At 47.7% G+C, this 55,784-nt stretch carries 61 protein-coding genes (2 of these 61 only partly in view); 16 read left to right on the top strand and 45 right to left on the bottom strand.

Going from position 1 to position 55,784, the window contains the following annotated elements:
- The 4 genes in view from QUE62_RS03245 to QUE62_RS03230 are tightly spaced (at most 41 nt apart) and all read right to left on the bottom strand, a layout consistent with a single transcriptional unit that may run on beyond the window.
- Nucleotides 1-679: the 5' portion of an enoyl-CoA hydratase/isomerase family protein gene (locus QUE62_RS03245; RefSeq protein WP_286262246.1), read on the bottom strand. The gene continues 59 nt to the left of window position 1, outside the view; the window shows 679 of its 738 coding nt (coding positions 1-679); the start codon lies at nt 677-679; the stop codon falls past the left edge of the window.
- 2 nt (nt 680-681) lie between these two features.
- A complete protein-coding gene (locus tag QUE62_RS03240; RefSeq protein ID WP_286225908.1) occupies nt 682-1,845 on the bottom strand; it encodes a CaiB/BaiF CoA transferase family protein in 1,164 nt (387 codons plus the stop codon).
- A 41-nt stretch (nt 1,846-1,886) separates the two neighbouring features.
- Nucleotides 1,887-2,903, bottom strand: coding sequence for a cytochrome d ubiquinol oxidase subunit II (locus QUE62_RS03235; RefSeq protein ID WP_286224401.1), 1,017 nt, complete (start codon nt 2,901-2,903; stop codon nt 1,887-1,889).
- Nucleotides 2,904-4,256 carry a cytochrome ubiquinol oxidase subunit I gene (locus QUE62_RS03230; protein ID WP_286262245.1) on the bottom strand — a complete coding sequence of 451 codons (1,353 nt, stop codon included), beginning with the start codon at nt 4,254-4,256 and terminating at the stop codon, nt 2,904-2,906.
- Nucleotides 4,257-4,358: 102 nt separating this feature from the next.
- Between QUE62_RS03230 and QUE62_RS03225 the strand changes: the two genes are divergently transcribed.
- On the top strand, nt 4,359-4,985 hold the full coding sequence (locus QUE62_RS03225) for a cysteine dioxygenase family protein (RefSeq protein WP_286262243.1): 627 nt from the start codon (nt 4,359-4,361) through the stop codon (nt 4,983-4,985).
- Here QUE62_RS03225 and QUE62_RS03220 read toward each other — a convergent pair.
- From QUE62_RS03220 to QUE62_RS03205, 4 genes are read right to left on the bottom strand one after another with little or no spacing between them, the layout of a single operon-like run.
- Nucleotides 4,982-6,310: an NAD(P)/FAD-dependent oxidoreductase gene (locus tag QUE62_RS03220; RefSeq protein ID WP_286224398.1), complete on the bottom strand. Its 1,329-nt coding sequence runs from the start codon at nt 6,308-6,310 to the stop codon at nt 4,982-4,984. The genes QUE62_RS03225 and QUE62_RS03220 overlap by 4 nt on opposite strands.
- A 35-nt stretch (nt 6,311-6,345) precedes the next feature.
- On the bottom strand, nt 6,346-7,119 hold the full coding sequence (locus QUE62_RS03215; RefSeq protein WP_286262241.1) for a 3-hydroxybutyrate dehydrogenase: 774 nt from the start codon (nt 7,117-7,119) through the stop codon (nt 6,346-6,348).
- 41 nt (nt 7,120-7,160) lie between these two features.
- Nucleotides 7,161-7,661 (bottom strand): YqaA family protein, encoded by a 501-nt coding sequence (locus QUE62_RS03210; protein WP_286224397.1) that lies wholly within the window; start codon nt 7,659-7,661, stop codon nt 7,161-7,163.
- Nucleotides 7,661-8,854 (bottom strand): CaiB/BaiF CoA transferase family protein, encoded by a 1,194-nt coding sequence (locus QUE62_RS03205; RefSeq protein ID WP_286224396.1) that lies wholly within the window; start codon nt 8,852-8,854, stop codon nt 7,661-7,663. Before QUE62_RS03205 ends, QUE62_RS03210 begins: the two co-directional genes overlap by 1 nt.
- Before the next feature lie 75 nt (nt 8,855-8,929).
- Between QUE62_RS03205 and QUE62_RS03200 the strand changes: the two genes are divergently transcribed.
- The 3 genes from QUE62_RS03200 to QUE62_RS03190 are packed head-to-tail and all read left to right on the top strand — an operon-like array spanning nt 8,930 to nt 12,377.
- Nucleotides 8,930-10,024: a choloylglycine hydrolase family protein gene (locus QUE62_RS03200; protein ID WP_286262239.1), complete on the top strand. Its 1,095-nt coding sequence runs from the start codon at nt 8,930-8,932 to the stop codon at nt 10,022-10,024.
- 2 nt (nt 10,025-10,026) lie between these two features.
- Entirely contained in the window at nt 10,027-11,196 is a 1,170-nt protein-coding gene (locus tag QUE62_RS03195) for an acyl-CoA dehydrogenase family protein (RefSeq protein ID WP_286224394.1), read from the top strand.
- A gap of 2 nt (nt 11,197-11,198) precedes the next feature.
- Nucleotides 11,199-12,377, top strand: a complete 1,179-nt coding sequence (locus QUE62_RS03190; RefSeq protein WP_286224717.1) for a CaiB/BaiF CoA transferase family protein — start codon at nt 11,199-11,201, stop codon at nt 12,375-12,377.
- On the opposite strand, the gene cls is transcribed toward QUE62_RS03190, so the two are convergent.
- Genes cls through QUE62_RS03170 form a run of 4 tightly spaced genes read right to left on the bottom strand, consistent with a single transcriptional unit; the run spans nt 12,374 to nt 15,351 of the window.
- Nucleotides 12,374-13,843: a cardiolipin synthase gene (gene cls, locus QUE62_RS03185; RefSeq protein ID WP_286262237.1), complete on the bottom strand. Its 1,470-nt coding sequence runs from the start codon at nt 13,841-13,843 to the stop codon at nt 12,374-12,376. The two genes, QUE62_RS03190 and cls, sit on opposite strands and share 4 nt — an antisense overlap.
- 1 nt (nt 13,844) lies before the next feature.
- Nucleotides 13,845-14,624, bottom strand: coding sequence for an endonuclease/exonuclease/phosphatase family protein (locus QUE62_RS03180; protein ID WP_286224391.1), 780 nt, complete (start codon nt 14,622-14,624; stop codon nt 13,845-13,847).
- On the bottom strand, nt 14,590-14,784 hold the full coding sequence (locus tag QUE62_RS03175; protein ID WP_286227205.1) for a (2Fe-2S)-binding protein: 195 nt from the start codon (nt 14,782-14,784) through the stop codon (nt 14,590-14,592). The genes QUE62_RS03180 and QUE62_RS03175 overlap by 35 nt, the downstream gene beginning before the upstream one ends.
- Before the next feature lie 18 nt (nt 14,785-14,802).
- Entirely contained in the window at nt 14,803-15,351 is a 549-nt protein-coding gene (locus QUE62_RS03170) for an LOG family protein (RefSeq protein ID WP_286262235.1), read from the bottom strand.
- Between the two features lie 74 nt (nt 15,352-15,425).
- Here QUE62_RS03170 and QUE62_RS03165 point away from each other — a divergent pair, with 74 nt between their 5' ends.
- Genes QUE62_RS03165 through QUE62_RS03155 form a run of 3 tightly spaced genes read left to right on the top strand, consistent with a single transcriptional unit; the run spans nt 15,426 to nt 17,457 of the window.
- Nucleotides 15,426-16,121, top strand: coding sequence for an ABC transporter permease (locus tag QUE62_RS03165; protein ID WP_286224388.1), 696 nt, complete (start codon nt 15,426-15,428; stop codon nt 16,119-16,121).
- Nucleotides 16,114-16,803: an ATP-binding cassette domain-containing protein gene (locus QUE62_RS03160; RefSeq protein WP_286262232.1), complete on the top strand. Its 690-nt coding sequence runs from the start codon at nt 16,114-16,116 to the stop codon at nt 16,801-16,803. The genes QUE62_RS03165 and QUE62_RS03160 overlap by 8 nt, the downstream gene beginning before the upstream one ends.
- Before the next feature lie 27 nt (nt 16,804-16,830).
- Nucleotides 16,831-17,457, top strand: coding sequence for a YbhB/YbcL family Raf kinase inhibitor-like protein (locus QUE62_RS03155; protein WP_286262230.1), 627 nt, complete (start codon nt 16,831-16,833; stop codon nt 17,455-17,457).
- A gap of 47 nt (nt 17,458-17,504) precedes the next feature.
- On the opposite strand, the gene QUE62_RS03150 is transcribed toward QUE62_RS03155, so the two are convergent.
- The 12 genes from QUE62_RS03150 to QUE62_RS03095 all read right to left on the bottom strand — a co-directional run bounded on the left by QUE62_RS03150 (nt 17,505) and on the right by QUE62_RS03095 (nt 29,155).
- The gene (locus tag QUE62_RS03150) at nt 17,505-17,792 is read right to left on the bottom strand and encodes a hypothetical protein (protein WP_286224385.1); all 288 of its coding nucleotides are present in this window, start codon (nt 17,790-17,792) and stop codon (nt 17,505-17,507) included.
- 5 nt (nt 17,793-17,797) lie between these two features.
- A complete protein-coding gene (locus QUE62_RS03145; RefSeq protein ID WP_286224384.1) occupies nt 17,798-18,856 on the bottom strand; it encodes a formate dehydrogenase subunit gamma in 1,059 nt (352 codons plus the stop codon).
- A gap of 27 nt (nt 18,857-18,883) precedes the next feature.
- Nucleotides 18,884-19,108 (bottom strand): hypothetical protein, encoded by a 225-nt coding sequence (locus QUE62_RS03140; RefSeq protein ID WP_286225888.1) that lies wholly within the window; start codon nt 19,106-19,108, stop codon nt 18,884-18,886.
- Nucleotides 19,105-19,755 carry a formate dehydrogenase FDH3 subunit beta gene (gene fdh3B / locus QUE62_RS03135; protein WP_286224382.1) on the bottom strand — a complete coding sequence of 217 codons (651 nt, stop codon included), beginning with the start codon at nt 19,753-19,755 and terminating at the stop codon, nt 19,105-19,107. The genes QUE62_RS03140 and fdh3B overlap by 4 nt, the downstream gene beginning before the upstream one ends.
- Before the next feature lie 28 nt (nt 19,756-19,783).
- On the bottom strand, nt 19,784-22,762 hold the full coding sequence (locus QUE62_RS03130; protein ID WP_286224380.1) for a formate dehydrogenase subunit alpha: 2,979 nt from the start codon (nt 22,760-22,762) through the stop codon (nt 19,784-19,786).
- Nucleotides 22,763-22,816: 54 nt separating this feature from the next.
- Nucleotides 22,817-23,038 (bottom strand): formate dehydrogenase, encoded by a 222-nt coding sequence (locus tag QUE62_RS03125; RefSeq protein ID WP_286262227.1) that lies wholly within the window; start codon nt 23,036-23,038, stop codon nt 22,817-22,819.
- Nucleotides 23,039-23,180: 142 nt separating this feature from the next.
- Nucleotides 23,181-23,816 carry a TorD/DmsD family molecular chaperone gene (locus QUE62_RS03120; protein ID WP_286262225.1) on the bottom strand — a complete coding sequence of 212 codons (636 nt, stop codon included), beginning with the start codon at nt 23,814-23,816 and terminating at the stop codon, nt 23,181-23,183.
- 9 nt (nt 23,817-23,825) lie between these two features.
- A complete protein-coding gene (locus QUE62_RS03115; protein WP_286262223.1) occupies nt 23,826-25,919 on the bottom strand; it encodes a 4Fe-4S binding protein in 2,094 nt (697 codons plus the stop codon).
- 19 nt (nt 25,920-25,938) lie between these two features.
- The gene (locus tag QUE62_RS03110) at nt 25,939-26,607 is read right to left on the bottom strand and encodes a DUF3306 domain-containing protein (protein WP_286262222.1); all 669 of its coding nucleotides are present in this window, start codon (nt 26,605-26,607) and stop codon (nt 25,939-25,941) included.
- The gene (locus tag QUE62_RS03105; protein ID WP_286224374.1) at nt 26,607-27,167 is read right to left on the bottom strand and encodes a DUF3305 domain-containing protein; all 561 of its coding nucleotides are present in this window, start codon (nt 27,165-27,167) and stop codon (nt 26,607-26,609) included. The genes QUE62_RS03110 and QUE62_RS03105 overlap by 1 nt, the downstream gene beginning before the upstream one ends.
- Nucleotides 27,168-27,179: 12 nt before the next feature.
- Nucleotides 27,180-28,268 (bottom strand): iron-sulfur cluster carrier protein ApbC, encoded by a 1,089-nt coding sequence (apbC, locus tag QUE62_RS03100; RefSeq protein WP_286224372.1) that lies wholly within the window; start codon nt 28,266-28,268, stop codon nt 27,180-27,182.
- Nucleotides 28,269-28,357: 89 nt separating this feature from the next.
- Nucleotides 28,358-29,155: a DUF3047 domain-containing protein gene (locus tag QUE62_RS03095; protein ID WP_286262219.1), complete on the bottom strand. Its 798-nt coding sequence runs from the start codon at nt 29,153-29,155 to the stop codon at nt 28,358-28,360.
- 37 nt (nt 29,156-29,192) lie between these two features.
- On the opposite strand from QUE62_RS03095, the gene QUE62_RS03090 reads away from it, so the two are divergent.
- The 7 genes from QUE62_RS03090 to QUE62_RS03060 are packed head-to-tail and all read left to right on the top strand — an operon-like array spanning nt 29,193 to nt 36,747.
- Nucleotides 29,193-30,368: an MFS transporter gene (locus QUE62_RS03090; RefSeq protein WP_286262217.1), complete on the top strand. Its 1,176-nt coding sequence runs from the start codon at nt 29,193-29,195 to the stop codon at nt 30,366-30,368.
- A 9-nt stretch (nt 30,369-30,377) separates the two neighbouring features.
- A complete protein-coding gene (locus QUE62_RS03085) occupies nt 30,378-31,271 on the top strand; it encodes an NAD(P)-dependent oxidoreductase (protein WP_286262215.1) in 894 nt (297 codons plus the stop codon).
- Nucleotides 31,272-31,277: 6 nt separating this feature from the next.
- On the top strand, nt 31,278-32,795 hold the full coding sequence (locus tag QUE62_RS03080) for an ArnT family glycosyltransferase (protein ID WP_286262213.1): 1,518 nt from the start codon (nt 31,278-31,280) through the stop codon (nt 32,793-32,795).
- Nucleotides 32,792-33,805, top strand: a complete 1,014-nt coding sequence (locus tag QUE62_RS03075) for a lysylphosphatidylglycerol synthase transmembrane domain-containing protein (RefSeq protein WP_286262211.1) — start codon at nt 32,792-32,794, stop codon at nt 33,803-33,805. The genes QUE62_RS03080 and QUE62_RS03075 overlap by 4 nt, the downstream gene beginning before the upstream one ends.
- 47 nt (nt 33,806-33,852) lie before the next feature.
- Nucleotides 33,853-35,109, top strand: a complete 1,257-nt coding sequence (locus tag QUE62_RS03070; protein ID WP_286262209.1) for a glycosyltransferase family 9 protein — start codon at nt 33,853-33,855, stop codon at nt 35,107-35,109.
- Nucleotides 35,110-35,117: 8 nt separating this feature from the next.
- On the top strand, nt 35,118-35,891 hold the full coding sequence (locus QUE62_RS03065) for a phosphatase PAP2 family protein (protein WP_286225877.1): 774 nt from the start codon (nt 35,118-35,120) through the stop codon (nt 35,889-35,891).
- Nucleotides 35,884-36,747 carry a 23S rRNA (adenine(2030)-N(6))-methyltransferase RlmJ gene (locus tag QUE62_RS03060; RefSeq protein WP_286224361.1) on the top strand — a complete coding sequence of 288 codons (864 nt, stop codon included), beginning with the start codon at nt 35,884-35,886 and terminating at the stop codon, nt 36,745-36,747. The genes QUE62_RS03065 and QUE62_RS03060 overlap by 8 nt, the downstream gene beginning before the upstream one ends.
- Here the strand turns inward: QUE62_RS03060 and QUE62_RS03055 are convergent.
- The 11 genes from QUE62_RS03055 to QUE62_RS03005 form a co-directional block, all read right to left on the bottom strand.
- Nucleotides 36,731-37,381: an SOUL family heme-binding protein gene (locus tag QUE62_RS03055; RefSeq protein WP_286262207.1), complete on the bottom strand. Its 651-nt coding sequence runs from the start codon at nt 37,379-37,381 to the stop codon at nt 36,731-36,733. The genes QUE62_RS03060 and QUE62_RS03055 overlap by 17 nt on opposite strands.
- Nucleotides 37,375-38,319, bottom strand: a complete 945-nt coding sequence (locus tag QUE62_RS03050) for an LD-carboxypeptidase (protein ID WP_286262205.1) — start codon at nt 38,317-38,319, stop codon at nt 37,375-37,377. Before QUE62_RS03050 ends, QUE62_RS03055 begins: the two co-directional genes overlap by 7 nt.
- Nucleotides 38,316-38,774, bottom strand: coding sequence for a tRNA adenosine(34) deaminase TadA (tadA, locus tag QUE62_RS03045; RefSeq protein WP_286262203.1), 459 nt, complete (start codon nt 38,772-38,774; stop codon nt 38,316-38,318). Before tadA ends, QUE62_RS03050 begins: the two co-directional genes overlap by 4 nt.
- Before the next feature lie 6 nt (nt 38,775-38,780).
- Nucleotides 38,781-39,239 (bottom strand): 6-pyruvoyl trahydropterin synthase family protein, encoded by a 459-nt coding sequence (locus QUE62_RS03040; protein WP_286262201.1) that lies wholly within the window; start codon nt 39,237-39,239, stop codon nt 38,781-38,783.
- Nucleotides 39,239-39,892, bottom strand: coding sequence for a 7-carboxy-7-deazaguanine synthase (queE, locus tag QUE62_RS03035; RefSeq protein WP_286262199.1), 654 nt, complete (start codon nt 39,890-39,892; stop codon nt 39,239-39,241). The genes QUE62_RS03040 and queE overlap by 1 nt, the downstream gene beginning before the upstream one ends.
- 9 nt (nt 39,893-39,901) lie before the next feature.
- On the bottom strand, nt 39,902-40,624 hold the full coding sequence (locus QUE62_RS03030; protein WP_286262197.1) for a hypothetical protein: 723 nt from the start codon (nt 40,622-40,624) through the stop codon (nt 39,902-39,904).
- A 5-nt stretch (nt 40,625-40,629) separates the two neighbouring features.
- Complete coding sequence (locus QUE62_RS03025; RefSeq protein WP_286225868.1) at nt 40,630-41,328, bottom strand: hypothetical protein; 699 nt, start codon at nt 41,326-41,328, stop codon at nt 40,630-40,632.
- A gap of 446 nt (nt 41,329-41,774) precedes the next feature.
- Nucleotides 41,775-42,092, bottom strand: coding sequence for a hypothetical protein (locus tag QUE62_RS03020; protein WP_286262195.1), 318 nt, complete (start codon nt 42,090-42,092; stop codon nt 41,775-41,777).
- A 2-nt stretch (nt 42,093-42,094) separates the two neighbouring features.
- Nucleotides 42,095-42,457: a DUF6876 family protein gene (locus tag QUE62_RS03015; RefSeq protein ID WP_286262193.1), complete on the bottom strand. Its 363-nt coding sequence runs from the start codon at nt 42,455-42,457 to the stop codon at nt 42,095-42,097.
- On the bottom strand, nt 42,457-42,831 hold the full coding sequence (locus tag QUE62_RS03010; RefSeq protein ID WP_286262191.1) for a hypothetical protein: 375 nt from the start codon (nt 42,829-42,831) through the stop codon (nt 42,457-42,459). Before QUE62_RS03010 ends, QUE62_RS03015 begins: the two co-directional genes overlap by 1 nt.
- A 14-nt stretch (nt 42,832-42,845) precedes the next feature.
- Nucleotides 42,846-43,280 (bottom strand): DUF6641 family protein, encoded by a 435-nt coding sequence (locus QUE62_RS03005; RefSeq protein WP_286262189.1) that lies wholly within the window; start codon nt 43,278-43,280, stop codon nt 42,846-42,848.
- A 135-nt stretch (nt 43,281-43,415) separates the two neighbouring features.
- Here QUE62_RS03005 and QUE62_RS03000 point away from each other — a divergent pair, with 135 nt between their 5' ends.
- A complete protein-coding gene (locus QUE62_RS03000) occupies nt 43,416-43,760 on the top strand; it encodes a hypothetical protein (protein WP_286262187.1) in 345 nt (114 codons plus the stop codon).
- 406 nt (nt 43,761-44,166) lie between these two features.
- Here QUE62_RS03000 and QUE62_RS02995 read toward each other — a convergent pair whose 3' ends face one another.
- The 7 genes from QUE62_RS02995 to QUE62_RS02965 form a co-directional block, all read right to left on the bottom strand.
- Nucleotides 44,167-44,766: a hypothetical protein gene (locus QUE62_RS02995; protein WP_286262185.1), complete on the bottom strand. Its 600-nt coding sequence runs from the start codon at nt 44,764-44,766 to the stop codon at nt 44,167-44,169.
- A gap of 315 nt (nt 44,767-45,081) precedes the next feature.
- Nucleotides 45,082-45,570 (bottom strand): hypothetical protein, encoded by a 489-nt coding sequence (locus tag QUE62_RS02990; protein ID WP_286262184.1) that lies wholly within the window; start codon nt 45,568-45,570, stop codon nt 45,082-45,084.
- Nucleotides 45,571-45,572: 2 nt separating this feature from the next.
- Nucleotides 45,573-46,481 carry a DUF5655 domain-containing protein gene (locus QUE62_RS02985; RefSeq protein WP_286262182.1) on the bottom strand — a complete coding sequence of 303 codons (909 nt, stop codon included), beginning with the start codon at nt 46,479-46,481 and terminating at the stop codon, nt 45,573-45,575.
- A gap of 14 nt (nt 46,482-46,495) precedes the next feature.
- Complete coding sequence (locus tag QUE62_RS02980; protein WP_286262180.1) at nt 46,496-49,879, bottom strand: DEAD/DEAH box helicase family protein; 3,384 nt, start codon at nt 49,877-49,879, stop codon at nt 46,496-46,498.
- The gene (locus QUE62_RS02975) at nt 49,876-51,066 is read right to left on the bottom strand and encodes a restriction endonuclease subunit S (RefSeq protein WP_286262177.1); all 1,191 of its coding nucleotides are present in this window, start codon (nt 51,064-51,066) and stop codon (nt 49,876-49,878) included. The genes QUE62_RS02980 and QUE62_RS02975 overlap by 4 nt, the downstream gene beginning before the upstream one ends.
- The gene (locus QUE62_RS02970; RefSeq protein WP_286262175.1) at nt 51,063-52,601 is read right to left on the bottom strand and encodes a type I restriction-modification system subunit M; all 1,539 of its coding nucleotides are present in this window, start codon (nt 52,599-52,601) and stop codon (nt 51,063-51,065) included. Before QUE62_RS02970 ends, QUE62_RS02975 begins: the two co-directional genes overlap by 4 nt.
- Complete coding sequence (locus tag QUE62_RS02965) at nt 52,601-52,786, bottom strand: plasmid-related protein (RefSeq protein WP_286262173.1); 186 nt, start codon at nt 52,784-52,786, stop codon at nt 52,601-52,603. Before QUE62_RS02965 ends, QUE62_RS02970 begins: the two co-directional genes overlap by 1 nt.
- A gap of 436 nt (nt 52,787-53,222) precedes the next feature.
- Between QUE62_RS02965 and QUE62_RS02960 the strand changes: the two genes are divergently transcribed.
- Nucleotides 53,223-53,792 (top strand): tyrosine-type recombinase/integrase, encoded by a 570-nt coding sequence (locus QUE62_RS02960; RefSeq protein WP_286262170.1) that lies wholly within the window; start codon nt 53,223-53,225, stop codon nt 53,790-53,792.
- Here the strand turns inward: QUE62_RS02960 and QUE62_RS02955 are convergent.
- From QUE62_RS02955 to QUE62_RS02945, 3 genes are all read right to left on the bottom strand, one after another.
- Nucleotides 53,789-54,340: a hypothetical protein gene (locus tag QUE62_RS02955; protein ID WP_286262168.1), complete on the bottom strand. Its 552-nt coding sequence runs from the start codon at nt 54,338-54,340 to the stop codon at nt 53,789-53,791. The two genes, QUE62_RS02960 and QUE62_RS02955, sit on opposite strands and share 4 nt — an antisense overlap.
- 21 nt (nt 54,341-54,361) lie before the next feature.
- Entirely contained in the window at nt 54,362-55,042 is a 681-nt protein-coding gene (locus tag QUE62_RS02950; RefSeq protein WP_286262166.1) for a hypothetical protein, read from the bottom strand.
- 100 nt (nt 55,043-55,142) lie between these two features.
- Nucleotides 55,143-55,784, bottom strand: the 3' portion of a protein-coding gene (locus QUE62_RS02945) for a tyrosine-type recombinase/integrase (protein WP_286262165.1). Its footprint extends 708 nt past the window's final position; the window shows 642 of its 1,350 coding nt (coding positions 709-1,350); its start codon lies beyond the right edge, outside the window; it ends in the stop codon at nt 55,143-55,145.

Genomic DNA, 55,784 nt, shown 5'->3' with positions numbered 1-55,784 from the left:
CCGGCACTGATCCTGATTGGACTAAATCATATAAATCAACCGCACGGGTATCGCGTTTGCAGGCATGCAGTGCGATCGCACGAGCATCGGGTGGGATCTCCAAAATATGCTCCAAAACTTGTGCTTCATACGCATGCCAATCAGTCGCCTCTAAGACTGCAGTGAGGATCCCAAAATCTTTAGCTTGATGCGCATCAATGCGACGTGGATTTCCAATGAGCTGCTGCGCGCGATCAGAGCCCACACACTCGGCTAATCGCCGCGATCCCAAGATCAAACCAAAACGGGCACCAGGAAACATCATGCGCATATCCTCCGAACCCGCCCGGTGACGACATGCCAAGAGCAAATCAGCCCCCGCTCCAATCGTTTGTCCATGGGCCAATGCCATCGTGTCATAAGGTGCATGCGCAATCGCTTGGAGCATTTGCTCAATACGCACAAAATGCAACAGTAGATCGCCAGGGCTCGCATCATCAAAGTTTGAGAAATCAAAGCCGGCACAGAAACCCTGGCCCTCACCTCGCAGTATCAGTAAGCGAGTGCCATCGGTCTCCGCCTCCTTGACGACAGCGAGCAACTCACAAGCCATCTCATAGCTAATCGCATTGCGCTTCTCTGGACGATTAAGAGTGACTCGCTTGATGTGACCCGAATGCTCTATCCGTATGGTGTTCATAGTTACTCCACGATCTCAGAATTATGCTCACCCAAGCGCGGCGGTCTGCGCTCGATGGGAGCTGTTGCGCCATTGAATTTAATTGGATTAATCACCGTTTTTGTTGCTTGACCATTGGCCATCACCATGGGCTGCACCCAACCCATCGCAAGGGTTTGTGGATCATTTAAAACAGCGGAATATTGATTGATTGGACAGCACGGTACACCTGCTTGACTAAATTGCGCAATCCAATTGGCGGCTGTATCTTGTTTTAAGATTGCCTCAATCAATTCTTTTAAAGCGATTTGATTTTTTGCCCGCAGTGCCGTACTAGTAAAGCGTTCGTCTTGCAAAAGCTCTGGGCTCTTCAAGATCTGACAAACGGTTTCCCAAAGGGCCTGTGTGCCGGCTGCCATGACTAAATAGTCGTCTTTGGCCTTAAATGCTTGATAAGGGGCATTGCGAGGATGAGCTGAACCTAATTTAACTGGATCTTTGCCAACTCCAAAGTACTCCGAGGTTTGCAAGGCAGCAATTGCTAACGAGGTACCCATCATTGGCACATCAATATGAACACCCTTACCCGTTTGCGCCACAGCTCGTAATTGCGCACAAATACTCATTGCGCCATACAAACCAGCTGTGAAATCCGCGACTGGCACGCCGCATTTGACAGGGGCTCCATCGGGTTCTCCAGTCACACTCATGATGCCGCTCATCGCCTGAATCGTGACATCAAAGCCACCTTCGTTAGCGCGTGGTCCCGTTTGACCATAGGCCGAGATCGAGCAGTAAATCAGTTTTGGATTAATAGTTAGGGCTGAGTCAAAATCCAGGCCAAGGCGTTTCATCACACCAGGGCGATTGTTCTCGATCAGAACATCCGTATTCGCAATTAAAGCCTTGGCTTTTTGTTTATCATCCGGATTTTTTAAATCCAAGGTAATTGATCGCTTATTGCGATTTAAAGAGGCGAAGTTCTCACTCAAGCGATCATTCTCAGGACCGGTGTGGGGAGGCCAGGCACGCAGTGTATCCCCGGCACCTGGGTTCTCTAGCTTGATGACATCGGCTCCGAGATCGGCGAGCAGCAAAGCGCAAAATGGTCCTGCGGCGACATTGCAAATCTCAAGAACACGAATTCCGGCAAGTGGTTTTAAGGCAGAAAGATCAGCGGTGTTCATAGGCACTCTTGTGAATGGAATACCTTATTCTAACGATCTCATTAGTAGTAGCTCAGTGGCTGTGTTTTGCCCTTAAAGATACGGTAGGAGAACAAGGTGTAGGCCAGAATCGTTGGTAATACCACAATCGCGCCCCAGAAGATGACCCACAGCGATTGAGTCGATGCGGCTGCTTGCCACACCGTCATACGATCGACAACCAAATAAGGAAACAAACTATAGGCAATTCCAAAAAACGATAGCCAAAAAATTGCAACCGTTGCTGTGAATGGCAACCATTCCCGCTGGCTGGGATTCGCTTTGAGCTGGTGCAGCGCTCGATCCGTGATTAAAAATAAGAGTGCAGTTGCGATCGGAATAGGTGCCAAGTAAATAATATTCGGATAGCTAAACCAACGACTCATGATTTCTGGGCTGAAATACGGTGTTGCTGCCGAGATCAAGGCAATGCCCAATCCAGTTAGCCACAAACTTGTCCGCGCCCATGAAATCGCTCGCAACTGCAATGCTCCCTCCGTTTTCATGATGAGCCAGGTTGAACCCAGCAAGGCATACCCTGCTGGCAAACAAATTCCGACAAGTGCAGCAAAAATCCAGCCTAATAAGCCAGACTCGTAGCCAATGATGTGGCGTCCAATCATTACACCTTGCGCTACAGCAGTTACTAAGCTACCAAAATAGAATAAGAAGTTCCAGAGCGGCTTTTGCGCTAAGTTCACCTTAGCCCGAAAATCAAATGACACCCCACGCAGAATCAACCCAGCCAACATAATCGCCACTGGCAAATAGAGTTCGGTCAGAACAATACCGTGTGCGAATGGAAAAGCAACCAGCAAAATACCGACTCCAAGTACCAACCAGGTCTCATTGGCATCCCAAAAAGGTCCGATCGAGGAAATCATCACATCTTTGTCGGCATCTCCAGCACGATTGAGCAAAATACCAACTCCCAAATCGTAGCCATCCAATACCACATACGACAACATCGCAAAGCCCATCGCCCCCAAGAAAAACAAGGGGAGCCAGACGGAAGCTTGGGACCAATCTGCTGGAATCATCTACGTTTGCAAAGAGGTAGATGAAGACTGAATTACAACTGGTACCGCATCCGCACTCTTTTTGTCTGCCTGTCGTGCCATATAGAAAATCGCCCAGATATAGGCAATGATCAAAGTAAGGTAGAGAAACAAATACATCATCAAACTGCTAAATACCATGCCACCCGGCAATTTTGTGGCAGCCTCTGCGGTTGTCAGAACGCCATGCACCAAATAAGGCTGACGTCCAATTTCAGTGACATACCAACCAGCAACCACTGCTACCCATCCTGAAAAGGTCATCCAGACAAAAGCACGGGCCAACCAATTGGGTAGATCCTGTCCTTTACGCATCCGCCACCACCCATACCAAGATAAAGCCAACATCAACATTCCAATTCCAACCATGATGCGAAAGGCAAAGAAGACTGGTTTGACTGGTGGGGTCTTATCAAAATCTTTTAAGCCCTTGACCTCACCGTTCCAGTCATGGGTGAGATAGAGTGAAGCCAATTTCGGGATCGAAATCTCGAACTTATTAGATTGGGTTTTTTCATCGGGGATGGCAAACAAAACAGCCGGAACCCCATTACCAGTATCCCAAATTCCTTCCATCGCTGCTAATTTGGCTGGTTGGTATTTGAGGGTATTGAGACCATGCATATCCCCTAAGAAAATCTGAATGGGGGTCACAATCGCGGCCGCTACGATGCCAAACTTGAGAATGGCTTTATTTGCTTGAGTACGACTACCCTGTAAATAGCGATAGGCTGATAAACCTGCTAACAGGAAGAACACCGTTAGGAATGAAGCAGTCATCATGTGTGCAAAGCGGTATGGCATGGATGGGTTGAAGACGATTTCCATCCAACTCACCGCATGGGCCTGGCCGTTGATCATCTCAAAGCCTTGGGGAGTTTGCATCCAGGAATTGAGAACAATGATCCAAAATGCCGACAAAGTGGTTCCAAAAGCTACTAAGAACGTTGCTAGGGTGTGCACCCGCTGTGAAACGCGCTTTGCACCAAATAACATGATGCCCAGAAACGTCGCCTCAAGAAAGAAGGCGGTCAGTACTTCATAAGCAAGTAGAGGTCCAGCAATATTGCCGACGGTCTCCATATAGCCTGGCCAATTAGTACCAAACTGAAAACTCATCGTGATACCGCTTACAACCCCCAAAGCGAAGGTCAAAGCAAATACTTTGACCCAAAATTGATACGCCTCTTGCCAATAGACTTCACCAGTGCGATTGAACTTGATCTTGAAATAAAACAGGACCCAGCCTAAGGCAATCGTGATGGTGGGAAATAGGATATGAAAGGTAATGTTGGCGGCAAACTGGATCCGGCTCAACAGGATGGGGTCAAACATAAATTTCCCCTAGGGTGTAATGAATGGAATACTGATATTTTAGGGGTCTTTGCCAATCGCTGCTTGCTGGGGAAATCCCCAAAGTATTCATATAATGGATCTATGACAAATCCTGCTGTGACCGATCCAATTGCCCCATTACGGCACTTTGTGACTCAAATGACCCAACTGGTCGGCGAGAGCCAAGTCGAGGATATTGTTCGACCCAAAGCTAAAGCGCTATTACAAGAGTTAATTAAGACGGATTCTTGGTTACCGGATTTTTGCGCAGTTCCCCACCCTCAGTATTACCAGCAATACTTATTACACGCCGACCCACTGGAGCGATTCTCGGTCGTCAGTTTTGTTTGGGGACCAGGCCAAGCCACTCCAATTCATGATCACATGGTCTGGGGTCTAATTGGCATGCTGCGGGGCTCTGAAAAAGGTCAACGCTACGCCCGCAATGCGGCTGGTCAATTAGAGGCTGTCGGTCATGAAGAAACCTTATTGCCTGGTGATGTGGATGAGGTCAGCCCGAGCATTGGGGATATTCATATTGTGAAGAATGCCTTTGACGACAAACCCTCGATCAGTATCCATGTTTATGGGGGCAATATCGGTGCTGTGAAGCGCCATGTCTACGACCCACAAACAGGTTTTGTCAAAAACTTTGTTTCGGGTTACTCCTCATCGCAGATCCCCAATCTTTGGGATCGCTCTACTCAAGTTCGTTCCGAACTCAATTAATGTAATTTAACGTGGGGTTCGGTACGGCGCGTTATCATGCGCGCCAAGGTATCAAGGCTTACTTTGGCCCAGCCATGCAATGCCAGCTCATGCATTTTGTACAAAGACAAATACATTAGCTTGGCAAAGACGCCTTCGATCATGAGGTTGCCACCAATCAGGCCGCCCATCATATTACCAACGGTGCTGTACTTCCCTAAAGATACCAAGGAACCAAAATCACGGTAGCGGTATGGTTTCAGGGGTTTGTTCTCAAGACGCAATTGGATTTGCTTAAACAAATGAGAGGCTTGTTGATGGGCCGCTTGGGCTCGCGGCGGTACAAAGCCGCCCTGCCCCTCGTTTGCTTCTGGCCAAGGGCAGGCCGCGCAGTCGCCCATGGCAAAGATGTCAGGATCACGCGTCGTTTGTAAGGTCGGCAGCACCACCAGCTGATTAATTCGATTCGTCTCCAAGCCCCCGATGTCTTTGAGAAAATCAGGCGCCTTGACTCCGGCTGCCCACACAATCAATTCAGCGGGCAGACTCGTGTTGTCACTAAATTGAACTTCTTTTGGAAATACCCGCGCCACTTTCTTGTTCGTAATAACCTCAACACCCATCTTTTGCAATAAGGCTTCAGTCGCGTTTGAGAGTCGCGCCGGCAAGGCTGGCAAGATTCGGGGGGCTGCCTCGATCACGCTTACCTTTAAGTCCTTATTAGGGTCTACTCGATCAAGACCGTACGAAACAACTTCGCGCGTGGTGCGATGCAGTTCGGCAGCAAGCTCAACACCAGTTGCCCCTGCGCCAATAATGGCTACGTGCAATTGATCGGGCGAAAGTGGATTACTTTGTGCCTGAGCTCGAATAATCGCATTGAGCATTTGATGATGAAAGTTTTTGGCATCGTCTTGAGACTCTAAACGTAAGGCGTATTCCTCAACGCCGGGAGTCGCAAAGTCATTGCTGAGGCTTCCAATACTCATGACGAGAACGTCATAAGGAATAGAGCGTTGTGGGGTAATTTCGGTACCCAGGTGATCCTTATATGGCGCAACAATCACCTCTTTGCGCTCGCGATCCAAACCGATCATCTCACCAATGCGATAGGTAAAGTGATGCCAGTGGGCTTGCGCAATGTAATCAACTTCATGGTCGCCCAAATCCATACTGCCAGCGGCAATCTCATGGAGTTTTGGTTTCCAAATATGGGTGCGATTTTTATCAATCAAGGTAATAGAGTAACGACCGGGCTTTCCTTTGCGAGGACCAAATCGATCGCCTAGACGGGTTGCTAGCTCCAACCCTCCTGCCCCACCACCTACGATGACAATTCGTTGCATGACGAAGTTCTTCTTATTTTGATTGGAGTGATTAATTATTGCGCCGTCCAGCCGCCGTCCATATTCCAGGCAACACCACGGACTTCAGATGCATCCGGTCCACACAGAAATACGGCTAATGCAGCGAGTTGCTCTGGTTTCACAAATTCACCCGAAGGCTGCTTCTCGGAGACTAATGTTAATTTAGCTGCATCATTCGAAATATTCTCACGCTGGGCGCGTGCATCCACTTGCTTTTGAACAAGGGGGGTTAACACCCAACCTGGGCAAATGGCATTGCAAGTAATTCCGGTACGGGCAGTCTCAAGCGCAACCACCTTAGTTAAGCCTACGATGCCATGCTTTGCCGCTACGTATGCTGCTTTTTGAATAGAAGCCACAAGACCATGAACGGAGGCAATATTAATAATGCGGCCCCAATTACGTTCTTTCATTCCTGGTAGTGCTAAACGCGTTGCATGAAATGCCGAACTTAAGTTGATCGCAATCACCGCGTCCCAGCGCTCTGCTGGAAAATCTTCCACACTGGCGACATGCTGAATCCCCGCATTATTAATGAGCACATCAATTGCACTAAAGCGTTTTTCGGTAGCAGCAATCATTTGTGCAATCTCATCGGGCTTACTCATGTCGGCGCCGTGATAATCCACTTCCACTCCGTAGGCCTTGACCTCGGCAATTGCCGCATCCTTATCACCAAAGCCATTCATCATCACATTGGCGCCTTGGGCGGCCATGGCCTTAGCCATCGCCAGTCCAATACCACTCGTTGAGCCCGTCACTAAGGCGGTTTTACCCTTTAGAAGCATTCCAAAAAACCCTCGTTTGAACCAATAAGACAACTATCTTCTCATAGACCTATGAGTCGGCCTAATTCTTGCCAAAAGGACTTGGGTATCGAGGTTAGCAGCCATGTGAGAGTGATGTACCGCAGTAGCTTACCAACCGCCATGTAAATCATGCACGGTAACCATTGCAGACGCAACCAACCTGCTACCAAACATAAAGGGTCACCAATGATTGGTAACCACGAGAGTAACAACATTGGTGGCCCTCGTTTTTCTAGCCAGGCTTGGGCGCGTGAATGGGTCTCTCCTCGCAATGACTCATAGGTATTTCGCGCGAGTAATCCCAGCCACCAATTAATCATGCCGCCCAGGGTATTGCCCAGGGTTGCCACACCAATTGCCAACCAATAATCCTCAGGATTTAAGCTGACGTATGCAAACAAAACGGGTTCGGAGCCCATTGGAATAAGAGTGGCGGATACCGCCGCCACAATAAATACCGCCGGCAGACCCACGGTGGGCATACCAAACCAATCCATCATGGAATGAATGAGGGCTTCCATTAATGCAGAACGCCGGCGTCTTTCAAAGTCTGAATCTGTTCAACAGTAAATCCGTGCTTCATGAGAACCGATTCAGTATGTTCGCCAAGTGTCGGTGCGCGATGTCGAATTTGCCCAGGATTTTGGGAGAGCTTCGGAATGATGCCTGGCATCTCTACTTTTAAACCGTCTGCACTCTCAATGGTTTCAATCACACCGCGCGCACGGTAGTGCGGATCCTCCGCAATATCTTTCGCGCTATAGATACGTCCAGCAGGAACAGCAATACCCTGTAGAGCAGCCAGAATCTCTTCAAGGGTTCGTTGGCTCGTCCATTGCCCAATTGCTTCATCAATGGCGTCAGCACGTTTAGCCCGCCCATCGTTACGCGCCAATTCAGGATCGTTGCCTAAATCGTTACGACCGATCAGATCCATCAATCGCTTAAATAATGAATCTCCATTGGCGGCAATTAATACGTATTGGCCATCAATACAAGGATAGGCATTTGATGGGGCAATGCCTGGTAATGCCCCTCCTGCTGGTTGACGAATTGCACCAAAGACATGGTATTCCGGTAAAAGGCTCTCGGTCAGATTAAACACTGCTTCGTAAAGCGCCACATCAATCATCTGCCCTTGACCACCTCGAGCATCACGTTCATAGAGTGCAAGCAAAACACCCAAGGCGCCATGTAAGCCAGCAATCGTGTCACCGAGTGATAAGCCCGCGCGCGCAGGCACCTGCCCGGGATGTCCAGTTAAATATCGTAATCCAGCCGTTGCTTCCGCAATAGCGGCAAAGCCAGGCTCATCGCGACGCGGTCCATCTTGTCCGTAGCCAGAAACACGCAACATTATCAAGCTCGGATTAAGCGCATGCAATGCATCCCAACCCATGCCCCATTTCTCCATCGTGCCGGGCCGAAAGTTTTCAATCAGAACATCCGCCTCTTGGGCTAAACGTCGCACGATATCCTGACCCTCGGGTTGGCGCAAGTCAATGCAAATCGATTGCTTATTACGAGACTGCGCTTGCCACCAGACCGAGGTTCCCTCATGCAGCATACGCCATTTGCGCAATGGATCGCCATCCCCGGGCGACTCGACTTTAATAATCTCCGCCCCGAAGTCCGCCAAGGTCTTCGCTGCGAAGGGGCCCGCAATTAATTGGCCAAGCTCTAGGACACGAATACCGGAGAGGATTTGTTGCATGGCAATTAGCCCCATCAATCAAGAAAGTATCTAGATTAAACTACAAGATTCCGAATCTTGAGTTGGAGAGTCACAATGAAACAATGGTTGGTTGGTCTTACGCTACTTAGTTTTTTTCACAGCTCGTTTGCTTGTACTGCGGTCAATATTCAGGCCAAAGATGGCACGGTCATTGCTGGTCGCACCATGGAGTGGGCCTTTGATATGAAATGGACCATCAACAGCCTCCCACAAGGAACTAAATTTCGTACCACGGCTCCCGATAATCTCAAGTTACCTCCAATCCAGTTCATTACCAAATACGCTGTTCTCGGAATCTCCCCTGGAATCTTGCCGGGCGCACCTGCTCTGCTTGAGGGTCAAAATAGTGCCGGCTTAGGGATGAGTGGCAACTTCCTTCCTGGCTTTACTGAATATCAAACCGTTACCCCCAAAGATTTGGACTATGTCTCGATTCTGGATTTTGGAACGCTTGCCTTGGGAATGTTTGCCAATGTCGCCGAATTACGCAAAGAGATTCCACGCTTCAAAGTTTGGTATGACTCAAGCCTTCCCTCAGGCCCAACACCCCCCTGGTTACATTTTGTGTTCACTGATCGCACAGGTGCCAGCATCGTAATCGAGTTCGTTAAAGGTCAAATGCGTATCCACGAAAATGTCGCAAACGTATTAACGAACTCCCCAACCTACGATTGGCACATTACCAATGCTCGAAATTACATTAACCTAACCAATTTTGCTCGCAGCGCGGTTACGGTGAATGGCCAAAATGTTACAGAGCTTGGTCAAGGTGGTGGGCTGATGGGCTTGCCTGCGGATTACACCCCGCCCTCACGATTTATTCGGGCTGCGTACTTACGCCAACTTGCTGCACCACCAAACAACCGCGCTGAGAGCGTGCAACTCACTGGTCATATTTTGAATAATGTTGATATTCCAATTGGTGTAGCCGCATCCAAAGATGGTGAGAAAGTTGTCTCGGATTACACCCAGTGGGTCAACATCAAAGATCTCAATAACCAACAATGGCATATCTCGAATTATGCCAACCGCACCAGTTATGTCACCTTAGATCTCAAAAAGATTTTTGAGAGTAATAAATCTGGTGCTTGGCCAGTAGATCAGCTCCCTTATCAAACCATCGACATCACTAATAAACTACTGAATTAATCATGGCATTAAGTATTCCAAAACCAGACCAATATCAGGAAATGCGCGAAGCGCTTCGCGATCTTTGCTCGCGCTATGACTCTGCCTATTGGCAAAAAATTGATCACGAGCGCGGCTATCCTGAAGCATTTGTAAAAGCAATGACCGATGCGGGTTGGTTGGCAGCTTTAATTCCTGAGGAATATGGTGGCTCTGGGCTGGGTCTTGCTGAAGCCTCCGTCATCATGGAAGAAATCAATCTCTCTGGAGGCAATGCTGGCTCTTGCCATGGTCAGATGTACAACATGGGCACCTTGCTACGTCACGGCTCAGAGCAACAGAAGCAACAATATTTGCCGAAGATTGCCTCGGGTGAATGGCGACTGCAAAGTATGGCAGTGACTGAGCCCACTACTGGAACCGATACGACTAAGCTAAAGACTACTGCAACCAAGAAAGGGGATCGCTACATCATCAATGGTCAGAAAGTTTGGATCTCGCGCATTCAGCATTCGGATTTAATGATCTTGTTAGCGCGTACCACTCCCCTCTCGGAGGTCAAGAAAAAGTCGGAAGGTATGTCCATCTTCATCGTCAATCTCCATGAGGCAATCGGTAAAGGAATGGAAGTGCGTCCCATCGCCAACATGGTCAATCACGAAACCAATGAGGTCTTCTTTGATCAGTTAGAGATTCCAGCCGAGAACTTGATCGGCACCGAAGGTCAGGGCTTCAAATATATTTTGGACGGCTTAAATGCTGAGCGCACACTCATTGCTGCAGAGTGCATTGGTGATGCCTATTGGTTTATCGATCGCGCACGCCGCTACGCTACTGAGCGTGTGGTCTTTGATCGCCCCATTGGCATGAACCAAGGTATTCAGTTTCCGATTGCCGATAGTTATATTGAGACCGAGGCAGCAAACTTGATGCGCTTTAAGGCCTGCGAGCTATTTGATCGACAAGAGCCCTGTGGGGCTGAGTCGAATATGGCGAAGTATTTAGCAGCCAAGGCATCCTGGGAAGCCGCCAATGTTTGCTTACAAACACATGGGGGCTTTGGCTTTGCTTGTGAATACGATGTCGAGCGTAAGTTTAGAGAAACCCGACTCTATCAAGTTGCTCCGATTTCGACCAATCTCATCTATTCGTATGTGGCCGAGCATTTGCTTGGCTTACCACGCTCATTCTAGTGATGCGGCCCTTAGACGGTATTACTGTCGTTGCACTCGAGCATGTCATCGCGGCGCCTTTTGCTACTCGTCAGCTAGCGGATCTTGGTGCCCGCGTCATCAAGATTGAACGGCCTGGCGCCGGTGACTTTGCTCGCAACTACGATCAACGCGCCAAAGGGATGTCCTCGCATTTCACCTGGGTGAATCGCTCCAAAGAAAGTTTGACTCTCGATCTCAAACACGAGCCTGCGCTTACTATCCTGCGTCAATTACTAGAGACTGCCGATGTGTTTGTCCAAAACCTTGCGCCGGGCGCAGCAGCCCGGATGGGCCTTACTGCCCAAGCATTACAAGCAAGCAATCCCAAATTAATTTATTGCAATCTCTCTGGCTATGGTGAGAATGGGCCGTATCGGGATAAAAAAGCGTATGACCTACTGATTCAGAGTGAAGCGGGACTCTTATCCATCACTGGAACACCTGAGACCCCTAGCAAGGTTGGTATTTCCATTGCAGATATTGCAGCAGGTATGTATACCTATACCAATATCTTGGCAGCGCTTCTCCAGCGACAAAAGACGGGCAAAGGGTCAGTGATCGATATTTCCATGCTAGAAGCGCTTGGAGAGTGGATGGGCTACCCGATGTATTACAGTATGGATGGCGCCTCTCCGCCACCGCGCACCGGTGCTTCGCATGCCACTATCTTTCCCTACGGTCCTTATTTAGCCGGCGATGGCAAAACGATTATGTTGGGCCTTCAGAATGAGCGCGAGTGGGCTTTGTTTTGCGAGAAAGTACTCTTGCAGCCTGAGCTTGCGACCGATCCCCGCTTTGATAAAAACTTCAAGCGCAATGAAAACCGTGTGGAACTCAATGCCATTATCTTGAAGATCTTCTCTGCAATGACGAGCGAACAGGTTTTAGCCAAACTCGAGGAGGCTCAGATTGCCAATGCCTCCCTAAATGATATGCATCAGTTTTGGAATCACCCACAATTGCGTGCGCGCGGACGTTGGCATTCGGTGGAATCTCCCAATGGCTCAATCCCCGCCCTATTACCTCCAGGCATCAATACTGCCTATGAGTATCGGATGGACAAAATACCGGGGATCGGTGAACACACTGAGGCAATCCTAAAAGAACTCGGGCATTCTGCAGAATCGATCCAGCAGCTAAAACAAGCCGGAGCGATTTAAAGCAAGGGCGATGCTAGGTGCGCTGTGTTCTCCAACAGTCTTCGCCACCGTGGGCGGCGTTCCCACCCAATTCGATTAATGATCTGTGAGCGTTTAAGATAACTGGTAGTTAGCTGTTTAAGTTGAGTGCAGAAGGTTTGGTCGTACACAATGAGGCTGATTTCGAAATTAAGACGTAAGCTGCGCTGATCGAAGTTGACCGATCCAAAAATAGCAATCCGCTCATCAATTAAAAGGCTCTTCGTGTGTAATAAGCCTCCTTTAAACTCAGCGATCTCAACACCCGCACCTAGTAGAGTACTGTAAAAACTCCGACTGCTCCAAGCAACCAAAGTTGAATCATTCAGGCGCGGTACGATTAGCTTCACCCTCACTCCACGGTGAGAGGCTGCCATTAACGCCTGGACCAGACCCTCATCCGGAACAAAGTACGGGGTGGTAATCACGAGCTCCTGGCGCGCATCGAGTACCGCAGAGAGCAAGACCTGATAAAGAATATCGTCTCGATAAACTGGTCCAGACGAGAACTCCTGAGCTAAAGCGTTACCAGCCGGCTTTTTATTGAGACCATCGCGATCACTAAAGTGCATTACCCGTGGGTTATCAACACTCCAATCGTATGAAAAGGTAAGTTCAAACTGGGACACCACGGGTCCCTGAATACGAACCATGGCATCGACCCACTCCCCCACTCCAGAGTCCTGTTTAAAGGTTCGGGGATCAACCAAGTTCATACTTCCAGTCCATGCTGTCTCACCATCAATGATGAATATCTTGCGGTGTAAACGCAGATCGGCGCGCCGGAACTGAAAACGGCCAAACTGAATTGGTAGAGCTTCGGTCACCTCAATCTTGGCATTTGCAAAGCGCTTTGGCCAAGCAGATTTAAACCAGCTAGAACTTCCCAAAGAATCAAGCAAAACACGGCACTTCACTCCGCGCTTGGAAGCTGTAATCAGGGCCTCGCCCACTCGGTCAGCATCACCACCCAGCGACCAAATATAAAACTCCATATGAATGGATTTTTGGGCACGATTGATCTCATCAATGAAGTGCTGCAGGATCTCCAGCGAGTTGGTAAACAGTTCGATCTGGTTACCAGCGGCCACTGGTGTACCGTTCTTGGCCTGCGCAAGTAGGCTAATCGCATGCGCATCCTGATGCAAAAGGGCGCGGTCGGGCTCATGCAACTGACGCATTGCCTTACTAATTTTGACGTACTCCTTTTCCATGCGAATGATCTTGCTTGTCAGCGTTCGGCCAACGGGTCGCTCACCAATGGTCAAATAAAGAATCAGGCCAATAATTGGGAAGGAAACGATAATCAATAGCCACGAGACTGCTACCCCCACTGGGCGTCGAACCCAGATGATCCGCAGGAAAAATAAGATCGCAATCACGACATGCAGGATCACAAACCACGGGACGTGATAGCCAAAAATGGTGCCGGTGAACAGGTGCATCATATTAGTGACCTAACTCTGCATATACAGCTAAATGATCTGATAATTTTGACCATTCGGTTAATACCTGCGCCTTCTGAATCTTTAAGCCACGCACATAAATACGATCCATCGCTAACATCGGCTTCGCACTTGGGAAGGTTTTAGCCGGGGCACCATACAAACTCTCAAACGCATCCACAAAGCCAGCCTCACCCATCGGCTCACTCGCAGAATTACGCCAATCATTAAAGTCACCCGCAATAATACTGGGCTCATGCTTTGATAGAGTCTCAATGTGCTGCAAGATGGTATCGACTTGGCGCTCACGTCCGCGTTGCAATAAGGCCAGGTGTACACAAAAGCAATGGATGGGCGGGCCCTCTGCTAATTGAATAATAGAGTGCAAGAGACCGCGACGCTCAAACCGATAGGCTGAAATATCGTAGTTATCTCCTTTATGCAATGGAAATTTGGAAAGAATGGCATTGCCGTGATGACCATGTCGATACTCGGCATTTTTGCCGTAATGCCAATCTGCATAAAATCCATCAGCCAGAAAATGGGTGATTTCTTGCTTCGGCCAGGTGGATAAACGTTTCTGTCGACGGATGTTCTCTTGTTGTAGCTCTTGAATGAAGATTAAATCGGGATGTTGAGATCTCAAACGCTGACGTAAACGATAGACGGTCGAATCAATTTTGAGGGGTGACATCCCTTTATGCATATTAATCGTGACCACCCGCAAACCTGAGGCGGGCTGGATTGCACTAGGATGAATGTTGCTGGCGTCGAATGCGCGCATGATAAATTTCAGTTTGAACGAGCTCTTCGCATTGCATGCACTTATTACAAATTGATGCCTCTTGGCGCAACTCCTCGATGGAGTTAATTTCATGGGTTGCCAAGTACTCTCGTAAATCCTCGTCCCAAATTTGATTACATAAACAAATGACATCCGCCATGACATTCATGATACTGAATTACCGCGCCTTCAATTGAAGAAATGCAATTGCCTCAGGAATTGTCTTCACTACCGTGATATAGCTGAAATGACGCTCGATTAAAAAGCCATCATCGAACTGTTGTTGAGTAAATTGAAGCAGCAAGTCATAAAAACCATTTAGGTTCACAATCAGGATTGGCTTGCTATACGCCTTGACATGATTACCAGTCCACACCTCAAACAATTCTTCGATCGTACCAATACCGCCTGGTAGAACCACAAAAACATCGGAGAGCTCAATCATCATCTCTTTGCGGGCAACCATACTTTCTACGACGTAAAGCTCCGCCAAATTTTCAATCACAGCCTCTGCCTCAGTCAAAAAACTGGGGATAATGCCAATTACATTGCCATGGGATGCCAGAGCACCTCGGGCCAGATCACCCATTAGACCTCCCCCGCCACCCCCAAAGACGAGTCGCCAGCCATGCTTAGCAATTTCAGAGCCCAATTGGCTACTGGCAGTCGACCAGCTCGGATTAGAACCGGGTCGAGATCCACAAAAGACACAAACAGTAATTGACATCACACCATTGTGCCACCGAGACTTAGGGAGCATTGATTGTTAGAATCCAATGATCCTTTTAATGATTCTCGCTCATGAGCTCCACCTTTCTTGATGCCGTTGCACTGCTAGCCCATCTCGATGCGGCAATTGTGCGCATTGTCATCACCTCTTTGCAGGTGAGTATCACGGCCCTGATATTGGGGACCTTGGTGGGCTTACCGCTTGGGGCTTGGCTAGCCACCGAAGAGTTTGCGGGTAAGCGCGTTGCAATCGTGATCCTGAATAGCATGATGGGGATACCGACAGTGATTGTGGGCGTTTTGGTGTACTTGATTCTGTCAAGAAGCGGTCCTTTTGGCGAGTGGGGCTGGTTATTTACGGTCAAGGGAATGATCGTGGCTCAGTTTTTTATCACCACCCCTTTAATTGCAGCACTTAGCCGCCAATTACTAGAGGATTCTTGGAAAATCCATCGCGACACCTTCATGGCTCTGCGTCTACCCTACTTTGCTCGTCTTAAGTGGCTCATTTGGGATTGTCGTTTCTCACTCACGATCGCCATTCTGGCTGGTTTTGCCCGGGCGATCTCAGAAGTCGGGGCGGTAATGATTGTGGGCGGCAATATTGATCGGGTAACGCGTACCATGACCACCGCGATTGCACTAGAAACCAGCAAAGGCGATCTTGCGTTTGCCTTGTCTTTGGGAATTGTCCTTCTTGGTATTGTGATATTGGCAAATATATTCATATTTGTCGTTCGACAAGTTGCGGAGCGACGTTATGGATAAATTGCTTAGCCTACATCATGTTGAGGTCATCCGTGATGGGCGCATTATTTTGCAATCTGGCGATCTTCAAGTTCCCCTAGCGGGTATTACTGCCCTGATTGGTCCCAATGGCGCTGGGAAAACAACCTTATTACGCTTAATCCATGGCCTAATTGAGCCATCGCAGGGTCAATGCCAACGTCCCTTCACGTCCGATGAGAGTGCACTGGTGTTTCATTACACCCCCATGCTCAAAGCCACGGTTAGAGAGCACCTTAGCTTATTAAGGGATACCCATCGAACCATTAGCGATCAAGCAATTGATGAGGCCTTGCAATCTGTTGGAATTGCGCATTTAGCTAATAATCCCGCTCAACGCCTTTCTGCTGGGGAACGCCAAAAGCTTTGCTTTGCCCAAGCTCGCTTACAAAACCCCAAATTAGTCCTTCTCGATGAGCCCACCGCTAATCTAGATCCCAATGCCAGTGATGATGTAGAGCAGATGATTACTGAGCTTGCCAGAGATGGGAAGGTGGTTTTATTTGCCTCTCACAATATGGCCCAGGTGAAGCGCCTAGCGTCCAATCTCATCTTCATGCAAGACGGCAAAATCCTAGAAATTACCCACCCCGATGCCTTCTTTAAAAACCCTCAGACCAAAGAGGGTTCCCAGTTTCTTGCTCGCGAATTTATTGCACAATAAGTCAATTATTCAATATTAGGAGACCCTATGCGACTCACCAGTTCAAGCTTTCAAGATGGTGCAGTGATTCCAGGACAGTATGCGTTTTGCATTCCTAATGATCGTGGACATGTATGTCTTGGGTCAAATCACAATCCCCATTTGCGGTGGGAGGATATTCCCGCTGGCACACAATCATTTGCTTTGATTTGCCATGATCCAGATGTACCCTCCAAACCGGATGACGTCAATCAAGAAGGTAAAACGGTGAGCGCATCCCTACCCCGCATTGATTTCTTTCACTGGGTCATGGTCGATATTCCCAAGACGATCACTGAGATCCCAGCAGGTCACTACTCAACCGAAGTGGTGCCCCGAGGTAAACCCGGCCCTGGAACACACCACGGCGCCTTACACGGGATCAATGATTACACCGCTTGGTTCTCAGGTGACGCTGAAATGAAGGGCAATTATTTTGGTTACGATGGCCCTTGCCCGCCATGGAATGACAGCATTTGGCATCACTATATTTTTACGGTCTATGCCCTCGATACGCCATCGCTTGGTTTGGGTTCCACCTTTGATGGCAAAACTGCATTAGCAGCCTTACAGCGTCATATTTTGGCTAGCGCACAGATCACTGGACGATATACCCTCAATCCCGCTGTCAAATAAAAAATCCCCAAGGGTCGCCTTGGGGATTCCTATTAAGAAATATTGAGTTATTTTTTAGCAGGTGCAGGCGCTGGTGCGACTGAGGCTGTTGCAGGAGGTACAAATGGGGGTGGCGCAACACAAGGGGCAGGATTGGGCGTACCTGCTGTTTTATATTTCATCGCAATGGCATTTATGGATTGGCAAAGCTGATAGCTGGCAACGGTTCCTGCATAAGCAGTTTTTGCTTTAGCAAGAGCTGCTGCCTCGGCTTGCTGTGGGGTTGGGGGTGGTAATGCAGCTAGGGCGACGGTTGATCCAATTAAACAGACAGAACCAACAAGCAAACGTTTCATGTGAATTACCCCTTTCCTAATTTTTTATACCAAAGCTCATGGTGCTCTTTAGCCCAAGTCTCATCGCAATACCCTGTTTTCATGGCATCGATTGAGCCTTGCATACCAATCGTACCGATGTAGATATGCCCGAGCGCAAGGGCAGTCATCAAAATCGCTCCCACACCATGGATGATGTTGGCAATCTGCATGGTGCCACGCCAGTATTCAATCTGAATAAATGGGACGATCATATCGAGCACCCATCCAGATGCGGATACTGCGGAGCCTAAAATCACCATTCCAACCCAAAACCAGAACTTCTCACCGAAGTTAAAAAATCCAGCAGGGATATGTTTGCCTGAGATCAAACCACCAAATCCAAGCGCCCAGGCCATATCGCCCTTCTCAGGAAGGTTTCTGCGGACAAAGAGAATAAAGAACACTACGATACTGACAGTGAATGCGGGGCCCACAAAGTTATGCACATTTTTGCAAACCAATAAGAAGGTTCCGAAGAATGCTGGCCCTGTTAATGGTAATAAGAAATATTTACCCCATAAGATCATGATGCCGGTAAAGGCAAGTGCCACAAAGGTAAACGCCATGGTCCAATGAGTAATGCGCTCTAGCAAAGTGAAGCGCTGAATTTTGCGTCCAGACATCGGCTCATGCAATTTAATCGTGCCCTTAAAGACGTACATGGCAACAATTCCGCAAAAAGCGATTGTCAGCAACCAAGCCCCGTAAACAGTAATCACTCCATTACGAATTAAGCGCCACTCTTGCCCGGTCTTTTGGATTAATACACCATTTTCAGCCCCTGGTAGGGAGGTGTAATGCACCTCGTCGCTATTCACCATTCTCCAGATTGGCGCATTGTTTCCTGGTTGATTTTTACCCGCCTCAATGGCAGCTTGAGTAGTTGCATTCGATGACCGTCCAACATCCAGAATATTGACTGACTCAACCTTCTGAGGAGTCGGCGACTGGGCGGTTCCTTGTTGAGCAATACTTAGAGAGCTGATAGCAAGACCTGCTGCCAACAGGATGGATCGTATTACAGAGCCAAAGGATGCATTCATCGGATCATCTCCAAATTATTCTAATTTTTATTTGATTCTGCTGTACTCAGACTGAAACTGATTCCGCTTCGTAATCTCAGCATTCCAGCTCGCCTGATCACCTGGTTTCCAACCTTTCGCCATAAACCCATTATCAGCACCCATGTAAGGAGCCATATCGGGTCGCTTAGACGCTGAGGTACCCACATTCGCCTCGTTACAGCCAGCCAATAAAGCGGTTACAACTAAGGCGCTCGTTATAGCGAGTTTCATGATTTACCTCCAGCGGCTGGTTTAGCAGCGGGTGCGGGAGCATTGGGTTTGCCGTAAGCAGTTGCCCAACCAAATACATCGGCTCCAGCATTCTTACCAGCAGCCATCCGCTTGACCACACGGGTTCGGAACACATCGGCAATTACATCGCCATCGCCACCGATGAGCGCTTTAGTAGAGCATAGCTCAGCACAGAGTGGCAACTTACCCTCGGCTAGACGATTACGGCCATACTTCTCGAACTCAGCGACGCTGCCGTTCTTCTCGGGACCACCGCTGCAGAAGGTGCACTTATCCATCTTGCCACGTAAACCAAACACGCCAGAGCTTGGGAACTGAGGTGCGCCAAATGGACAGGCATATGAACAATAGCCGCATCCAATGCAGGTGTCCTTGTTATGAAGTACCACGCCCTCATCGGTACGATAGAAGCAATCGACTGGGCAAACAGCCATACATGGTGCGTCTGCACAATGCATACATGCTACTGAGATGGATTTTTCAGCACCAACGACACCATCATTAATGGTAACTACCCTTCGGCGATTAACACCCCAAGGTACCTCATTCTCGTTCTTACATGCTGTAACGCAACCGTTGCATTCAATACACCGTTCTGCGTCGCAGATAAATTTCATTCTTGCCATAGTTAATCTCCTGACTTTGCGGTGTTAGTTAAGCAGCCTTTTCGATCTGACAGATCGTGGTCTTGGTCTCTTGCATCATGGTTACGCGGTCATATCCATAAGTGGTGCCGGTATTAACGGCCTCACCACGAACAATCGGATAGGCTCCTTTTGGATAAAAATCGAGCAGATCTTTTCCTTCCCACCATCCCGAGAAATGGAAAGGCACAAAGGCAGTATCTGGGGCTACGCGTTCGGTTACTAATGCGCGCACCTTGATCTTGGCACCCGTTGGTGATTTCACCCAAACAAAGTCCCAATTTTTGATACCTCGCCGGGCTGCTGCACTCGGATTAATCTCCACAAAGTTCTCTTGCTGTAACTCTGCAAGCCATGGGTTCGATCGAGTCTCTTCACCACCACCCTCGTATTCCACTAAGCGACCCGAGGTCAAAATGATGGGGAACTTTTCATAAAGCTTATCTTCAATTGCTTTGTTCTGAACTGTCTTAAACAAGGTCGGCAAGCGCCAGAAGGTCTTCACGTCATCGTGGGTTGGGTACTTCGCGACCATGTCTGGACGAGTGCTATAGAGCGCTTCGCGGTGAATTGGAATTGGATCAGGAAAGTTCCAAACCACGGCACGTGCTTTAGCATTTCCAAATGGATGGCAGCCATGGTTTTTCATGGTGACACGGATGATTCCACCAGAAAGGTCGGTCTTCCAGTTCTTTCCTTCGGCAGCTTTTTTCTCATCCTCAGTGAGCTCATTCCACCAACCTAACTTCTTCAAGAAAACATGGTCTACCTCTGGGTATCCAGTTTTGATGTCAGCACCCTTCGAGAACGAACCATCAGCAGCCAAGAGTGACTTACCATCCTTCTCAACACCAAAGTTGGCTCGGAAATTACCACCACCGTCCATCACGTGCTTACTTGTGTCATAAAGGTTAGGTGAACCAGGGTGTTTGAGCGCGGCATTACCAAAGCATGGCCATGGCAATCCAAAATAATCACCGGCTGTGTCATAACCAGTAACTGGATCTTTGCCACCACGTGAGCGCAGTGTTTTCGGGTCAAACACGCTCATCATGCGCATATGTGCCTTCAAACGCTCTGGTGTCTGGCCGGTATAACCAATCGTCCAAACGGCCTGATTAATTTCGCGCAAGATCGACTCAACTTCGGGCTCTTTCCAGTTCTTACCAGCAAACTTAGAATCTAACATCTTGAAGTTCTTCGAGAGCTCTTTTCCAAAGCCCAAGCGGTCAGCAAAAGCTTGCATCAGAACATGATCAGGAACAGACTCGAAGAGCGGATCGATCACCTTCTCGCGCCACTGCACTGAACGATTCGATGCGGTTGCGGAACCTGCGCACTCAAACTGAGTTGTAGTTGGTAGCAAATACACCGCGCGGTTTTTATTAACCGTCCCACCAGGAGCAGGTGGCATCGCTGCCATTGCAGCCGTTGCGCTTGGATAGGGATCGACCACTACCAGAAGGTCTAATTTATCCATGGCGCGCTTCATATCCAAGCCACGGGTTTGGGAGTTTGGTGCATGGCCCCAGAAGAACACGCCTTTCACTGCGGTGGCTTGATCAACCATGTCATCTTTTTCAAGGACGGCATCAACCCAACGAGAAACGGTAGTGCCCGACTTCTCCATCATGTCAGGGGCATAGCGACCCTTAATCCACTCATAGTCAACACCCCATACAGCAGCGTAGTGTTTCCACGAACCAGCGGCAAGGCCATAGTAGCCTGGTAAAGAATCTGGGTTTGGACCAACATCGGTTGCGCCCTGAACATTATCGTGGCCACGGAAGATGTTGGCGCCACCACCGGACACGCCAATATTACCGAGCGCTAATTGCAAGATGCAAGAAGCGCGAACCATGGCATTACCAACGGTGTGCTGCGTTTGCCCCATACACCAAACAATCGTTCCAGGACGATTCTTAGCCATAGTTTCTGCAACTCGCTTGACTTGCGCCTCTGGAACTCCGCAAGCCTCTTCGACATTAGCTGGGGTCCACTTTTCCATGACCTCTTTGCGAATGTCGTCCATACCAAAGACACGGTCGTTGATGTACTTCTTGTCCTCCCAACCATTTTGGAAGATGTGATACAGCACACCAAAGAGGAATGGGATGTCTGTACCAGAACGAATCCGCACATATTGATCCGATTTTGCGGCGGTTCGGGTATAGCGCGGATCGACCACGATGACTTTGCAACCATTCTCTTTTGCATGCAACATATGCAACATGGAAACAGGGTGCGCCTCAGCAGCATTCGAGCCGATATATAACGCCGCCTTCGAGTTCATCATGTCGTTGTAGCTATTAGTCATTGCACCATAACCCCAGGTATTTGCTACACCTGCAACAGTGGTCGAGTGACAAATACGCGCCTGGTGGTCGGTATTATTGGTACCGTAGAACGACACAAACTTACGAAGCAAATAGGCTTGCTCGTTGTTGTACTTTGATGAGCCAATAAAGAAGATGGAGTCTGGCGTGTACTTTGAACGCAGATCTTTCATCTTGGCGGTAATCTCATCAAGCGCCTGATCCCAAGAAATTTTCTGGTATTTGCCATCCACTAACTTCATGGGGGTGCGCAAACGATAGTCGCCATGCCCATGCTCACGTAATGCAGCGCCCTTTGCACATGCGCCACCCATATTGATAGGCGATTCAAACACGGGATCTTGACGAACCCAAACCCCATTTTCAACGGTTGCATCAAACGAGCACCCCACTGAGCAATGGGTACAAACTGTGCGCTTCACTTCAATCTTGCCTTTGCCATCAAGCATCGCTTTGGTCTCAGCCGCATTCGCTTTTTGGAGCATATTTAATTGAGTAGCGGCAATACCAGCACCAACACCAATACCGGAACGTTTTAAGAACGTACGGCGGTCCATAGTTGGAACTGCTGAACGCAATCCGCGGGATAGGCTACCAATCAGTTGCGATGGAACCCGGCTAGAGGTTGAGGTTGATTTGCGAGTTAGGCTCATGGTGAGACTCCTGCGATAAGCGATAAATAAGTTCGTTCAATAAAAAACGCTCGATTAAACGAGCGTTGTTTGGTAATACTTCTTAATGTGAGCGGTCAGATGATAGCCATCAGGCTTACTGGTAATTGCCTCAGCAACATCCTGAACAATCGCCTGACCAAGCGGTGTTTGAGAAGCAACAGCAGCCGCACCAACAGTGACTCCCGCGCCAATGAAAAATTTACGACGCGATGGTTTGGATTTTTCTTGAGCGTCTACAACTTTTTTGCTGTCCATAAATATTCCTTTACACGAATATAGTTGATGCATATCAACACTTTGAGTTTAGAAGAATTGAAATATTTATGTAAGTTTTTGCATGTTTTAGACGCTAGGATTTACCCTTAAATGCAAAAACGATGGTGTCAATTGAATTTGACTAAACCATATCAAAACTTTGACCCTCAATCGCCAAAAACTCTCGGGTCAGCGCCGAGACGGCTTTGTACAAATGGGTTTCCGGATCAGCGTCGATTGCATCGCACAATTCGTCATACCAAGGGCGAATATGATCGTTGAAAAATATTCGCTGATTAGTCAAATTCGCTATCTCCACATCCTCCCCTGCGATGAGGTAACGCATGACCTCAAATAAGGCTGCAATATGATCCTCGGTTTCGGCAACTGAATCAGAGGCCTCCAGTCCAAATTGCAAAAGTGAGCGCCTAATGTCTAGGAGCGGCTTTTCATGCAAATGCCCAGCGAGATAGTAGGAGCCATATAAAAACACATTGGGTTTGCCGACTCCCAAAAAACTACTGTCGTATTCGGCCTTCCAATCCGATGCCTTACTATGCTTGGCCGCCTCAACCAAGTCGGTCCAAACACTTGCCAATGGTGCCTGATTATCTGGGTTATCTGCATTTCCAGATGCGCTAATTTGATCGAGCAATACTTGATCTGGTGGCTGAAAAAATAAGTTTGAGAGCAGGCCATACAAATCGGCACGTGCCAAGTCTTCAGCTAAGCCCTCTTGGCTAAGTTCTGGTGTCTGGGGAATATTTGCTTCGCTCATGAATGTTGTTCACAGTTCTTTTTTCATCATATCCACGACACGGCAATCGCTACACATTTTCAGGCGATTCAAAGCCTCACCTGAGAAAGCGTGATGGGTACCAATTCGACCAAGCATCAACTCGACCATCTTCAGGGTTCCAAATGCCTTGCCACAGCTGATGCAATGGAATGGCTCGGTTTTATTGAGTAAAACCTTTTGCTTGCGCTGCTCAATCGAACTCAAGCGAGGGCTTAAAGTGATTGCGTTTTCAGGGCAGGTTTGCTCACATAGTCCGCACTGCACACACTGTTTTTCGATAAATGAGAGCTGTGGCTCATCGGGGTTATCCAATAAAGCGCCCTCAGGGCATGCTCCCACACAGGACATGCAAAGCGTGCACGCCTCTTTATTGACCGCAATTGCCCCTAAGGGTGAGTGGGCTGGCAGTGGAACACCCTCGGCGGGGAGTGCCTGTGGAGCAAATTCCAATAAATGCTCCAAACTCATTTCAAGGGTCTCGCGCTTTTGCATCGCCAAAGCAAAGCTTGCCGGAGGTGCCATTAATTTTTGGGCTTTACGATTAAGTAACTCAGCCATGACCTGATTAACTGCATTGATATCCGAACTTGAGGAAGCCATGATGCAGCGTACACGTTGGCCATAGCCTAATGCTTGTGAAATCGAATTGGCCAAGTCAGCCTGCTCGGTAAGCGCACTTCGGTATCCAGGGTCTTCGTCACCACTCAGTAGCAAAACAACCTCACCGAAACCATACGACATTGCACCAAACCACAAATCAATTCCGGTTGAAGCAATATGTTCAACAGCAAATGGAATCACAAATGCAGGCAGCCCAACAATTTCTTTTGGTTTTGTGCGGGCAGCTCGCCCAAGATTCTCCAAAAGAGTAGTGCCAGCCTGTTGGCTATGTATCAATAAGCTTGGCGCATTATGCCCAGGCTTCGAACTACCAATACCGTTTAAATAGGTTTGTGCCAGTGTTTTGATCTGCCGTCCCTGATACGCGACGCTTGGAAAGTTATAACGCATCGCGCCTGATGGACAAACCGTCGCGCAAGCGCCGCATCCCATACAGAGGTTTGGATTGACTTCTACCTTACCCTGTCCATCCTTAAATACTGACTGAATTGCTTTTGTTGAACACACATCAATACATGCGGAGCAACCGAGCTTGCCATTACGTCCATGGGCACAAATTTTTTCGGTATAGACAAAATATTTTGGCTTCTCAAACTCACCAACCATTCCAAGCAATTGACTGGCTGCCAAGGATTGCTCGAATTGATCTACGCCAGGCGCAAAATATCCCTGAGGTTTTTGACTAATTTGAATACTAGGATTCGTTTGCAGATCAAGAATCAGATCAAACTCGCCCTCACGAGAACGTTCTGCTCGCTCAAAATTAATTGCGCCGATGCCAGCACACGCAGTGACGCAGGCACGGTGGGATTTGCATTTATCCAAATCAATTTGAAACGACAAATCGATCGCATTTTCAGGGCATACGGCAACACATGCCCCGCATCGCGTACACATCTCTGGATCAATGGGATTAGTAAGCTCCCATTTGGCGATAAAGCGCCCTAGATAACCTTCGAGACTTGTAATCTTTCCAGTAAATACTGGGTAGCTTCGCCCAGTGGGCAACGGGCTGGGCTCCGTTAACAAGACACTCACTTCCAATGACTGACCAAGGCGCTGTGCCCAATAGATGGCTTGATCTCCAGGTCCGATGATCAGTACGCGTCCATCGCTGTGATAGTCAACAATCGGAACCGCATCGGGCTCAGGCAAATCGGTTACTGAAAGTAAAGCCTTGATCTTTGGGTGTGATTCCTTCGCATCCTTAGACCATCCAGCCATCTCACGAATGTTGACAAATTGAAGGGGTGCAATCAGAGGTTTTTCTGCCTGACTCGCAAGTTCAGTAAACAAAGCACGCTCTTGCGTACAAGCGACCACAATCGGCTCAGACTCATTTAGAGCATTTAGAAACTGTCCCACCTCTTGGCGGCATAAGGATGTATTAATGGGCATGCCCATTTCTTTTGGGTCAAGAGGCATACTGCGATTGCAATCGCAGACTAATTTTTTACTCATTTTGTTTTAAAGCTTCGCGCTAAGACCCTGAAGTATCGGAATCGCGTTTTGCCTGTCTCTCTCCACTAGGTTTCTCATCAACTACTTTTGGGTTTAATGAATCTGATTCTATATCGATTGGCTGAGCAGCGTCCTGGTTGAGCATGGGAGCCGGTTGTGATGATTGCTCAATTTGCGTATGTTCCTTGGCCGATGTTTGAATTGCATCCGCTTGATCCAAGGCGTCTTGCTTACTATCGGGATAGAGCTCCTCGGTCGATTTGAAGATACCCAAGAGCTCAGATTGCTGCATGCGTTTGAGCATATCCAGTGGAATTGGATCGGGTTTTGAGTAATCATCAATATAAATATCCAAACCATCCATCACATTAAAGTGCGGATCGCTGAACATTTTCTTAAGAGCGGCCTGCTGTACGACAGGATCGACATCGGGACGCATAAAGGCCGAGAAATCAGGTGATTTCACATCGATTTTTTCAACATCCTCAATGGTTGGAGCTGGGGGCTGCTGCTCATGGTCTGGGGCAAAAATTTCTTTTTTTTCTTCATTACTTACTTCATCATTTACTTCTTTTAATAGTGCATCGGGTGCTTTAGTAATGGGAGCAGTCGGTGGTACTGGAACGGACTCTTCCGCAAGCCCAGCTTTTTTTCGAGACCAGCGAGATAAAAAATTGTCTTCGGCCATTAAGGCTCCGCTGGGCGGTTGGCGCCTTTAAAGGAGGCTGGCTTCGCACGTTTTTTGGGCTCCGGTTTGTAATTCTCTGCAACGTATTGGGCTAAGAATACTTTCATCTCGTCTTGCAGTGGGCTTGTATCGACCTGCTCCCCGCCATCAATCAATCGGGCTGCCTCGTTGTAGCTCAACATTAATCGATGAGGTATTGCAAGCCCCGCCCCATCATCATTACTTACCATCGGAATTGAATTTGGCTCTAAATAAGACTCGAAATCAGTCTCAAGACGCCACATCACAAACCAACATGGATCGGGTGAGGTGGAATTTAAATAGTAGCCTTCAGCCTCATCCCGAAAGAACTGGAAGTCAAATCCTGCGAATACCCAAGACTCACCATCATCATCCCGCTCTAGAAGTCGTCCAACCACCTTAGGGTTAATGGGTGTACCCGCCTGTTCTAAAGAATTACCAAACTGCCCAATATCAGGAACAACCTGAAGTAAACACCAACGATAGTTTTGCCATGGATTATCAATCTTTTGCTTTCGAATGACGATGGCAAAACGCATAGCATTGATCCGTTAGGTCTTTTGCACCACAATGCTGGGGAACTTACTGGTCATGTCTTTGCTAAGGTTGGCAATGCGAATGGCGACTTGACGCGCAATCCCTTTATAGATCGAGCTAATTGCGCCATCAGGATCTGCCACAACGGTTGGTCTTCCAGAGTCTGCCTGTTCACGAATCGAGAGATTAAGTGGGAGGGCCCCAAGAAAGTCAACGCCATAGTCCTGGCACATTTTCTTGCCGCCACCCTCACCAAATATATGTTCCTCATGATTGCACTTGGGACACACATACGTGCTCATGTTCTCAATAATGCCGATGATAGGAATTCCCACTTTCTCAAACATTTTGAGACCTTTGCGCGCATCAAGTAATGCGATATCTTGAGGTGTAGTGACAATCACGGATCCAGTGACCGGAACCTTTTGTGAGAGTGTTAACTGAATGTCACCAGTTCCTGGTGGCATATCCACAATCAGATAGTCAAGATCACGCCAACGTGTTTGGCGTAATAGCTGCTCTAAGGCCGAGGTCACCATGGGGCCTCGCCACACCATCGGGTTATCAGGCTCAATCAAAAATCCAATTGAACTGGCTTGCAAGCCATGTCCCTCCATTGGCTCAATCGTATTCTCGGCTAGCGACTCGGGGCGCCCAGTGATGCCCAGCATCATGGGCTGACTGGGGCCATAGATATCCGCATCCAAGATTCCGACTTGAGCGCCCTCAGCGGCTAATGCCAAGGCTAGATTCACTGCGGTGGTTGATTTTCCAACACCGCCCTTACCGCTGGCGACTGCAATAATATTTTTTACACCAGGGAGTAACTTGACTCCACGTTGCACAGCATGCGCGACAATATCGGTGGTAATCGCCACGCTGACATTTTTTACCCCAGGAAGTTCTCGAATGGCACTGACCACTAATTGACGAATCAGATCAATTTGGCTTTTAGCTGGATAACCCAAAACAATATCGAGAGAAACATCTCCATCATTGACTTTGAGATTACGAACTGATTTTGAGCTCACAAAATCAATTTGTGTATTTGGATCCTTTACCCCTTTGAGGGCTTGTTGAACCTGTTCCGTACTAACCGACAATTTTGTCTCCTTAAAGCGTTTCTAATGCAAGAAATATATCTTTTAAAGTGATCATAACGGGAACTAAAGGAAATTTCCCAAGCCAGTGATTAATTGGGCTTGTAGTTCTTATATTTCAGCTCAATATCCCCATAATAGGCTTTGGTTTCAGAGTTGGTATTGTCTGTATCCGTCAAGAGTGCAATTCCAATCAAATTCCCTGGTGCGTAACCATAAGCCGCTTCATAGTCAGCGGTTAGGTCTCTGCTGTGCTTACGCCATTGTCCGAGGTTTTCTTTACCGGCATCGACTGCAATCATCTTGATCCGATTCGTATGTGAATTTGGCTTGATTTGATTGAGCTGACCATTAGGTGACCAGATATACATTAATGTGGCGTACGGCATTTCTTGTCCACTCATGATCTGCGCAAGCTCACCGACCATTTTGTCTTTCAAAGTTAACTTTGATCGATCGCCATCAAACGCAACTAGGATTCGCAATGGCGCATCATCCGCATATCGATCTAAATTATTTGCTTTATCCAAAGCACCGGTGGCTTTCCATTCCCACTCTAGCCAAAGATGTTGCGATGGCCGAGGTTTGAGTTTTACCGCCAACCCTGAGGCTGATTTTTTTGCATTCGCACTGAGCACTGTTCGACCCTGGTAGTTCTCAAGGCGATAAGCAGTATTTTTCTTATAGGGTGCCAAGCGATAAAAGCTCCATCCTCTAAGGGGTTCATTCGCAGGTTGTGCTGAAAACTTCTTGATATCTTCACGAGCCACCAAGGGGTCGAGCTTATCTGCACTGGACTGACTAGAGTCAGTACCAAACCCGGCGCAACCTTGAAGCAGATAGCCAAGAAGAAGATACAAAGGGATTAGAGCAGTATGCCTACGCATCATGCAATGCATTATCGTAGAGCTTTTATGACCGTGCAGAATGAATAAAAATCTCTGGTTTCTGACCCTGGCACAAGGGCTTTATCTCACCAATAACGTTACCTTTATTGCCATTAATGGCTTAGTGGGTTTCGCGCTGGCACCCGAGCCTTGGTTAGCAACTCTGCCGGTGATGGCGTATGTGGTGGGCAGCGCCATGGCAACTACCCTCGTGGCTAGAGTTCAACAGCGCTTAGGTCGCAAGCGCTCCTTTCAGATTGCCTTGCTCGTAGCCCTGTTCTCATCGCTCTTGTGTGCCTTTGCGACCTTAGAGAAACAATTTTGGCTTTTAAACCTTGGAACAATCATTGCGGGGTTTTATAACGCCAATGCTCAACTCTATCGGTTTGCAGCTGCTGAACTTGCCGACAAAACCGCTAAAGAGAAAGCGATCTCTTGGGTACTAGCTGGGGGTATCTTGGGCGCTGTTTTAGGACCGAATATGGCAAGCTGGACGCGTGATTGGTTTATGCAACCCTTTGCGGGTGCCTATATCACCTTAGCTGGTGTTGCGGTGATCGCATTCGCAGTGATTAGTCAGATTCGCTTTCCTGAAAAACGCGGGGATCCCAACCAAGAGCCCGGTCGCCCTCTCTCCGAAATCATGCGCCAGCCCTTATTTATTGTTTGCACTCTTACTGCCGCACTCGCCTACGGTGTAATGAACCTACTCATGGCGGCAACACCCTTAGCGATGGAAGCCTGTCAATTTAGTTTTGATAAAACCGCATGGGTTCTTGAGTGGCATGTGATTGGCATGTTTGCTCCTGGATTTTTTACTGGCGCCCTCATTAAGCGTATCGGCGTGATGTGGGTCTTGCGAATGGGAGTGGTACTCAACATCGCCTGCGTCATGATTGCGCTATCAGGCATTACTTTTTTCCATTTTTTGACTGCACTATTTTTACTGGGGGTGGGTTGGAACTTTCTATTTACGAGTAGTACCACCCTAGCCTTAGAGGCTTATCGCCCATCGGAGCGTGATAAGGCTCAAGGTGCCATTAATTTCTTTGTGTTTCTAGCCACCGCTTTGTCTGCATTGAGCTCCGGCGTTCTAATCACGACGCAAGGCTGGACCCTCCTTAATTTAGGATCAATTGTTCCGCTCACAATCATTGCCCTTGCCCTGATCTGGCTTGGGGTTCAGCGCAAACCTGTGCGAGCCCAGCCCCTTTAAAATAGGCCCATGAACTCTAGAACAACATCCTTGCCAGCTATTGGTTTTATTGGCACTGGCATCATGGGCAAGAGCATGGCTTCGCACCTATTAAAGGCGGGCTATCCATTGCATCTTTTTAACCGCTCTCCCGAGAAGGCAGCGGCATTACTTGAGCAAGGAGCGATTTGGCATTCTTCTCCAAAAGAATTGGCTGCTCAGTGCGATGTGGTGATCACCATCATTGGCTATCCCAAAGACGTTGAAGAGGTTTATTTAGGAACGAATGGTATTTTGGCTGGCGCAAAGCCAAACTGCATTGCCATTGATATGACCACCTCTAGTCCAGCATTGGCTGTGCGAATTGCAAAACTCGCTAGTGAACGACAAGTCTTTGTTCTAGATGCACCGGTATCCGGTGGTGATATTGGCGCACGCGATGCGCGTCTTTCCATCATGGTTGGTGGTGATCCAAGTGCTTATGAATGTGCTTTACCAATCTTGCAATGCATGGGCAATAACATTGCGCTACTAGGTCCTGCTGGATCCGGTCAGCATGCCAAACTCTGCAATCAAATTGTGATTGCATCGACCATCATGGGAGTTTGCGAGGGTATTCGCTATGCCCAAGCGGCGGGGCTTGATGCCTCGGCGGTCCTCAAAGTGATTGGTAGTGGCGCAGCAGGCGGCACCCAGCTCAATGCGCAAGGGCCGCGCATGATTAAAGGCGACTTTGCCCCAGGATTTATGGCCGAGCACTTTATGAAAGACATTGGTCTTGCAGTTGAATCTGCAGAGCAGATGGGGCTTCATTTACCTGGCTTGGAGCAAGCAAAGCGTCTCTACCAACTAATGCTCGATGACGGGATGGCACGCGATGGCTATCACGCTCTTTACCAACTTTACATAGCTAACAAAGTCTGACGTTCCATGTCGACGCTAATTACCAAGCAAACACCCTATGCTTGGGCATTTATTCTGATTGCGCTCGGCACAATTATTCATTTGGCATTGGGCTTTACGACTGAGCTATCGGTTGATGAGGCGCATTATGCCCTCTATGCAGATCGTCTTGCATGGAGTTATTTTGATCACCCGCCGCTAGTGGGCTGGATACAGTGGCCGCTAGTCGCAATTGATGCGCCCGATGGCATTTTGCGACTCATTCCGATTGTGCTGTGGATTATCTCCTGCGCGCTGGTCTATCAGATTGCCGAGCAACTCTGGAATCTTTATCACCCACAATCAGAGACGCAATCGTTCTCACGTGCGGGATTATTTGCCGTTGCAGTGATTGTTTTTGCCCCCCTACCGCATGTATTAGCTGTTGGGCTGGTACCTGACTCCCTATTAACGCCTCTTGCCCTCGGTATTTTGTGGATGGCCCTGCGGTGGATTGTGCAAGATGGGCAATATCGTTTTAGCCAATGGATTCTATTGGGGGTGTTGTTTGGATTGGCTGGATTGAGTAAATACACAGCTGTTTTATATGCACTGGCATTTAGCGTTGCTTGCTTGACCGTCCCACGGTGGAGCGTCTTGCGGGAGCCAGGGTTTTACATTGCCATCCTGATTGCACTGCTTCTCATTAGTCCTGTTCTTCTGTGGAATGCCGCCCATGACTGGATCTCATTTCGATATCAAATTGATCATGGCGCCGGTGGTGAATGGAAATGGCGCCGAGTGGCCGCTTTTATTGGAATCCAAATCGGCGTGTTTGGATTTCTGCCCTTACTGGGCTCGTGGAGTATGCTGCGCTCGTCATTAGCCCAGCCTTCCAAGAAGCTGGTGGTGTTATTTATTTTCTTTGCACTCCCCTTTGCAGTATTTGCTATCTTGTCCGGAGGCGGCGGCTTGCCGCACTGGACCACACCTGCTTGGTTTTGCTTAGCCCCTTTAGCGGGCGTTGGGCTTGCACTTTGGTGGGAGCAAGGCAAGCGTTGGTTGATTAGTTTGTTTTTGGCAATCCAAGGGACGCTGGTTGTCGTCGGACTAACACTCGTAATGACTGCTGGCTATCCAGTTGCTAATCAGATGAAATCGAATCCGCTAGCTGATTTATATGGTTGGCGTTCCGCATCCACACTTGCTAATCTTTTGGTGAAAGAGCTCAAGGCAAGTGGTATTGCAGTCCAGAACTGGACCTTGGCAAGCCGAGTCGCTTGGTATGCCAGACCAACCTCTGTTTTTGTATTGGATGATCGATTTGATCAATTTGATCTATGGTTTGGGTCACTGCCCGAGGGATCGAATGTTATTTTGCTCAATTGGTCGCAAATGTCCTTTAAGCCTCCGGTGGGGGAAGGTCAATTTCGGACCTGTCGCCCCTTGGATCGACTGAGCATCGGCCATATGGGTGAAGCACTTAGCCAATTTGAGCTCAGTTACTGCCAGGGTTGGGGCGGAAAGGCAAACCCGCAGCGAGAGGCATTATCCTTACGCCCATGAGCGCCTCATGGAAAACCGTACTAAAGAAGAGTTGGCCCACGATTCGGATTGTTCTATCGATTGCATTGCTGTGGAAAGCGACGAGCGGTATTGATTGGAAAACCCTTTTTGAATCCGAGTTGCAACTAGAGGCCCAATGGCTAGTTGCTGGTGCGCTGTGCATTACTGCCGCCTTTGTATGCGGTGGCCTACGTTGGGGATTGTTCATGCGACGCGCAGGATTTCAGGGGAGCCTAATAGGATACATTGGACTGTATTTCTCGGGGGGATTAATTAATCAGGGCTTACCGAGCACTTTAGGTGGTGATAGTTACCGAGCCATTGCCGGTACGCACTTAACTCCTAGCGGCCAGCTCAGTCAACAACAAGAGCTTACAAAAGAGCTTTCTCATGCTGAAGACCTTGCTAAGCAGAACCCAAAATTACGGCTAGGCTTTGCAATGACCCTTTTGGATCGCGTGGTCGGTCTCATGGGAAATAACATCTTGGGTGGGATTGGTTTGGTATTGGGTGGGGCTACCCTGGCCTCCTGGGGAACCGAGTTGGGGTATTGGGTCTTAGCACTGATGCTGGGTGGCGGTGTTGCATTAGCCTTTGCGCTGACCTATCAACCATTAATGACCATGATTCGTTCGCTTCTAACACGCTTTTCTTTGGATCATGCCTTACCTGGAATTCGGTTTGCCTTTGCTTGGCCAACCAATATTGGGCAAGCTATTTTTGCGGTAGGCATTCATTGTTTTAATATTCTGGCGCTTGGCTTTTGTTTAAAAGCCTATGGAGCGGATGTTCCCACCGAGGCTCTTATGATCGGTTTACCAGCCTTGAGTTTGCTATTAATGCTGCCCATTAGTATTTCTGGTTGGGGTTTGCGTGAGGCCACCTTGGCATCAGTGTTGGCCCTCTGGGGCGTGAGCCCATCATTGACTGTTTTAGGGTCAATTAGTTATGGGGCCATTACCCTGTTATGTGTTCTTCCAGGCACCTATCAACTACTTAAACGGAAGTAGGCCCCGCTCAGCATAAAATACAGTCTTCGACTGTTAGGAAAATTAGAATGGCAATCAGCGTTAACGCAATGCGAACCATTGATCACTGGGTAGGCGTCCCGCTTTGCGCTCTTGCCAGTCCGATTGTGGCTTTATTCGATTTGATTGCAAAACCATTCAGAAAATCAGGCCCGCCCAAGCGACTCCTATTTATTGAACTCTCTGAGATGGGGAGTGCGATTTTGGTGGATCCTGCCATGCGTAAGGCACAAGCAAATGGTGCGGAGATTTACTTCTTAATCTTTAAAAGCAATGCGGCGAGCTTGGGTTTACTCAACACTGTAAACCCCAAACATATTTTTACGATTGACTCCTCGAGTCTTTGGAAGTTGGCACTTGATACCTTTGGATTTTTAGTCAAAGCCCGCATTCATCGCATTGATACCGTAATTGATTTAGAACTCTTCTCGCGCTTTACTGCCCTATTAACTGGTTTATGCGGTGCAAAACGACGGGTCGGGTACGATATTTTTCATGGTGAAGGTTTATGGCGTGGCACCATGCTCACACGCAAGGTGCATTACAACCCCCATATTCATATTGCCAAGAATTTTATTTCTTTGGTATACGCTGCATTTGCTGAGCGGGAAGAGTTGCCATTTAGCAAAATTGCGATTACCGATGATGAAATTCGTCTCGCTCAGGCGGTCATCGATCCTAGTGTCAAACAAAACTTACAGATCCGGATTGAGAATTTAGCTCAGCAAGCCCTCATTCCGTTCAAAGTGGGTCAACAGCGCATCATTTTGATTAATCCAAATGCTAGTGATTTATTACCTCAACGGCGTTGGGCTCCTGAACGCTTCTCCGAACTCATTATGGCAGTTCATCAGCGCTATCCCGAAGACTTAATCCTAATTACCGGATCACCTGCAGAGCATACCTATGTTGAGGGTGTACGCTTGGCAGCCAACGTCAAGCGCGCTCTGAATTTTGCTGGCCATGTTCGTTTCTCTGAACTCCCTGCCCTCTATACGCTTGCGCATGCGATGGTGACCAATGATTCGGGTCCTGGGCATTTCTCATCCGTTACTGCCTTGCATACGGTGGTGTTATTTGGACCAGAGACTCCGGCTCTATACGGTTCGCTCGGTAACTCCATTCCGATCACTGCCAACCTCGCCTGCTCACCGTGCGTCAGTGCAGCCAACCATCGCAAGACACCGTGTCAAGATAATGTGTGCATGAAATCCATTTCGGTGTCCCAGGTCATGGAGCAATTAGCTGTGCAAATTACTGCGGCTGATCGCGCCCGCGCGTCATAAAGATGCCCATGTCACTGGGTCGTGCCTGGGCAGTTCCACTTTTGCCACTCATCCTTTGGCTCACCTTGGTATTGAGTGGGCACGAAGTTGAACTCTTTTTGTGGATGAATCAAGCTGCTCAAGTTCTACCAAACTGGGTGTGGGCATGGTTTACATTCTTAGGCAATGGTTGGGGAGTGTTTGCCTTATGCTTTCCCCTGCTCATCATTGCTCCTCGGCAGCTCTGTGCCGCTCTGCTCGCTGGCGGCTTTGCAGCCATCCTTAGTCTCATCTTAAAACCATTGATTAATTTACCCAGACCTGCAGGCGTATTAGCAGAGAACAGTTTTACGATTTTGGGTAACCCCTTACTTCAACATGCGCTCCCTTCTGGTCATACTCTCACGGTGTTCTCGGTAGCAAGCGCCTTATTTTTTTCCACCAGTCCAGCACGTCGTAATTTATTGCTTGTGTTATTTGTGATTGCTACTCTGACCGGTATATCACGCAGTGCCGTTGGTGCCCACTGGCCGGGGGATATTTTGGTGGGGTCCGCACTCGGTATCTGGTGTGGGCTGATTGCTAGTCGCCTCATGAATCATGTGAAGTATCAATACCTTACCCCAACTAGCCTCATTCCTCGGATCATTGCAGTAGCGGGGATCTTGGAGCTCTATATTTTGCAAACTACGGTTTTGGATTTTCCGCACAACCAACTTTTACAACACCTCGGTAGCGCGCTTGTTCTCATCACACTACTGGTGTTTGTAATGCGCCAAAATAAACCGCAGTCCAATGTTTAGTTATCGCCACGCATTTCATGCGGGTAATCATGCCGATGTTTTAAAACACTTAGTGCTGATACATAGTGCGCAATACCTGCAAGAAAAAGATGGGGCAGTAATGTTTATTGATACCCATGCGGGTGCAGGTATCTATTCACTGCGCGATGGTTATGCGGTAATTAGCCAAGAATCGCAAGGCGGAATCGATCGTCTATGGGCAAGCCCGGAGTTTGATAACTCAGACTTTAAGCCTTATCGAGAGGTGATTGTAGATTGCAATCCCAAAGGGGCGCTAGATGTCTATCCTGGCTCTCCATTGATCATGGCGCATCTCCTACGCTCTCAAGATCGCCTTCGATTATTTGAGCTTCACCCAAGTGACATTGGTGTTTTACAAACCAATATTGCAAGCCTAGATAAGCGCTCCCAGATTGAAGTACGCCAACACGATGGTTTCACATTCCTAAAGTCTCTGCTACCCCCACCAAGCCGTCGGGGTTTGATCCTCATGGATCCATCGTATGAGCTCAAATCCGATTACCGAGCAGTCGAAACCAGCTTACATGAGGCCTTAGACCGATTTGCAACCGGTACTTATCTGATTTGGTATCCCGTCTTACAGCGCCCAGAGTCCAAACAACTCATCAAGCGCTTACGTACTTTATCTGAGCAATTCCAACGCCCATGGCTAAGAGCCGAGTTACGTATCTCTCATTCGGTTGGTGAGAAGCGACTCCAGTCCAGCGGGGTATGGGTGATTAATCCGGTTTGGACCTTGGCGCCCTTTCTAGAAAGAGCCCTACCAATCTTACAAAGGGTCTTGGGCGAGGATACGGGCGCAAGGTTTGACTTAGAAACTAGTAGTCCAGCATAACCTCATTGCGTCGCAGAAAAGGAATGCTCCAAGGTGGGTTGTAACGCGCCAATTGTGGCTCACCCAATGGGGTTAGATTCTTCGATTTCATCCAAGCCCTGAGTTCTGCAGTCTTCTCTTGCGTCTTTTCTTCCGAATTAAACCCAGTAAAACTAATAACGGCCTTCCGCTGCGCCGGAACCTCTTTGAGCTTAACCTCAGGGCTTAGCGGTGTTGGCAAGGTAGCTAAGGTGTGCTGACTAGGCATCACAAAGAACATACGCCATTGATTGGGTCCCGCTTGGTTTTCCATCGTAACTGGTGCGGTCATGGCAATCTTCTCGCTGGCAGGCTCCATGGTGACTGGAACGGTCATTGCAATCTTTTCATTTGATTTTGCATCGTTCGATAGATTGGCTTTGCTTTGATTTTTACCAAAAATATATCCAGCGATTAAGCGAAACCCCTTGCTTCCCGCATCACTCATATCCCCATCCACAGTAACCTCGGCGATGATCATGGGCGCATATTGGCGCAACTCAAATGGAGCAGCGCTTTCAATTACAGTGTATTTTGGTTCTTCGAGTGCCATGAGTGGTGTGGATACCAAAAAAATCAGGCTGGAGATAATTGCTTGTAGTGCACGTTTTACCATTTTCCTTCCAATACAAATCCTTTTAAGCTCGCTTGTAGGTTGACATGGGCACCAACAGGTAGGGTTAATTTATCGGTCACATGACCAAATGGCAGCCCGGTAAGAATTGGGGTCTTCTTGGTCAAGCGCTCCCGAATGTATCGAATCGCACTATCTAATTGATAGCCACGATCGACTTCGTACAAGCGGTATTGATTAAAGTGTCCCAAAATGATGGCCTGCTGACTGGCAAGTACCCCAGCTTCATGAAGCTGCAAGAGCATTCGCTCAATGCGATAGGGATGCTCATTCACGTCTTCAAGAAATAGAATCCCACCCTGAATCTTCTTAGCACTTGGAAAATAGGCGGTTCCTAATAGCGTAGTCAGAATACTGAGATTACCGCCCCACAACATCCCCTGAATGTTTTGGGAGAGATCAACTTCACCGGCAAAGTGCTGAAGATCGGGCACTGCCACACTCATGCGGCGCGACTGAATCGCGGTTTGAAAGTGACGCCAGGTAAAAGCGCTTGGAGTTTGTGGCTCGCCATACTCGTTCAGTGGCCCAAAATCATAATTGAGCATGGGTCCAGCTAGACTCATCGCCCCAGTTTTAGCAAGTAACCCCAAATGAAATCCCGTGAAATCGCTATGCCCACAAATTTGCAACCCCTGTTTTACTGAAATTGCTATCTCTTTCCAGGCAATTGCATCAAGCAAGCGATGAAGTCCATAACCACCCCGAACCGCCATGACGACCTCGTTGGGATCAACTGTAGGAATCGCATTCATCTCCGCTAAGCGCTCGTGATCGGTACCTGCAAAACGCTCATGCACACGCTCAGTACAGGCCGCGTTATGCACCACAACGCCCTGCTCTTTGAGCCAGCGTAAACCGGCTTCTGGACTACGCATATCAGGACTTGCGCCAGACGGAGCAATTAAATGAATCTTCATGAACGTCGTTGTTTAAAAAACTCTCTTAATAAATTGCCGCACTCTTCTGCCAGAACACCGCCCTCAATATCTGTTTGATGATTAATCGCTTTCAGGTCAAAGAGGTTGGCAACACTACCGGCCATTCCTGTTTTAGGATCGGCCGCACCAAACACCACACGTTTGACTCTAGCATGAAGAATGGCTCCACAGCACATTGCACAAGGTTCCAACGTCACGTACAGGGTTGATTGCGGAATTCGGTAGTTTTCAAGGGATTTTGCCGCCTCCCGAATTGCCATCATCTCAGCATGGGCACTGGGATCATGTAAGCCAATTGGCCGGTTATAACCGTGACCAATCACTTGATCATCAAACACGAGGACTGCACCCACCGGAACCTCATTACACGCCGCAGCCTTTTGAGCTTGCAGGATGGCAAGACGCATAAACGCTTCGTCTTGTGGCGATACCATTAGTCCTTAAGCCACTCGAACAGGATAATCAGCCCAACAATTGGGGGTCTCATAGAGCCGCACACTAGAAAGGGAAAGTTTTCCTTGGGTCTCGGCTCCAAAAATTGGTGCTAAACGATCAAAAGCAAACTTAACCAGGTTCTCAACTGTAGGCACATCATCCAATACGACGGTTTTATGGTTAGGCAGGCTTTTGAGGAAGTTCAGTAGCAAGGTGTCCTGCTTGGCAACCAAAAATGCATGATCCCAGGGCTCCACCAAATGGGTCAATGCAATGCGTTTGATATCACCAAAGTCAATCACCATACCGTCATCTGCCTGCCCGCGACTTTCATGGACAGGACCTTCAACGGTTAACTCGATTGCATAGCGATGGCCGTGCAAGTGGCGGCATTGCCCACCATGATTGGGAATGCGATGGCCCGCATCAAATTCGAGGCGGCGAGTTATCGTAAGTTGCTGCATTACCGAATTCCAATCATCTTGTGGGTTTGCACACTTAAGCGCCATAGCGGGTGCTTTTGGCACAGTTGGATCGCAAAGGCCATATTGTCGCTTAGATTTGGTCCATCCATCGCCTGGATATAACGGTGGCGAAAGTCCATTGCCTCAAAGCGATGCAAAACGGATTCAATTGGTTGATGCCCTGCTTGCGGAACGACCAACTTAATTTCATGAGCCTGCTTCACAATGAGATCAGCCCCAGCCTTAGGGCTTAAGCAAACCCAGTCAATCCCTTTGGGAACCGCAATCGTTCCATTCGTTTCAATTGCGATCTCAAACTGCTTGGCATGCAAGGCTTTAATTAAAGGTTCATCGAGCTGTAATAAAGGCTCTCCACCGGTCATCACTACATAGCGATAAAGTCGCGTTCCCATGGAGTCAATCCAAGCATTTTCAATCGCCTGCGCAAGCTCCTCCGGGCTTACGAACTTACCGCCCCCAATGCCGTCGGTTCCGACAAAATCCGTGTCACAGAACTGGCAAATAGCAGATGAACGATCTTCCTCACGCCCAGACCACAGATTGCAACCTGCAAATCGGCAAAATACAGCGGCCCGCCCAGCCTGAGCTCCCTCACCTTGCAAAGTTGCAAAAATTTCTTTAACGGAATACATAAACCGGACTTACTTCCAAGAAATTAGTTCCCAGCGTAGATAGTCCTCCTTGATAGACTGGGACCAGCCGACCATCCCCAGCCAGAGATACTCACCAAAACTCTCACGCACCACCCAGCGTCCAATTTGTGGCACAAACCAAACTTGATCACGTCGATTATTCACGTAGCGCATGAAGTCGTCGCTCTCAAAATAATCTGCGGTGTTCACATAATAGAGAGCATCAAACTCACCAGCCTGCGTTTTAATCCGATTCCAAGCATTTGCTTGAATGGTTAAGCCCCAGTAAAAATCATTATCTGGAAATCCAACTACCTGATAGCGAGTCCGATAAAACCCAGACCAGCCAGGCTTCATTTCTTGTGGCCAGAGTGGAACAGCTTTAGCAAATCGTTGCGGTGGGGTCCAGTGGGGATCTTGCAAAATCATTCCCCAAGGCTCTTGAATCTCATCGGGTAACTTACCCAGTTTTTTACCCTCTCTGGCAATTTGTACTTTTGGGCTCACTGAGACCACGGTCTCGGTCAAAATATCTACCAACTCGCCATTAAAAATATTGCGAACTTCATAGACCCACTGCTGACCTACCGCTGGTGCTCGAACCAAGGGGATTGATTGAGGGGGTGCAATCTCAGTCTTTGGGATATGCGATACCGAACCCAGGCATGCGGTCAATAACAAGCTAGCCATCACAGTGGCTACGCTTCGCCAAGAAAGGTATTTAAATAGCATACGGGTTACTTCCAAGAACGCAATTGCCAGGCTGTGCTGTTCTCGAGTAATACCGCACCAATTTGGCCCTGGATTTGATAGGAACCAGAGGATTCGCGTGCGACCCAACGACCAATCTCTGGAGCAAACCAAATGATTTCATGGCGAATGCAATCCAGTTTATTAGCATCATCACTCTGAAAATTAATCAGGTTCTGATAGCGCAAACAGGTGAACTCTCCTGCCGGGACCTTGAGCTTTTCCCAGCCAGCGCAATACATATACTGCTGCCAACCAAATGAGTTATCTGAATAACCTGCAATCGAGTAGCGCGTTGTAAATTGTTTACTCCAGTTAGCCTGCATTTGCTCTGGCCAAAGAGGAATCGGGGGGCCATAGTTCAAGATTCGGCCCCAATGCGGATCCGTTGCAATCATTCCCCATGACGATTGAATCTCACTTGGAAGCGTTGCACCATCTTGATTGCTACGGGAGATCGTGACTCCTGGCCCGACAATTTCAACACGCTCGGTCACCACATCGAGTAACTTACTTGAGAATGTATCGAACTGCAGATAAGTCCACTCCTGGCCCAATTGGGGTGAGCGCACACTGGGGATTTTTTTGGGAGCGGCTACCGGAATTCCGCGGTCAAAGGTAGCGGTTGCGCAACCTAAGGGAGCTAAAGCAGCTGAACTAATGACCAGACGACGCAGGGGGTTCATACAAACTCCTAAAGACAAATAGCTATTCCCACTCAATAATTACCTTGTAAATTGTTGTTTATTTTCAACAACTTACAAGCGTGATTTTTCTGTGTGTAACTTTTGTGCAACTTCATGTTTTATTGTTTTCTCATAGTTACGGGACGCATTTGGCACGTGAGCATTGTACGTGAACTAAATGTTACACGTTGTGCAATTTTTGATCATGGCAAAACAGAGTGCACGTAAATCAAAACCCAAACTAAAACACTGCACGAATTTCGCACGCCTAATTTGACGCAGCTAGACAAGACTAGGCAACGTAACTACGTTGCCAGCACCGTACTGCCCTTCAAGCAACCAAAGTGCGTCCTGTGCAGTGTTTGCTTGGACACGTGTTTTGACGAACATATTGTTGGACTGTACACGCACTGTAGCTTCGTATGTGTTCATGTGGTCTCCTACTGTTAATGGAAGCTGCCCTGAAAACAGTGACGCAGCTCATGCCCAATTTGATGCATGGTCGTTTGCTTGCCAGTAACAATCAAACAGGTGTCTTTGCGCCAAAAGCTGCATGCCGAGATTGCATGACCAAAGCCACCTAAACCACTGTCCTTGCTAACAGCTTCACAAGTCGCTTGCACATTTGAGACAACCATCCAGCTCACAACCAGCGTTTCAGTTCGATTTGGCTTGGTGCTGAACATTGCATCTCCATCACGCCAATCCGCAGCAACAGCGAAACAAGGTGCAACTACCAAGGCAAGAATGAATTTGAACTGCATGCTCAGTACTCACTTGTCAGCATCACAATCCACTGCCCAACTTCCCAGCAACCATATAGACGCATGCTGGCAAGCGGAAAATCCGTGTAGTCAATAAACTGCGTAGCCAAAATCTTGTCGTTGCCATCCTCAATATGCACAATGGCTGCCGACTTGAGCACTGCCATTTTGAGTACGGTGAATGGGTGTTGGTCAAAATCAATGCCTGTTAGGTGTGACCAGTACAAGTCCAACAGCCAAAAGCAATTGGCCTGCTCTGCTAAGAATTTCACGCCATCTGTAATAAGCATGTTGGCGTGCATGCGGTAGTAGTGCTCTGTGCCAGTAAACAGTGACAGTTGCTGCTCAAAGTCTGTATTGCCCATCAAAATTCCTTAGCCACCCGCAGCACCCATACGTCATCATCAGTAGCAGTGCCATACAGCTTGTAGCAAGCAACAGCACCTGAGCTGGACACATTGCTGGCCTGCTCGTAGCTGTCATTAAAAATAGTCAGCTCAATGCCATGCTCGAAAACCATCGCCACGCCAATAACTAGCCGCTTTGTTCCCAGCTGCAAGCGCATCGAGCTTGACGCTGCATGAACAAGCCAGAAGTGCTGCTCATCACGTGGAACTGGCAAACGTGGAAGACGATGCTTGCGTACAAGGCTTGGCTTGAAGAAATGCATCTCCGTGCGCAAATAAGGTGCCATTCCTTCATGTAACTGCTCAACAGCAGCCTTACTTGCGTACAGCATTGCTCTTGCTTGCATTAGCGTTGAAAGCCACCACGAATTTGCCCAGACACAGCTTCGATCTGTGCATCCAGCTCGCCAGCCAAAACAGCAGTGTTAACTGTTTCCAGTGCGCCAATCAATGCATCTGCGTCAGCGCATTCAACTGCGTTCGACTTGCTATTGAGCATCAAGGTCTTTGCGCCATAACGCACTTGCAGCACAACCTTGTTGCCATCAACAAACCACCAGGGTTTGATGCGTTTAGGCTGTGTAACTTGCACACGCTCACCAGCAGCGTTCGTAGTGGTTTTGATGCGTGTAGGTGCGTAAACCTCGCCCAATTTCAGCGCACGTGCGTACTGCAACTGCTCCAGCACTTTCAAGCTGAGCTTGTTGCGACGGTGCTGAATTGGGTCTTTGTGCGCAGGCTTTTTAGCTGCTACAAGTTTGAGTGAAGTAAGTGTTGCCATTTGCGTTTCCTTTCAAAGTAGTTTGGAAACACAAATTTATTTTCAGCTGCCAATGCGAACAACCGAAAAGATTAGGACTGATAACGCTGCATCCATTTTTAATTGAAAAAATATTCAGTCTGCATAAATAAATGCATGAAGAACAGTAAATTTTTAAATGAAAAGCAAAAAGCTATACAAAGCAAAAGCAGACGCGATAACAACGCTACAGACAAGTGGTTGCGTAAAAATGGCATAAACCCACAATTCGTTGGTAGCACGGATACAAAGCTTTTGAAAGCACAACAAGAGGCGCAAATTCTGCTAACGAACTACAGGCACTTACTAACCAATAGCCAAATAAAGAAGCTCAACAACTTCAAACGAAAAATGAATACAAATGAAATTCGCGTCCAAATGAAACCTGATGCAGCCAATAAAGTCTTTAACATCAGCACAAAAATAGTACGCACCCTACACAGGCAACAACAGGCAAATTAAAAGGCAAGAACACGGTACAACCAACCGTACCCAACAGGTAAAACTCAAGCTGTAATATGACGGCTAATGAGCTCGAACTGCTGTAGTTAGCAAGGCTACAGAACAACAGTGGATGCCGAAGAGTGTGCGCTTTGCGCTGGGAGTTTCAACACATCCGTCTCCCTTAAAACTCTATTGCAAGTGTGTCTGTGCAACTCGCATCAAACTACACACGGCGGCTGTGCGCTTTAATTTCCAACTGCGCATAGCCGTCGTGCGCCCATACAATCTGCATCAACCTAACAGCACCAATAGCTACTGCGTAGCTATCGGCTTTCATTCAATATTCAAACATGTGCAAAGCAATGTGAGTGAGCGAATGCGATACGAAACATTGATGCAGCACAAGCGAACTGTAAGTTCGCTTTCATATGCCAAACAGGAAATGCAAATCTAATGCTTCTTCCAGCTCTTTAACTGCCTTGGAAGCACGTCGAGCATCAGTAACTTTGTACTTCTCCCATTCCAAGTCATTAACGATGTGTACGTGGACTGCATGACGTGCATCCCACATCCACGTAATTTCATCATGCAGCTTTTGAGTGATGATCTTGTCAGTCAGTAAGTGCTTAAGGCGTTTTGGGAACTTACCTTCTGCATATTTAAGCTGCACTGCTGCTGCTTCAAGTAGTCCTTCTGCAATTGACGAAACAACCACAATGGCGTGCTTGTAAATCATTTCACGTGCAGTCACAGCTATATCAGTTCGATTAGCTACCCAACGCAGCACGTCATAAAAGATGTACTGGTACGAGAGATTGCGCTTGAGAACCTCGTTCTCAATCCAGTCGTACTTCTTGCTGTGCTTGCCAACACTGCCAAGAAAGCCACGCGGGAAGCGCACTTTGCCTTGTGCTTTAGGGTTTGCGTCTAGGTAGTCACTTATAAGCTGCAAGCCACCACCAACAGCTTCAACTGCTGCCTTCAAGTCAGCTTCGTTTTCGATTGCGTCAGGTATCTTCGCCATTAGCCAAAAATCCACGTTTTTCCATCAATATTGCCTACAGCATAGCCTGTCTGCCTATCAGCATAAGAAAGCAGGACTGCAAGACCAAACAGCGATTTTGATTCGTTTTCGCGGTTCTAGCCATGCGCTGAATAGAAGGAATCTTCGAGCATGCTTTGTGAGGCTAGCTAGTAAGTGCAAAAGCCCCGCTGTAGCTTGAAGAAGCAAACTGGATTTGGCTTTGGAAAATGGAATATGTGTGGAAAATCCGTGCAATCCAAATCCCCAAGCCAAAGCATCAAGGCATAAACAGGGGATTGCACGCTTTTTTGACGGCTATTGCTCCATGTATCGCAGCAACTCCGCAATGCTGCTTGCAACAGACGAGCTTTGTGTTTTGTCGTCCATCAGCTCCCTCAAAACTTGTCTGTATGAAACTAGCTCAACACCAAGCTGCTTCATGTACTCAAGCTCTGTTTCATCACGCAGCACACCATGCACAAACACGTAACGCCAGTTAGCGTCAGGTAGCACCTCGTTGCGCCTAGCGACCTTACGTTCACTTGTATACTTTTTCTCAACCCACTGCTCTACACCTGCTCGAATCTCGTCCGCAGTGCGTCTGCGTGCATTAGTGTCGCCACCAACATAGCCAATTGGTCTAAAGCTGACCTGTACCTCAACATGCCGACACTCGTTTTCAGTTGCGCCATGGTGTACTGCCAACAAGTCAATTTCATCTACACCGCACTTGATGCCGCGTATCGTAAAAAAATTCTTCCTGTTCAGCCATTCCTCAACAAGCTGTTCATCAAGTAGTGCCATGATTAGCCCTGCACAACTTGTTTAATCAAGCTCATTATGTATTCGAGGTCTTTGTCGCTATCCACTTGAACTTCGTAATCACCAGTACCGTAATGCCCAATGTTCGAAACGTCCTTCGCAATATTCTTTGGATCGTCAAGTGCACCAGCCTTTGCACCAATATAAATCTTCATCTTCTTTTTCTGCATTTCCAAGCAGGCCACGTTGCCATCCTTCTTAAAAGCAACGTAAAACTTTTGCGGCTTAATCTCAATGCCATCAGCCAAATTCAAAATAGCATCTCGAAACTGCTCATACAGCTCGTATATCTCTTCGCTCGCGTTACTGCGGTGATCGTCTTCTGTGTACACCCTTATTTCATCAGCAATCGCCTTAAGCTCAGTGTTTTGTTGCGTCAGCGGCTTAATGCTGGTTGCTGACTTAGATTTTTTGATTGGTGTAATTGAGACTGTGCCATTCGTGTAACGTCTAACTTCCCAAAGCTCAATCGCAATGTCTTTAAAGTTCGTTGCTTGAACTTGGTTTTCAGTAAAGCTAGGCGATACAAATGCAACGCGAGTTTGCGTCCAATCAACGTCTGTAATTTTTAGATTGCTATTCAGTTGTACTTGGTGCTCAAGCACAAAGTCAGCCTTGTTTTCCAGCATCAGTCCCAAGTATGTAAAGCCTTGGTCAACTACGCTCACATTTTTATCGCGCTTGTACTCAATAATGATAAAAGCCTTCGCTTGCTCGTCATAAGCAAGTGTGTCGATGCGTTTATTCTTGATCGAAAACTCACTGCGAACAAACTTCAAGCCCATTACCTCAGCTAAGTTTGCTTCAAACAGCTCTTGTATTTCACGCTCAAGCTTAAAAGGCGCTTCGTGTATTTCGTCCAGCTTATTGTTTTTGATTGAGTAAATGGTCATATTTTTCTCGTGTTTTATGCAACCGCCCTTTGCCGTATGTCTTCAATCACAGCAAACAGCCGTTCAACCTTTGCTAGACCAAAGACTGTGTCAGGGCCAGTCGATGAAATAGACGTAAATGGTGTTTCGTACAAGCGTCCAGCATCAATAGCGCCATCCACAGTCAAGTACTCAACAATCATCTTGGCAAACTCAAGCTGACTCGCTGTAGCGTTCTTGTCGTTCAAAAACTCAGCCATTGCCTCTACTGCTGCGTTACGGTCAAGCCCAACAAGCGACCGCACCCACAAGCCAAGGCCATGCCCTTCTTCACGTGCCATGTCCACGTAACTCGCATTGCCGCTTGCCTGCTCAAGCAGTATCTTTTCCAGTTCCTGCAAGTCACTAGTCGTAACTGGCAAATTTCTACGTAGCTTTTGCAGTGCAAGCCTATCGTTGTGCTGCTTTAAAAAGGCTCGTGTTTTCGATTTGAACTTTTCGTAGTCAAGGCCAGCAGGTACTAAGGGCAAGTCAACGCCCTCACCTTCACCAATTTCATCCTCAAATTGTGTGTAAATGATCGACTTAGAACCTTTTTCGATAAGCTTCACCAGCAACCTCAACTGCTTGCGTGCAGCTTCCAGCATGCCAACCGTGATGTCCTGCCACCACTCATCAGTGCCAATGCTCTGTATCAAAACCATCTGCGCACGTATTGCTGGGATGCTTTCTTGTAACTCCAATGCAGCTGCGATTTTTTGAATGGTTGTTTTCAGTCCATCAAAGCCAGGCGTTTTGTTAAGTACGCAAAGCTGCATCTTCAAAATCAGCAGGTCAAAACGTTTTGCCTCTTCCTCAGTATCAATAAGCTGTGATGGAAGATTAGCTAACTCGTTGCCAATCTCTACTGCTTCTGTTGGTGTAATTGCCTTCCATGCATCAGCCACGCTGTACTTTTCAACATGTCTGCGCTTGGTACGCACAATCATGTTGGCAAACGTCATGTTGCTAACAATGCTGTGTAGATGTGCTGCTGTTTCTTTTCTCAGCGCACCATCTTGTTCTTCCTGCTTGCCAGTCTTGTTGTCGCCAGAACTTGCATCCAAGCTGGTAATCAACTCAAGCCTTGCTTTGAACAAACGAGCTTCTAACGAGGCTGTTACAGCACCGTCAGTAGCTTCTGGATTTTCGGCAAAGTACTCTAGGTTTTGCAGGAAATCGAAGATGTAAAAGAACTTCTTGTCTTGGCTTGGTGCATACAAGTCTGGGCAAAGCCTTGTGCCACGCCCAATCATCTGCCAAAACTTTGTCTTGCTTCGAACGAGCTTGAAGAAAACCAAGTTGACAACTTCCGGCACGTCAATGCCTGTGTCTAACATGTCTACGCTGATTGCGATGTGCGGCTCTTTGTCTTTCACGCTAAAGCTGTCAATCAAGCTTTGTGCGTACTCGGTTTGGTACGTGATGACACGTGCAAAGTGTCCTTTGTACTCAGGGTAGTTAATGTTGAAGCGTTCAGCTATGTATTCAGCATGCCTGTTGTTTTTTGCAAAGATGATGGTCTTGCCAAGCCTGTCACCACTTGCAACACGCTCACCCTTAGTCATCAAGTGCTCAAGCACCAAGTCAACTGTCTGTTCGTTAAACAGCCAATTGTTTAACGCAGCTGCATCAACTTCGTCTGGCGCTCCCTGTTCACCCCAGTCAAGTTCATCCCATTGCGCTTTTTCCTCATCGCTCAATTCGCTGTACTTAATACCCTTGCGCTGAAATTTAAGCGGGACAGATACAGCTTTGGGTGGAACTAGGTAGCCATCAGCAATTGCATCTTCAAGTGCATACGCATAGGTTGGAACGCCACGTTGCAACTGGAACATGCCATACGTGTTGTGGTCGATTTCATCTTTCGGCGTAGCTGTTAGACCAACTAGATAGCTGTCGAAGTAGTCAAAAATTGCACCGTATTTTGCGTAGATGCTGCGATGAGCTTCGTCCACAATCACCAAATCAAAGTGTCCAACACCAAACTGCCGTGTGTCGTCCTTGTCGCTGTTGATTAAGTTGAGCATGGTTGGATATGTGCTGACATACACACGGCCTTGACCATCTTGGCTATCAAGCAAATTTACAACACCTGCGTTTGGTAGATGCTTGTTAAATTCTTTGGTTGCCTGCTTGACCAAGCTCACCCTGTCAGCCAAGAACAGCACACGCTTCACCCAGCTGCAACGCGAAAGCAAATCCACCAGCGCAATAACAGTTCGCGTCTTGCCCGAACCAGTAGCCATCACAATCAAGCTGCGGCGCTGGTTATGCTTCTCCATAGCCTCAGTAACGCTGCGAATGGCTTGCTGCTGATAGCCACGGCCTGCAATGTCACTGTTAATTTGTTCGAGTGCGATTGATTTTTTGCCTGTCCTGCGCTGCATCAGCAGTTCAAGCTCAGCCTTTTTGTAAAAGCCCTGCACACGTCTTGGTGGTGCAGCCTTGTCATCCCAAAACCAGTACTCGTAGCCGTTCGTGTAAAAAATAACGGGCCTGCGTTTGTACTTTGCTTCAAGGCAGTCTGCGTATAACTTGGCTTGCTGCTGTCCAACTGTTGCATCACGCTTTGTGCGCTTTGCTTCAACAACAGCTAAGGGCAAACCGTCATCACCCCATAGTACATAGTCAACATAGCCAACGCCTTTGTTGTTCGGCATGCCCTGAACTTCAAACTCACGATCTTCTGCTTTGTCCAGAGCCCACCCAGCTTCATGCAACAGCATGTCGATAAAGTAGTCGCGTGTTTGCTCTTCGTTGTAGTCGTGTGTGTCCTGTACTTTCGTGTTTTCGGCCTTAGCCTTAGCAATTTCAGCACGCAACGCTTCAAGCTCTGCATGCACCACACTCAAGCCATCAAGCTTTTCTTTCAGCGCAGCGTTTTCAGCATCTTTAGCTCTTAGCGCATCTTCTTGGCGCTTTAGCTGCTCAACAGATACTGCCCTTTCTTGCTTTGCTGCGGGTACAAGTGCTTCGTCGAATTGCAGCGCAGGATTAGGTCTTGCACGCTCGCCATACGTCCTAGCTAGCCAGTAAGCAACGTGGAAAAGCTCCTGTATTGCAATGACTGCATCAGCTTTCTTTGTAGCCTTGGCATGCGCAGCACGGTTGCCAATGCCAATCACAACCGTAGCTTTTGTGAAGATTGCTTCGCCTACATTGTCTTTAAAGCTAGGGTCGTGAACACGTGCGCCCAAGCTGGTTTCATAGCACTTAAAGTTGTTGTCGTACCTGTACAGCCAATCAACAATCTGCTCCAACGTCATGCGTGCATACCAACATGCAGCACGTGCGTCTGTATTCAAATATCCTTCTGCCTTCGTTGCGCTGTCACAAATCGCAAAGAATTCTTTTTGCAGAAAGACAAAGTTACTCATGCGTTAAATCCCGTCGTGAACGCTTTGTGTTGAAGTGATGCAATTGTGGTTTCAATAACCGCCAACTGCCTTACTTGCTCTGCTCTGCGCTTGTTTTGACTGGCAATCGCCGCACTAAATTTATTCAACTCGTTTGTAGCAGGAAGCGCAAATGGGAGTGACTTGAAAAACGAATCCGGCACACGCCTTTGACCTGCAGCGCCCTTCATATTTGCAGCACCTTCACGCATTACATTCTTTGTCTGCAAATAATAGTGCAGCAATGTAACAAGGTTTTTGTTGCTGCTGCGAAATGTATGAAATTCTGTAGACCCGTATGCAAATTGAGTTGAAACAGTCGCAATTGCTTGTTTTCCGTTTTCATAACATGGTGTTATTTTTGCGACTATTAAATCTCCATGCTTTATTGGCGTATAGCCTTTTTTTACTTCTCCATATTCTCTAAATTCTTCGTTCTCAATTGTTTTAGAAATCTCACTAACTGCTGACATAGGCACAAATGAAACTCTATCTGCGTCCTTAAGATTCGTTTCGTATCTATTCGCGTTAACTTCAAAAAAATCGTTAACTGTTTTAGTTGATTTTGAAATCTGCTCACCAAACATCTCAACAAACGTGCTCTGCGCCAACTCATCTAGCTTAGCAATAGCCTGTTCACGCTTTGCTTTGATTTCAGCAGCTTTATCTAGTATCGCAGCGATGCGCTTTTGATCTGCAAGTGGTGGGAGTGGGATGACTAAATCGTTTGCACGTTTAATGCTTAGATTTGAAATGTTGGTTGTTTTATTTCCAAAACTACGCAGCTTTGCTTGAATTTTTGCTGATGTAAACCAGTAATACAAATAGCGTCTATCAACAAGCGCATCTGTTGCTCTCAACGCACTAATGAAACCACCAAATGTGCATTCGTAATTTAGCTTAGGTACCCAGCAAGCCTTGCCAACTAAATTCCAACTGTTAGCGGTTGAGACAAGCAGGTCACCTTCTTGCAGTACTTGATTTTTATTAGCAACAAAATTTTTAGGCAAAAACCAAACATCTGTCTCATCAAGCTTAGATTGCACGTTTTTTGTACGCATACAGCCAACAGCATCAGCAGTTACCCCATCCAACACATCTGCTGGCTTAAACGTAATGCCGCGCACAAATGTCGCTACATCGCCTAAGCGTACTGTTGCTGTGCTCATTTCAGCAACCCTTCAAGATCAACCAAGCCAGCTTGTATCTCGGCTTCCAGTTGCTTCAACTCTGCAATGAGTTGCTGCGGCGGTACATGCTCCACGTGTTCATGTACCACTTCCTTATATCTGTTCAAACTCAAGTCAAAGCCAGCAGCAGCAATCTCACTTGCAGCAACACAGAAGCTTTGTGCAGTACGTGCGTTCGCAACTTCATTGCCTGCACGCTCCTGCCAACGCTTTACTAAGTCTGGCAAGTTATTTTTTGCATGCTCTTCGGCGGTCAAAGCAGTTACTGGAACAACGCCTAGCTTGTCTGCATCGAGCAGTGCCTGTCGTTTGTCATCCAAGCTAAAGCCATCGGCTTGCATGTCGTAAAACCAAACGTTGTCAGTACCGCCTGAGTTTGTCTTTGTGAAAATCAATACGGCAGTGCTCACGCCAGCGTATGGTTTGAACACACCACTAGGCAGTGAAATAACTGCATCAAGCTTCTGCTCTTCAACCAAAATTCTGCGCAAGTCCTTGTGCGCCTTGCTGCTACCAAACAGCACACCGTCCGGCACAATCACAGCAGCACGTCCACCCGGCTTTAACAGCTTCAAGAACAAAGCCAAAAACAAAAGCTCAGTTTTCTTAGTCTTCACAACGTCCAGCAAGTCTTTTGCTGTCGTGTCGTAATCCAAGCTGCCAGCAAACGGTGGGTTAGCAAGAATCAAGCTGTACTTTTCTTCTTCAACTGCATAGTCTTGCGACAAGCTGTCACGGTAAGTAATTTCAGGGCTTTCAACTCCGTGCAACAACATGTTCATACTGCCAATACGCAGCATGGTGTTGTCAAAGTCGTAGCCATGAAACATTGTGCTGTTGAAGTGCTTAGCACCAGCTGCATCAACAAGCATTGCTGAATGATGCTTGCGCACATACTCACTCGCAGCAACCAAAAACCCACACGTACCGCTTGCAGGGTCACAAATAGTGTCTTTAGGCTGTGGTGCAGTCAGCTCAACAAGTAACTGAATGATGTGACGCGGTGTGCGGAACTGACCGTTTTGACCAGCACTCGCAATCTTGCCCAACATGTACTCGTAAATGTCGCCCTTCGTGTCCCTATCATCCATGCGCACTTCATCAAGCATGTCCACAACCTTTGCAAGCAGCGCAGGTGTAGGCAATGTAAAACGTGCGCCTTGCATGTGTTTGCTGTAGGTGCTGCCATCGCCACCAAGCTCACGCAAAAACGGGAATGCATGTTCACTCACTACCGTGTACATATCTTGTGGGTCTAGGTTTTTAAGCCTGCTCCAACGCATGTCTTGGTAGCTGCGACCTTTTGCATCATTGCTGTGCGGGAAGATGTTGCGCTCGACAGGCTTGTTTAGACGGGCAGCTTTGTTCTCTTCCAAAGTCTGCATCTCATCCAGCCTACGCAAAAACAGCAAATAGGTCAGCTGCTCGACAACCTCAAGCGGATTTGAAATGCCACCTGCCCAAATCGTTGCCCACACTCTGTCGATTTGCGACTTGATTTCACCAGTAATCATTAGGAGCTTTTAACCTTTGCTGCATTCTTTTGTTTTTTGGATGTGGCTTGTTCTGCTTTCTCCACAATCACACGCATGTGTTGGCGCAGGACTTGTGCAGCTGGAACGTCCATCTTTTGACAAGCAGCCACAAAAGCATCTCTAAGCTCCTGCTCAACTCGTATACGCATGCCAGCGTCTTTCATGCTGCCTCTCCGTGTTTCCAATGTGTATCCACTTTATCACACAGCAACTAGTGGGTATAGAAGAAAAATCACCACCCACCAACAAAACAGTAGCTACGCAAAATTTCTAGCTGCACGTTTTTTTAACGGCAGCAGACCAGACTTGGCACAGCGCACGCAAGCTGCATAAAACGACCTACAAGCAGCGCAAAGCCCAGTCCAGCTACCCAAGCCTACCCTAGCTGCACATAACGCTTGCAGGGCTTGCTTGCAAATCGAGCTCGTTCGTAGCGCATGTGCCACACCAAAATCGCTAAATACAACTGCGCATAGTTTTCACAAAATATGCGCAGTGCAGCTAACCCATTGCTGCTATTGAAGAAATTTAGAGGTAGGAATTTTGGACATACGAAAACATACTCAATGCACTATTTTCACAACAGTACAGGAAGTGCAAATGACAAAACAAGCCCGAACAATTAGCGAGCGCGAACTGCAACGCTTGCTCGATTTCGTTTCCAAAACCAAAAGCCAAAAGCGCAACCGCGCAATCATCCTGCTTACGCACCTTGCGGGCATGCGAATTGGTGAAGTAGCTGCGCTGCGTATTGCAGACGTACTTGCTAGCGATGGAACAGTGCGCAAAGAGGTTACGTTGAGCGCGATGCAGACAAAAGGCAATCGCAGCCGAACCGTCCTGCTCAACCAGCGTATGCAAGCTGAGCTAGCTGCTTACTTGCAGACAGTGCGTGTACGCGATCAAAAGCAACCCTTGTTCGCAACCCAGCGCAGTGCTGGATTTACTGCCAACTCACTTACGCAAGTGGTGAATGGCATTTACAAGAAAGCTGGACTGGATGGATGCAGCAGCCACAGTGGTCGTCGTGGTTTTCTAACGAACTTGGCTGAGAAAGGCGTGAGCGTGAGGGTAATGATGGCGCTTGCAGGTCATCAAAACATGAGCACAACCCAGCGTTACATCGACTTGCGTCCAGGCGTGCTGCGTAACGCTGTGGAACTTATTTAAAAATTACGCTTGATTAGTGTCGGCAAGGCTTTCAATGCGTCAGTAGTTGCTTTTGCATGTGCATCAACCCAAGCCAGCTTTTCTTGCTCGCCCTTCTCAAGCTCTGCAATATATTCATGCGCTTGTTTAATTGTTAGTGATAAAGCCTTGTAGCGCTCAATTATCAAGTTGGGGCTAGTATTAGAGCGCAGATATTCATATGCCTTTGCACGTTCCTGCGTATCAAAAATATGTTGAAAATCCTTCTTCTTCAATGCACTAGAAATCACTCCAACATAATCGTCACCACAAACACTAATTAACGCTTTATCTGTTTTGAATTCTTTTTTTGTTTTGATTAATTCACATGATCGTTGAATTTTCTTGTGAACGAGCTGTGCTGCAAGTTGATCAGCTGTCATGTCCATAAATGCTTTTTGGGTTGCATATCGCAATTTTGCATCGAGCACCTCAAGCTCGCCATCATTTAAAAGCAGACTAAATGCAAGGCCTGTCACGTATTGAGCAACATCACGTTCAGGATCGTATTTCAAAACTATGTATGACACTCGAATTTCCTTTCCACGTCTCTACTTCAGTTCAAATCCATTATTCATTTCAAGCAGTTCGTTTAATTTCTTGCTTGGTTTAGTAGTCTGCACAGCCAGCGCTGGGCGACTGCTGTTTTCAATTGCAGCTGATACCACTTGCATCTTTATACCAGCTATCGTTTGTTTTGCCATGCCCGCCTGACGTGCTGCGCTGCGTGATGTGACGAGACGTGGAACACTGTCAGGGTCTAGTCCAGCATCACCTCGATCAAATGGTCTATCAAGCCATGCTTGCAAGCTAGGGTCTAGGCCTAGGCTTTCTTCCAGCCACTCTAACGCATGCTCGAATTGCACTTCAGACTGCGCCATGAGCTTTTTTGCAGCTGCATGTTTGCGCTGTTGGCTGTAGCTGTCTGCCCTGTTGTACGTCAAAATCGCCTTGCTTAGCCTTGATTCGTACTCACGTATCGCATCGGGCTTTTCACCATACATGCTAAGGCGGCGCTCTTTTTCATTTGTCCATCTTGCTTCGATTTCCGCAAATTCGTCTCGCGTCAACCACGTCTGCAAATCCCTGTTTTGCACATGCTTACCAAGCTCAAGCTTTGTTTTGATAGCTGTCAGCTTTTCCAAACGCTTTTGATCAATCGAACGCACGACTGGCTTTGGCTTTTGAGTTTGGTTTTTGGCTTTTGGTTTCGACGGTTTACTGCTTGGCATGCTGTTCAAATTCCGTGCAATTTGTGCACGTTTATTTTACGCCTGAAGAACCAAATCCACAACTCGATTTCAAAAACCAAAACCAAAACCAAATTCCAATTTATTTGTTCCGCACAATACTGCCATCCACTACGTCGTAGTCACTAAGCGCATTACTACGCATCTTTTCACGTGTTGTGCGGTAATATGTCTTTTCGATCTGCGCCACGCTAGTACCAGCCATTTCAGCTACAGTCATCAAATCTAAGCCACTGTTAACTTTGTGAGTGATAAAAGAGTGACGGAAGCTGTAATGAACAATTCCACGTTCAGCCGCATCAACAATTTCAGCTCTCTCAAGCAAATTATCAAAATGAACGTAAATTGCACGAGGTGTAATGGCAGTCTCTCCATCAACACTAAAAACCAAGTCTTTCCCAATTAGTTTGCGGAGAGCATTTAGATTCTTAATTAAGAATTGTTCTGCCTTTGCTGAATAGGAAGCTGGCAATCCCTTAAATTTGATGCGCTTAGCGGCTGCGTAAAGCAAAACGTAGACATAACCGTCATCGCCGACCATGAATTGCCGAGTTCTCCTAACCTTACTAATTGCACCTGGAACAGTAATTTCAAACAATGCATCGACACGTCCGCCCTTCGGCTTTCGAACTTCTCGCTCCACATCCTTAAAGCTAATGTTCTCCCACTTCAATTGCAACATTTCACCGCGACGCATACCAGTTAGCATTGCGATAGCATTGAA

It is taken from the genome of Polynucleobacter sp. HIN9, from assembly GCF_030297635.1.
Taxonomy (GTDB): Bacteria; Pseudomonadota; Gammaproteobacteria; order Burkholderiales; family Burkholderiaceae; genus Polynucleobacter.
The sequence above is the reverse complement of the archived record's forward strand: the minus strand, read 5'-3'. Positions and strand labels throughout refer to the sequence as shown.

Coding starts and splice junctions, on each gene's coding strand:
- QUE62_RS03000 (WP_286262187.1), top strand. CDS start 43,416: ATGAAGAACAGTAAATTTTTAAATGAAAAGCAAAAAGCTATACAAAGC.
- queE (WP_286262199.1), bottom strand. CDS start 39,892: ATGTATTCCGTTAAAGAAATTTTTGCAACTTTGCAAGGTGAGGGAGCT.
- QUE62_RS03080 (WP_286262213.1), top strand. CDS start 31,278: ATGTCGACGCTAATTACCAAGCAAACACCCTATGCTTGGGCATTTATT.
- QUE62_RS03085 (WP_286262215.1), top strand. CDS start 30,378: ATGAACTCTAGAACAACATCCTTGCCAGCTATTGGTTTTATTGGCACT.
- QUE62_RS03095 (WP_286262219.1), bottom strand. CDS start 29,155: ATGATGCGTAGGCATACTGCTCTAATCCCTTTGTATCTTCTTCTTGGC.
- QUE62_RS03155 (WP_286262230.1), top strand. CDS start 16,831: ATGCGACTCACCAGTTCAAGCTTTCAAGATGGTGCAGTGATTCCAGGA.
- QUE62_RS03240 (WP_286225908.1), bottom strand. CDS start 1,845: ATGAACACCGCTGATCTTTCTGCCTTAAAACCACTTGCCGGAATTCGT.
- QUE62_RS03130 (WP_286224380.1), bottom strand. CDS start 22,762: ATGAGCCTAACTCGCAAATCAACCTCAACCTCTAGCCGGGTTCCATCG.
- QUE62_RS03110 (WP_286262222.1), bottom strand. CDS start 26,607: ATGGCCGAAGACAATTTTTTATCTCGCTGGTCTCGAAAAAAAGCTGGG.
- QUE62_RS03145 (WP_286224384.1), bottom strand. CDS start 18,856: ATGAATGCATCCTTTGGCTCTGTAATACGATCCATCCTGTTGGCAGCA.
- QUE62_RS03060 (WP_286224361.1), top strand. CDS start 35,884: ATGTTTAGTTATCGCCACGCATTTCATGCGGGTAATCATGCCGATGTT.
- QUE62_RS03225 (WP_286262243.1), top strand. CDS start 4,359: ATGACAAATCCTGCTGTGACCGATCCAATTGCCCCATTACGGCACTTT.
- QUE62_RS03120 (WP_286262225.1), bottom strand. CDS start 23,816: ATGAGCGAAGCAAATATTCCCCAGACACCAGAACTTAGCCAAGAGGGC.
- QUE62_RS03055 (WP_286262207.1), bottom strand. CDS start 37,381: ATGGTAAAACGTGCACTACAAGCAATTATCTCCAGCCTGATTTTTTTG.
- QUE62_RS03195 (WP_286224394.1), top strand. CDS start 10,027: ATGGCATTAAGTATTCCAAAACCAGACCAATATCAGGAAATGCGCGAA.
- QUE62_RS03230 (WP_286262245.1), bottom strand. CDS start 4,256: ATGTTTGACCCCATCCTGTTGAGCCGGATCCAGTTTGCCGCCAACATT.
- QUE62_RS02975 (WP_286262177.1), bottom strand. CDS start 51,066: ATGAGCACAGCAACAGTACGCTTAGGCGATGTAGCGACATTTGTGCGC.
- QUE62_RS03050 (WP_286262205.1), bottom strand. CDS start 38,319: ATGAAGATTCATTTAATTGCTCCGTCTGGCGCAAGTCCTGATATGCGT.
- QUE62_RS02980 (WP_286262180.1), bottom strand. CDS start 49,879: ATGAGTAACTTTGTCTTTCTGCAAAAAGAATTCTTTGCGATTTGTGAC.
- QUE62_RS03125 (WP_286262227.1), bottom strand. CDS start 23,038: ATGGACAGCAAAAAAGTTGTAGACGCTCAAGAAAAATCCAAACCATCG.
- QUE62_RS03030 (WP_286262197.1), bottom strand. CDS start 40,624: ATGCTATTTAAATACCTTTCTTGGCGAAGCGTAGCCACTGTGATGGCT.
- QUE62_RS02950 (WP_286262166.1), bottom strand. CDS start 55,042: ATGCCAAGCAGTAAACCGTCGAAACCAAAAGCCAAAAACCAAACTCAA.
- QUE62_RS02960 (WP_286262170.1), top strand. CDS start 53,223: ATGACAAAACAAGCCCGAACAATTAGCGAGCGCGAACTGCAACGCTTG.
- QUE62_RS03160 (WP_286262232.1), top strand. CDS start 16,114: ATGGATAAATTGCTTAGCCTACATCATGTTGAGGTCATCCGTGATGGG.
- QUE62_RS03170 (WP_286262235.1), bottom strand. CDS start 15,351: ATGTCAATTACTGTTTGTGTCTTTTGTGGATCTCGACCCGGTTCTAAT.
- QUE62_RS02990 (WP_286262184.1), bottom strand. CDS start 45,570: ATGGCACTACTTGATGAACAGCTTGTTGAGGAATGGCTGAACAGGAAG.
- QUE62_RS03010 (WP_286262191.1), bottom strand. CDS start 42,831: ATGCTGTACGCAAGTAAGGCTGCTGTTGAGCAGTTACATGAAGGAATG.
- QUE62_RS03175 (WP_286227205.1), bottom strand. CDS start 14,784: ATGGCGGATGTCATTTGTTTATGTAATCAAATTTGGGACGAGGATTTA.
- QUE62_RS03025 (WP_286225868.1), bottom strand. CDS start 41,328: ATGAACCCCCTGCGTCGTCTGGTCATTAGTTCAGCTGCTTTAGCTCCC.
- QUE62_RS03015 (WP_286262193.1), bottom strand. CDS start 42,457: ATGGGCAATACAGACTTTGAGCAGCAACTGTCACTGTTTACTGGCACA.
- QUE62_RS03235 (WP_286224401.1), bottom strand. CDS start 2,903: ATGATTCCAGCAGATTGGTCCCAAGCTTCCGTCTGGCTCCCCTTGTTT.
- QUE62_RS03210 (WP_286224397.1), bottom strand. CDS start 7,661: ATGGAAGCCCTCATTCATTCCATGATGGATTGGTTTGGTATGCCCACC.
- QUE62_RS03205 (WP_286224396.1), bottom strand. CDS start 8,854: ATGCAACAAATCCTCTCCGGTATTCGTGTCCTAGAGCTTGGCCAATTA.
- QUE62_RS03215 (WP_286262241.1), bottom strand. CDS start 7,119: ATGCTTCTAAAGGGTAAAACCGCCTTAGTGACGGGCTCAACGAGTGGT.
- QUE62_RS02965 (WP_286262173.1), bottom strand. CDS start 52,786: ATGAAAGACGCTGGCATGCGTATACGAGTTGAGCAGGAGCTTAGAGAT.
- QUE62_RS03070 (WP_286262209.1), top strand. CDS start 33,853: ATGGCAATCAGCGTTAACGCAATGCGAACCATTGATCACTGGGTAGGC.
- QUE62_RS03150 (WP_286224385.1), bottom strand. CDS start 17,792: ATGAAACGTTTGCTTGTTGGTTCTGTCTGTTTAATTGGATCAACCGTC.
- QUE62_RS03105 (WP_286224374.1), bottom strand. CDS start 27,167: ATGCGTTTTGCCATCGTCATTCGAAAGCAAAAGATTGATAATCCATGG.
- QUE62_RS03200 (WP_286262239.1), top strand. CDS start 8,930: ATGAAACAATGGTTGGTTGGTCTTACGCTACTTAGTTTTTTTCACAGC.
- QUE62_RS03075 (WP_286262211.1), top strand. CDS start 32,792: ATGAGCGCCTCATGGAAAACCGTACTAAAGAAGAGTTGGCCCACGATT.
- QUE62_RS03220 (WP_286224398.1), bottom strand. CDS start 6,310: ATGCAACGAATTGTCATCGTAGGTGGTGGGGCAGGAGGGTTGGAGCTA.
- tadA (WP_286262203.1), bottom strand. CDS start 38,774: ATGGTATCGCCACAAGACGAAGCGTTTATGCGTCTTGCCATCCTGCAA.
- QUE62_RS03065 (WP_286225877.1), top strand. CDS start 35,118: ATGTCACTGGGTCGTGCCTGGGCAGTTCCACTTTTGCCACTCATCCTT.
- QUE62_RS03180 (WP_286224391.1), bottom strand. CDS start 14,624: ATGCGCGCATTCGACGCCAGCAACATTCATCCTAGTGCAATCCAGCCC.
- cls (WP_286262237.1), bottom strand. CDS start 13,843: ATGATGCACCTGTTCACCGGCACCATTTTTGGCTATCACGTCCCGTGG.
- QUE62_RS03040 (WP_286262201.1), bottom strand. CDS start 39,239: ATGCAGCAACTTACGATAACTCGCCGCCTCGAATTTGATGCGGGCCAT.
- QUE62_RS02995 (WP_286262185.1), bottom strand. CDS start 44,766: ATGGCGAAGATACCTGACGCAATCGAAAACGAAGCTGACTTGAAGGCA.
- fdh3B (WP_286224382.1), bottom strand. CDS start 19,755: ATGGCAAGAATGAAATTTATCTGCGACGCAGAACGGTGTATTGAATGC.
- QUE62_RS03115 (WP_286262223.1), bottom strand. CDS start 25,919: ATGAGTAAAAAATTAGTCTGCGATTGCAATCGCAGTATGCCTCTTGAC.
- QUE62_RS03140 (WP_286225888.1), bottom strand. CDS start 19,108: ATGAAACTCGCTATAACGAGCGCCTTAGTTGTAACCGCTTTATTGGCT.
- QUE62_RS03190 (WP_286224717.1), top strand. CDS start 11,199: ATGCGGCCCTTAGACGGTATTACTGTCGTTGCACTCGAGCATGTCATC.
- QUE62_RS02970 (WP_286262175.1), bottom strand. CDS start 52,601: ATGATTACTGGTGAAATCAAGTCGCAAATCGACAGAGTGTGGGCAACG.
- QUE62_RS03005 (WP_286262189.1), bottom strand. CDS start 43,280: ATGGCAACACTTACTTCACTCAAACTTGTAGCAGCTAAAAAGCCTGCG.
- QUE62_RS03165 (WP_286224388.1), top strand. CDS start 15,426: ATGAGCTCCACCTTTCTTGATGCCGTTGCACTGCTAGCCCATCTCGAT.
- QUE62_RS03090 (WP_286262217.1), top strand. CDS start 29,193: ATGAATAAAAATCTCTGGTTTCTGACCCTGGCACAAGGGCTTTATCTC.
- QUE62_RS02985 (WP_286262182.1), bottom strand. CDS start 46,481: ATGACCATTTACTCAATCAAAAACAATAAGCTGGACGAAATACACGAA.
- QUE62_RS03020 (WP_286262195.1), bottom strand. CDS start 42,092: ATGCAGTTCAAATTCATTCTTGCCTTGGTAGTTGCACCTTGTTTCGCT.